53 protein-coding genes, 2 tRNA genes, 2 pseudogenes and 1 riboswitch (2 of these 58 only partly in view) are annotated in these 56,905 nt (G+C 58.1%); of the genes and pseudogenes, 18 read left to right on the forward strand and 39 right to left on the reverse strand.

Annotated elements, in window-relative coordinates; translation table 11 throughout:
* Positions 1 to 1,649, reverse strand: the 5' portion of a protein-coding gene (locus U8U01_RS08710; protein WP_322173405.1) for an ATP-dependent helicase. 721 nt of this gene lie to the left of the window's left edge; 1,649 of the gene's 2,370 nt are visible here — the first part of the coding sequence; the start codon lies at positions 1,647 to 1,649; the stop codon falls past the left edge of the window.
* 134 nt (positions 1,650 to 1,783) lie between these two features.
* On the opposite strand from U8U01_RS08710, the gene U8U01_RS08715 reads away from it, so the two are divergent.
* The 3 genes from U8U01_RS08715 (at position 1,784) to asnB (ending at position 5,101) form a co-directional block, all read left to right on the forward strand.
* Entirely contained in the window at positions 1,784 to 2,575 is a 792-nt protein-coding gene (locus U8U01_RS08715; protein ID WP_322173407.1) for an HAD family hydrolase, read from the forward strand.
* Positions 2,575 to 3,093 carry a DUF1836 domain-containing protein gene (locus U8U01_RS08720; protein WP_322173409.1) on the forward strand — a complete coding sequence of 173 codons (519 nt, stop codon included), beginning with the start codon at positions 2,575 to 2,577 and terminating at the stop codon, positions 3,091 to 3,093. Before U8U01_RS08715 ends, U8U01_RS08720 begins: the two co-directional genes overlap by 1 nt.
* Positions 3,094 to 3,247: 154 nt before the next feature.
* Positions 3,248 to 5,101 (forward strand): asparagine synthase (glutamine-hydrolyzing), encoded by a 1,854-nt coding sequence (gene asnB / locus U8U01_RS08725; RefSeq protein WP_322173411.1) that lies wholly within the window; start codon positions 3,248 to 3,250, stop codon positions 5,099 to 5,101.
* Positions 5,102 to 5,992: 891 nt separating this feature from the next.
* Here asnB and U8U01_RS08730 read toward each other — a convergent pair.
* The 3 genes from U8U01_RS08730 to U8U01_RS08740 are packed head-to-tail and all read right to left on the reverse strand — an operon-like array spanning position 5,993 to position 9,658.
* Entirely contained in the window at positions 5,993 to 7,093 is a 1,101-nt protein-coding gene (locus U8U01_RS08730) for a Ger(x)C family spore germination protein (RefSeq protein WP_322173413.1), read from the reverse strand.
* Positions 7,090 to 8,172, reverse strand: a complete 1,083-nt coding sequence (locus U8U01_RS08735; protein ID WP_322173415.1) for a GerAB/ArcD/ProY family transporter — start codon at positions 8,170 to 8,172, stop codon at positions 7,090 to 7,092. The genes U8U01_RS08730 and U8U01_RS08735 overlap by 4 nt, the downstream gene beginning before the upstream one ends.
* A gap of 31 nt (positions 8,173 to 8,203) precedes the next feature.
* Positions 8,204 to 9,658 (reverse strand): spore germination protein, encoded by a 1,455-nt coding sequence (locus U8U01_RS08740; protein WP_322173417.1) that lies wholly within the window; start codon positions 9,656 to 9,658, stop codon positions 8,204 to 8,206.
* Positions 9,659 to 9,777: 119 nt separating this feature from the next.
* Here U8U01_RS08740 and U8U01_RS08745 point away from each other — a divergent pair, with 119 nt between their 5' ends.
* The 3 genes from U8U01_RS08745 (at position 9,778) to U8U01_RS08755 (ending at position 11,495) form a co-directional block, all read left to right on the forward strand.
* Complete coding sequence (locus U8U01_RS08745; protein ID WP_322173419.1) at positions 9,778 to 10,476, forward strand: DUF421 domain-containing protein; 699 nt, start codon at positions 9,778 to 9,780, stop codon at positions 10,474 to 10,476.
* Positions 10,477 to 10,559: 83 nt separating this feature from the next.
* A complete protein-coding gene (locus U8U01_RS08750) occupies positions 10,560 to 11,048 on the forward strand; it encodes a SprT-like domain-containing protein (RefSeq protein WP_322173421.1) in 489 nt (162 codons plus the stop codon).
* A gap of 54 nt (positions 11,049 to 11,102) precedes the next feature.
* The gene (locus U8U01_RS08755; protein WP_322173423.1) at positions 11,103 to 11,495 is read left to right on the forward strand and encodes a hypothetical protein; all 393 of its coding nucleotides are present in this window, start codon (positions 11,103 to 11,105) and stop codon (positions 11,493 to 11,495) included.
* 189 nt (positions 11,496 to 11,684) lie between these two features.
* Here the strand turns inward: U8U01_RS08755 and rpsR are convergent, their stop codons facing one another.
* The 4 genes from rpsR to U8U01_RS08775 form a co-directional block, all read right to left on the reverse strand.
* On the reverse strand, positions 11,685 to 11,933 hold the full coding sequence (rpsR, locus tag U8U01_RS08760; protein WP_160641416.1) for a 30S ribosomal protein S18: 249 nt from the start codon (positions 11,931 to 11,933) through the stop codon (positions 11,685 to 11,687).
* 52 nt (positions 11,934 to 11,985) lie between these two features.
* Positions 11,986 to 12,537: a single-stranded DNA-binding protein gene (locus U8U01_RS08765; protein WP_322173425.1), complete on the reverse strand. Its 552-nt coding sequence runs from the start codon at positions 12,535 to 12,537 to the stop codon at positions 11,986 to 11,988.
* 76 nt (positions 12,538 to 12,613) lie between these two features.
* Positions 12,614 to 13,021, reverse strand: coding sequence for a 30S ribosomal protein S6 (gene rpsF / locus U8U01_RS08770; RefSeq protein WP_322173427.1), 408 nt, complete (start codon positions 13,019 to 13,021; stop codon positions 12,614 to 12,616).
* A gap of 291 nt (positions 13,022 to 13,312) precedes the next feature.
* Complete coding sequence (locus tag U8U01_RS08775; protein ID WP_322173429.1) at positions 13,313 to 14,617, reverse strand: aspartate aminotransferase type Ic; 1,305 nt, start codon at positions 14,615 to 14,617, stop codon at positions 13,313 to 13,315.
* Positions 14,618 to 15,003: 386 nt separating this feature from the next.
* Here U8U01_RS08775 and U8U01_RS08780 point away from each other — a divergent pair, with 386 nt between their 5' ends.
* Positions 15,004 to 16,422 carry an amidophosphoribosyltransferase gene (locus tag U8U01_RS08780; protein WP_322173431.1) on the forward strand — a complete coding sequence of 473 codons (1,419 nt, stop codon included), beginning with the start codon at positions 15,004 to 15,006 and terminating at the stop codon, positions 16,420 to 16,422.
* Positions 16,423 to 16,494: 72 nt separating this feature from the next.
* On the opposite strand, the gene asnS is transcribed toward U8U01_RS08780, so the two are convergent.
* The 4 genes from asnS to U8U01_RS08800 all read right to left on the reverse strand — a co-directional run bounded on the left by asnS (position 16,495) and on the right by U8U01_RS08800 (position 19,014).
* Positions 16,495 to 17,886: an asparagine--tRNA ligase gene (gene asnS, locus U8U01_RS08785; protein WP_322173433.1), complete on the reverse strand. Its 1,392-nt coding sequence runs from the start codon at positions 17,884 to 17,886 to the stop codon at positions 16,495 to 16,497.
* Between the two features lie 33 nt (positions 17,887 to 17,919).
* Entirely contained in the window at positions 17,920 to 18,390 is a 471-nt protein-coding gene (locus tag U8U01_RS08790; protein WP_322173435.1) for an 8-oxo-dGTP diphosphatase, read from the reverse strand.
* Between the two features lie 15 nt (positions 18,391 to 18,405).
* The gene (locus U8U01_RS08795) at positions 18,406 to 18,867 is read right to left on the reverse strand and encodes an 8-oxo-dGTP diphosphatase (protein ID WP_322173437.1); all 462 of its coding nucleotides are present in this window, start codon (positions 18,865 to 18,867) and stop codon (positions 18,406 to 18,408) included.
* Positions 18,868 to 18,927: 60 nt separating this feature from the next.
* A tRNA-Ser gene (locus U8U01_RS08800) sits at positions 18,928 to 19,014 on the reverse strand.
* 174 nt (positions 19,015 to 19,188) lie between these two features.
* Between U8U01_RS08800 and U8U01_RS08805 the strand changes: the two genes are divergently transcribed.
* The 8 genes from U8U01_RS08805 to U8U01_RS08840 all read left to right on the forward strand — a co-directional run bounded on the left by U8U01_RS08805 (position 19,189) and on the right by U8U01_RS08840 (position 27,776).
* Positions 19,189 to 20,739 (forward strand): Ppx/GppA phosphatase family protein, encoded by a 1,551-nt coding sequence (locus tag U8U01_RS08805; protein ID WP_322173439.1) that lies wholly within the window; start codon positions 19,189 to 19,191, stop codon positions 20,737 to 20,739.
* Between the two features lie 10 nt (positions 20,740 to 20,749).
* Positions 20,750 to 22,870 (forward strand): RNA degradosome polyphosphate kinase, encoded by a 2,121-nt coding sequence (locus U8U01_RS08810; protein WP_322173441.1) that lies wholly within the window; start codon positions 20,750 to 20,752, stop codon positions 22,868 to 22,870.
* Positions 22,871 to 22,897: 27 nt separating this feature from the next.
* Entirely contained in the window at positions 22,898 to 23,449 is a 552-nt protein-coding gene (locus U8U01_RS08815; protein WP_322173443.1) for a DEAD/DEAH box helicase family protein, read from the forward strand.
* A gap of 49 nt (positions 23,450 to 23,498) precedes the next feature.
* Positions 23,499 to 24,575, forward strand: coding sequence for a 6-phosphofructokinase (locus U8U01_RS08820; protein ID WP_322173445.1), 1,077 nt, complete (start codon positions 23,499 to 23,501; stop codon positions 24,573 to 24,575).
* 33 nt (positions 24,576 to 24,608) lie between these two features.
* Positions 24,609 to 25,088: a hypothetical protein gene (locus U8U01_RS08825; RefSeq protein ID WP_322173447.1), complete on the forward strand. Its 480-nt coding sequence runs from the start codon at positions 24,609 to 24,611 to the stop codon at positions 25,086 to 25,088.
* A 54-nt stretch (positions 25,089 to 25,142) separates the two neighbouring features.
* Positions 25,143 to 26,018 carry a sugar phosphate isomerase/epimerase family protein gene (locus U8U01_RS08830; RefSeq protein WP_322173449.1) on the forward strand — a complete coding sequence of 292 codons (876 nt, stop codon included), beginning with the start codon at positions 25,143 to 25,145 and terminating at the stop codon, positions 26,016 to 26,018.
* A gap of 139 nt (positions 26,019 to 26,157) precedes the next feature.
* Positions 26,158 to 27,165: a Gfo/Idh/MocA family protein gene (locus U8U01_RS08835; RefSeq protein WP_322173451.1), complete on the forward strand. Its 1,008-nt coding sequence runs from the start codon at positions 26,158 to 26,160 to the stop codon at positions 27,163 to 27,165.
* Positions 27,162 to 27,776: a hypothetical protein gene (locus U8U01_RS08840; protein ID WP_322173452.1), complete on the forward strand. Its 615-nt coding sequence runs from the start codon at positions 27,162 to 27,164 to the stop codon at positions 27,774 to 27,776. Before U8U01_RS08835 ends, U8U01_RS08840 begins: the two co-directional genes overlap by 4 nt.
* 38 nt (positions 27,777 to 27,814) lie before the next feature.
* Here U8U01_RS08840 and metK read toward each other — a convergent pair whose 3' ends face one another.
* The 3 genes from metK to U8U01_RS08855 all read right to left on the reverse strand — a co-directional run bounded on the left by metK (position 27,815) and on the right by U8U01_RS08855 (position 31,619).
* Positions 27,815 to 28,996: a methionine adenosyltransferase gene (metK, locus tag U8U01_RS08845; RefSeq protein ID WP_322173453.1), complete on the reverse strand. Its 1,182-nt coding sequence runs from the start codon at positions 28,994 to 28,996 to the stop codon at positions 27,815 to 27,817.
* A gap of 85 nt (positions 28,997 to 29,081) precedes the next feature.
* Positions 29,082 to 29,212: riboswitch (SAM riboswitch) on the reverse strand.
* Positions 29,213 to 29,355: 143 nt separating this feature from the next.
* Entirely contained in the window at positions 29,356 to 30,693 is a 1,338-nt protein-coding gene (locus U8U01_RS08850; protein WP_322173455.1) for a replication-associated recombination protein A, read from the reverse strand.
* Positions 30,690 to 31,619, reverse strand: coding sequence for a helix-turn-helix transcriptional regulator (locus tag U8U01_RS08855; protein ID WP_322173456.1), 930 nt, complete (start codon positions 31,617 to 31,619; stop codon positions 30,690 to 30,692). Before U8U01_RS08855 ends, U8U01_RS08850 begins: the two co-directional genes overlap by 4 nt.
* A gap of 142 nt (positions 31,620 to 31,761) precedes the next feature.
* Here U8U01_RS08855 and U8U01_RS08860 point away from each other — a divergent pair, with 142 nt between their 5' ends.
* Complete coding sequence (locus U8U01_RS08860; RefSeq protein WP_322173458.1) at positions 31,762 to 32,646, forward strand: Fic family protein; 885 nt, start codon at positions 31,762 to 31,764, stop codon at positions 32,644 to 32,646.
* Here U8U01_RS08860 and U8U01_RS08865 read toward each other — a convergent pair.
* From U8U01_RS08865 to galE, 16 genes and pseudogenes are all read right to left on the reverse strand, one after another.
* On the reverse strand, positions 32,627 to 33,049 hold the full coding sequence (locus tag U8U01_RS08865) for a DUF1284 domain-containing protein (protein WP_322173460.1): 423 nt from the start codon (positions 33,047 to 33,049) through the stop codon (positions 32,627 to 32,629). The two genes, U8U01_RS08860 and U8U01_RS08865, sit on opposite strands and share 20 nt — an antisense overlap.
* A complete protein-coding gene (locus tag U8U01_RS08870; RefSeq protein WP_322173462.1) occupies positions 33,046 to 33,600 on the reverse strand; it encodes a biotin transporter BioY in 555 nt (184 codons plus the stop codon). The genes U8U01_RS08865 and U8U01_RS08870 overlap by 4 nt, the downstream gene beginning before the upstream one ends.
* Before the next feature lie 13 nt (positions 33,601 to 33,613).
* Complete coding sequence (locus U8U01_RS08875; RefSeq protein ID WP_322173464.1) at positions 33,614 to 34,612, reverse strand: biotin--[acetyl-CoA-carboxylase] ligase; 999 nt, start codon at positions 34,610 to 34,612, stop codon at positions 33,614 to 33,616.
* Between the two features lie 173 nt (positions 34,613 to 34,785).
* Entirely contained in the window at positions 34,786 to 34,986 is a 201-nt protein-coding gene (locus U8U01_RS08880) for a FeoB-associated Cys-rich membrane protein (protein WP_322173466.1), read from the reverse strand.
* A gap of 13 nt (positions 34,987 to 34,999) precedes the next feature.
* Positions 35,000 to 37,414 (reverse strand): ferrous iron transport protein B, encoded by a 2,415-nt coding sequence (gene feoB, locus U8U01_RS08885; protein ID WP_322173467.1) that lies wholly within the window; start codon positions 37,412 to 37,414, stop codon positions 35,000 to 35,002.
* A gap of 57 nt (positions 37,415 to 37,471) precedes the next feature.
* Positions 37,472 to 37,693, reverse strand: coding sequence for a FeoA family protein (locus U8U01_RS08890; RefSeq protein ID WP_322173468.1), 222 nt, complete (start codon positions 37,691 to 37,693; stop codon positions 37,472 to 37,474).
* A gap of 15 nt (positions 37,694 to 37,708) precedes the next feature.
* Positions 37,709 to 37,861: pseudogene (locus U8U01_RS08895) on the reverse strand (FeoA family protein); the annotation flags it as partial.
* A 68-nt stretch (positions 37,862 to 37,929) separates the two neighbouring features.
* A pseudogene (locus U8U01_RS08900) lies at positions 37,930 to 38,082 on the reverse strand (FeoA family protein); the annotation flags it as partial.
* Positions 38,083 to 38,150: 68 nt separating this feature from the next.
* Positions 38,151 to 38,363 carry a FeoA family protein gene (locus U8U01_RS08905; protein WP_322173470.1) on the reverse strand — a complete coding sequence of 71 codons (213 nt, stop codon included), beginning with the start codon at positions 38,361 to 38,363 and terminating at the stop codon, positions 38,151 to 38,153.
* 234 nt (positions 38,364 to 38,597) lie between these two features.
* Positions 38,598 to 39,497 (reverse strand): ferredoxin-like domain-containing protein, encoded by a 900-nt coding sequence (locus U8U01_RS08910; RefSeq protein ID WP_322173472.1) that lies wholly within the window; start codon positions 39,495 to 39,497, stop codon positions 38,598 to 38,600.
* 83 nt (positions 39,498 to 39,580) lie between these two features.
* Positions 39,581 to 40,183 carry a DUF3267 domain-containing protein gene (locus tag U8U01_RS08915; RefSeq protein WP_322173474.1) on the reverse strand — a complete coding sequence of 201 codons (603 nt, stop codon included), beginning with the start codon at positions 40,181 to 40,183 and terminating at the stop codon, positions 39,581 to 39,583.
* Between the two features lie 3 nt (positions 40,184 to 40,186).
* A complete protein-coding gene (locus U8U01_RS08920; protein WP_322173476.1) occupies positions 40,187 to 41,422 on the reverse strand; it encodes a galactokinase in 1,236 nt (411 codons plus the stop codon).
* Positions 41,423 to 41,462: 40 nt separating this feature from the next.
* Positions 41,463 to 43,502, reverse strand: a complete 2,040-nt coding sequence (gene ligA / locus U8U01_RS08925) for an NAD-dependent DNA ligase LigA (protein WP_322173478.1) — start codon at positions 43,500 to 43,502, stop codon at positions 41,463 to 41,465.
* Between the two features lie 297 nt (positions 43,503 to 43,799).
* Positions 43,800 to 44,453 (reverse strand): sporulation protein YunB, encoded by a 654-nt coding sequence (locus U8U01_RS08930; RefSeq protein ID WP_322173480.1) that lies wholly within the window; start codon positions 44,451 to 44,453, stop codon positions 43,800 to 43,802.
* Positions 44,454 to 44,552: 99 nt separating this feature from the next.
* Positions 44,553 to 45,128 carry a Maf family protein gene (locus U8U01_RS08935; protein WP_322173482.1) on the reverse strand — a complete coding sequence of 192 codons (576 nt, stop codon included), beginning with the start codon at positions 45,126 to 45,128 and terminating at the stop codon, positions 44,553 to 44,555.
* Positions 45,112 to 46,134, reverse strand: a complete 1,023-nt coding sequence (galE, locus tag U8U01_RS08940) for a UDP-glucose 4-epimerase GalE (RefSeq protein WP_322173484.1) — start codon at positions 46,132 to 46,134, stop codon at positions 45,112 to 45,114. Before galE ends, U8U01_RS08935 begins: the two co-directional genes overlap by 17 nt.
* A gap of 241 nt (positions 46,135 to 46,375) precedes the next feature.
* Between galE and U8U01_RS08945 the strand changes: the two genes are divergently transcribed.
* The gene (locus U8U01_RS08945; RefSeq protein ID WP_322173486.1) at positions 46,376 to 46,756 is read left to right on the forward strand and encodes a putative ABC transporter permease; all 381 of its coding nucleotides are present in this window, start codon (positions 46,376 to 46,378) and stop codon (positions 46,754 to 46,756) included.
* Between the two features lie 56 nt (positions 46,757 to 46,812).
* Here the strand turns inward: U8U01_RS08945 and pfkA are convergent, their stop codons facing one another.
* From pfkA to hprK, 7 genes are all read right to left on the reverse strand, one after another.
* Positions 46,813 to 47,781 (reverse strand): 6-phosphofructokinase, encoded by a 969-nt coding sequence (gene pfkA / locus U8U01_RS08950; RefSeq protein ID WP_322173488.1) that lies wholly within the window; start codon positions 47,779 to 47,781, stop codon positions 46,813 to 46,815.
* Positions 47,782 to 47,921: 140 nt separating this feature from the next.
* Positions 47,922 to 51,425 (reverse strand): DNA polymerase III subunit alpha, encoded by a 3,504-nt coding sequence (locus U8U01_RS08955; protein WP_322173490.1) that lies wholly within the window; start codon positions 51,423 to 51,425, stop codon positions 47,922 to 47,924.
* Positions 51,426 to 51,468: 43 nt separating this feature from the next.
* Complete coding sequence (whiA, locus tag U8U01_RS08960; protein ID WP_322173492.1) at positions 51,469 to 52,404, reverse strand: DNA-binding protein WhiA; 936 nt, start codon at positions 52,402 to 52,404, stop codon at positions 51,469 to 51,471.
* Between the two features lie 57 nt (positions 52,405 to 52,461).
* The gene (locus U8U01_RS08965; RefSeq protein WP_322173494.1) at positions 52,462 to 53,058 is read right to left on the reverse strand and encodes a P-loop nucleotide/nucleoside kinase family protein; all 597 of its coding nucleotides are present in this window, start codon (positions 53,056 to 53,058) and stop codon (positions 52,462 to 52,464) included.
* A gap of 12 nt (positions 53,059 to 53,070) precedes the next feature.
* Complete coding sequence (rapZ, locus tag U8U01_RS08970) at positions 53,071 to 53,931, reverse strand: RNase adapter RapZ (protein WP_322173495.1); 861 nt, start codon at positions 53,929 to 53,931, stop codon at positions 53,071 to 53,073.
* A 21-nt stretch (positions 53,932 to 53,952) separates the two neighbouring features.
* Positions 53,953 to 54,876 (reverse strand): UDP-N-acetylmuramate dehydrogenase, encoded by a 924-nt coding sequence (gene murB, locus U8U01_RS08975; RefSeq protein ID WP_322173497.1) that lies wholly within the window; start codon positions 54,874 to 54,876, stop codon positions 53,953 to 53,955.
* A 93-nt stretch (positions 54,877 to 54,969) separates the two neighbouring features.
* Positions 54,970 to 55,935, reverse strand: a complete 966-nt coding sequence (gene hprK / locus U8U01_RS08980) for an HPr(Ser) kinase/phosphatase (protein ID WP_322173498.1) — start codon at positions 55,933 to 55,935, stop codon at positions 54,970 to 54,972.
* Between the two features lie 316 nt (positions 55,936 to 56,251).
* Here hprK and U8U01_RS08985 point away from each other — a divergent pair.
* Positions 56,252 to 56,328 (forward strand) — tRNA-Met (locus U8U01_RS08985).
* Between the two features lie 107 nt (positions 56,329 to 56,435).
* On the opposite strand, the gene U8U01_RS08990 is transcribed toward U8U01_RS08985, so the two are convergent.
* Positions 56,436 to 56,905 carry the final stretch of a tyrosine-type recombinase/integrase gene (locus U8U01_RS08990; RefSeq protein WP_322173499.1) on the reverse strand. The gene runs 679 nt beyond the window's last position, so the window shows 470 of its 1,149 coding nt (coding positions 680-1,149); its start codon lies beyond the right edge, outside the window; its stop codon occupies positions 56,436 to 56,438.

The raw sequence follows: 56,905 nt of genomic DNA on the forward strand, positions 1-56,905 counted from the left end.
TTAAGAAAGTTAACATAGCGGGTCTGTTCCAGCAGTTCGGCATACAGTTCGCTGGGGGCCATCCCCGCCTCGTTTTTATCTATCAGCCCCTGCATCATCTTGACAAAGGGCAGCAGTTTCCCAGCGGCCCTGGATATAGCCGGGAAATCCTCCGGGTGGCTGATGACCTGGAACATGGTTTCCCCCACCTGCTGGCCAATCATGGCGGCAGTATCGGCGGTTTTCTCGCCGATACTGCGCTTTGGTGTGTTGATGATACGCCGCAGCCGTATCTCGTCACCGGGGTTGTTGATCACACTGAGATAGGCAATCATGTCCCGTACCTCTTTGCGGTCAAAGAACCGGTGCCCGCCAATAATACGATGCGGAACCCCTGACCTGGCAAACATCCTCTCGAAGGTAAGGGACTGGGAGTTCATACGGTAGAGCACCGCGTAGTCCGAGAACTTACGCCCCTTTGCCACGCCGTCCAAAATCACCCGCGACACCCGCTCCGCTTCATCCTGCTCGTTCTCGGCCGTATGCAGGTGGATCTTATCCCCCGCGCCGGCAGAAGTCCACAGGGTCTTTCCCTTGCGCTCCAGATTGTGGGCAATCACGGCATTGGCCGCATCCAGGATGTTCTGGGTAGAGCGGTAGTTCTGCTCCAAACGGACTACCACCGCCCCGGTAAAATCCTGCTCAAAGTTCATAATGTTCTCAATGGTGGCACCCCGGAACTTGTAGATACTCTGGTCATCGTCGCCCACCACGCACAGGTTGTTGGATTTCTCCGCCAATAAACGCACAAATTCGTACTGGGCGTGGTTGGTGTCCTGGTACTCGTCCACCATAATGTACCGGAACCGGTCTTGATAATATTCCAACACATCCGGGCACTGTTTGAACAGGCGCACGGTGTTTACCAGCAGGTCGTCAAAATCCATAGCATCCGCGTCGGTCAGGCGCCGCTGATAGGCCCGGTAGGCCCGTGCCACTGCCTTTAGCCGGAAGTCCGCCCCGACTTGGGCCTCATACTCTTCCGGGCCGACCAGGCTATCCTTTGCCCTGGCGATCTCCCCCAAAATGGACTTGTGGGACAGTGTCTTTTCGTTGATCTCCAGATCCCGCATCACTTCCTTCATCAGGCGGCGGCTGTCATCCGTATCGTAGATGGTAAAGTGGCTGCTGAACCCCAGCCGCTCCCCATGCCGGCGCAGCATCCGGGCGCAACTGGAGTGAAAGGTTGCGGCCCAAATCTCCTGCCCATCCTCCCCCAGCATAGCGCAAAGCCGGTCTTTTAATTCCCCCGCAGCCTTGTTGGTAAAGGTAATAGCCATGATCTTCCAGGGCAAGCAGGCCGATACAGAGAGCCGCGCTTGGGTAAGCGCGTCCAGTTCTCCGCCCTGCAGATAGTTTTCGCAGTTTGCCGCGTCCTCATCCGTAAACGCCGGCTGCACAAAAGTACTGTGGTATGCTTTGCCATACCGTACCAGGTTGGCAATGCGGTTCACCAGCACGGTAGTCTTACCGCTGCCCGCCCCTGCCAAAATCAGCAGCGGGCCTTCTGTGTGGAATACAGCCTGCTGCTGGCGGTCGTTCATACGGGAGAACTCTTTTTCCAGTACCTGGCGGCGCAGGGTAATCGTCTGGGAATTATCTATACTCATTCTCAGTTTCCTTTCAATCGGGTTATGCTCCCATTTTACCATAAGCCGGAAAGAAAGGCAACGGGCAGCCAAAAAATTTGACAAATCTGCCCATATGGTTTACAATACCAGTAAAAAGCAAAGGAGAAAGCCCGATGGAAACATTAAAGAATATCAGAGGCATTTTTCTGGACTTAGGCGGCACCCTGCTGTACCCACCCTCCGGAAGTTTTAGCTTTTCGGATTTTGCCAAGCCATATTTCCCTGGGGATAAGCTCCGGGCCCTGCCCCCCGAACAGGTACGCGCCGCTGGGAACCGGGCCCGGCAGGCTTTGGAGAACCAGGCGCTGGTGCTTACCATGGAGGAAGAGTACGGCATTTTTCTACGGTACTACACGATGCTTTCCCAAGCGCTTTCCCTGGATTTGAGTGACGATGTGCTGCGGGCCATAACCGACGATAAAGTGTATAATAAAGTAGACAATATGCGCCTGTTTGACGACACCATGGAAACCTTACAAGCCCTTTCCGGCAAGTATAAGCTGGGCATTATCTCCGACACCTGGCCTTCCATTATGCCCGAATTGGAGTATTTGGGCATCCTCCCCTATTTCCACTGCGCGACGTTCAGCTACCAACTGGGGACACTGAAACCGGACCCCAAAATGTACCAGGATGCGCTGGCAAAAATGGGCCTTCCCCCAGAACAGACCCTCTTTGTGGATGACAACCTGAAAAACTTGGAAGGCGCGGCCGCGCTGGGTATTGTACCGGTACAAATTTGCGCGGGAGAATGGTCCCCCAGCCTGGACAAGGTCTTTGGCATTGACCGGCTCCAGGCAACCGGCCAGCCGGAGCCGGAACCTGCCCCACTGTCCATTGGGGCCATACGTAAAATCAGCCGGATTTCCCAGTTGCTCAATATTTTGGAAGAGGAGAAACCTTGATGGATACCGTAGAAAAAATTCTGGCATGGGCCAAGGAGGGTGCGGAACTTATTCCCCCGGACTGGAAACAACTGCCTGCTATCCCCCTTTATATCGACCAGGTGCTGCTCTACCTCAGCGACAGCCTGCGGTTTTTCCAGCGGGACGAGGATGCGGCCTTGCTGACCAGTTCCATGATCAACAATTACGTAAAAAACGGCGTGCTGCCCCACCCGGAGAAAAAGAAGTATACCCAGCAGCATCTGGCTGCGCTGATTGCCATCTGTATGCTCAAACAGGTGCTGGCTTTGCCAGATATTGCCACGCTGCTGCACAATGGCGCGGTGGATCCCGCCCTATACGAAACCTTCCGTAATGCCCACACGGGCGCCCTACGGCAGACCTGCCGCGAACTGGAAGAAAACTGCCAATCCGGGGAATCCCTGCGCCACCAGGCCCTGCGACTGGCCGCTGAGGCCAATGCCAAGCGTGCCGCGGCCGAGCGCATCCTCTGTGCACTGGCTGCCGAGGAAACGTAAGCCGGAAAGCCAGCTTGTACCCAACGCCGGCATCACGCCCTCAGCCCGTCTTACGGCAAGACGGGCTGATTTATCGCCTTTTTAAGGGCACTTTCGCAACCTTTTCCCCTCCCCCGCATACAATGGTTTATCTCCTTAGGAAAGGGTTGGTTTTATGTGCGGTTTTGCGGGTTTCAGCGACTATAACGATAACCTGCTGGATGAAAAATACCTATGGATGGCTTTGGCCCGGCGGATGGCCCGGCGGCTCTCCCACCGGGGGCCGGATGACCAGGGAGCACACGTGTCGTCCCACTGCGCCCTGTCCCATATGCGCCTGGCTGTTATCGACCCACAGAACGGCCGGCAGCCCATGACCGTCCGCCGGGATGGCAGGGAATGTACCATCGCCTATAACGGCGAGTTGTATAATGCCCCGGAGTTGCGGGCTGATCTGGAAAGCCGCGGCTATGAATTTTTAACTGATTGTGACACGGAAGTGGTGCTAAACGCCTACCTCTGTTACGGGGAAAACTGCCCTGAAAAGCTAAACGGTATCTTTGCCTTTGCGGTGGATGACGGTATAAACGGGCGCACTTTCCTGTGCCGGGACAGGTTTGGGGTAAAACCCCTGTTTTACGCATTTTTGAATGACCGGTTGGCCTTCAGTTCTGAGATTAAGGGGCTGTTTGAATTTCCCGGCATAAACCCGGTGCTAGGACGGGAAGGCCTTTGCGAGATATTTGGCCTGGGGCCTGCCCGCACACCGGGCCATGGGGTCTTTGAAGGGATCCATGAACTGCTGCCAGGGCACTGGGCAGCCTATGACCGGGAAGGCTGGCGGGAGCACCGTTACTTCGACCTGACCGCCTTACCGCATACCCAGACCTATCAGGAAACAGTACGTACAGTATCTGACCTTTTGATAGACACTGTACAACGGCAGATGATTGCTGACGTGCCATTGTGTACATTTCTCTCCGGTGGGCTGGACTCCAGCGTGGTAACGGCCATTGCCGCGCAAATGTTGGGCGCGCGCGGCCAGCGGCTGGCTACCTACTCCTTTGAGTTTGAGGGCAACGAGGAGTTCTTTACCCCCTCCTCTTTCCAGCCTGACCGGGACCAGGCCTGGGCCGAAAAGGTCAGCGCGACTTTAGGCACAGAACATACCACCCTGCTATGCAACAATGACCAACTGGCAGACTCCCTGTTTGAGGGCGTTATAGCCAAAGATTTGCCGGGAATGGCTGATATTGATGGTTCTTTATTACATTTTTGCCGGTTGGTCAAGGAGAAACACGTGGTTGCTCTTTGTGGCGAGTGTGCGGATGAGATCTTTGGGGGGTACCCCTGGTTCCACCGGCGGGAGATGTTTGACGGTACCCACTTCCCCTGGAGCAACAACCTGGGAACCCGGCAATCTCTGCTGAAACCTGCGTTGGCACAGGCGCTGGATATGGAAAGTTATGTAAACAACAGATTGCAGGAAACCCTGGACTCTGTGCCGGTTTTAGCCAAAGAAACCCCGGAACAGCGGCGAATGCGGCAAATCAGCTACTTAAACATTAAATGGTTTATGTCAACCTTATTGGACCGAAAGGACCGGTGCAGCATGGCCAGCGGCCTGGAGGTTCGGGTGCCTTATTGCGACCACCGCATTGCCCAATATGTGTTTAATGTCCCCTGGGAATTTAAATGCCCGGACGGGGAGCCAAAAGGGCTGTTGCGGGACGCTGCCAGGGGGCTTCTGCCGGAGGAGATTTTGCGGCGCAAGAAAAGCCCCTACCCCAAGACCCATAACCCCGGTTATGAGAAGATCTTGCGGCAGAGGCTGGCCTATATTTTGCGGGACAGGTTGCAGCCCATACACAAGATATTGTCCCCGCAGGCGGCAAAGGCTTTGCTGGACGAGAGTTTTGACTACGGGAAACCCTGGTTTGGGCAACTGATGGCCGGGCCGCAAATGCTGGCTTATCTGATACAAATTAACTATTGGATGCTGCATTATGACATTTATTTGGATATTTAGGGCCGGATGTTGGGCTGTTCTTTAAGGGATAGCCGGCCGGTTAGGCATAACTATTGGCCATATTTCTGGGTGGTTAGTTAAGGCTAAATTTGAGCTTTTTTGTCGAAAACGGTTGGTGGATCCACAAAAACTTGATTATGGTAAACTGAACCGTGCATGGGATGAACCTGCGCCTGGGGATGGGTGTTGCTTGCCTATCTCTGGGCGCTGGTTTTATTGGGGGCGGCTGTGGTTGGGGCTGGTGGGTATTGGGTTTGAGGTAACACGGAAGTGGGTGTGGGCGCCTGGGCTGGAGGTGGAAGATGGTGGCCCATTGCGGGGCGCGGGGGTTTGGGTTAGGTGGCGGCTCGGTATGGGCCTGGTGCGTTCTTTTGGTTGATGGCGGGGAGGATTAGGGTGGCATGGGGGCGGGTGTGTGGGCGCCTGGGCTGGAGGTGGAAGATGGTGGCCCATTGCGGGGCGCGGGAGTTTGGGTTAGGTGGCGGCTCGGTATGGGCCTGGTGCGTTCTTTTGGTTGGTGGCGGGGAGGATTAGGGTGGTATGGGGGCGGGTGTGTGGGCGCCTGGGCTGGAGGTGGAAGATGGTGGCCTATTACGGGGCGCGGGGTTTGGGTTAGGTGGCGGCTCGGTATGGGCCTGGTGCGTTCTTTTGGTTGGTGGCGGGGAGGATTAGGGTGGCATGGGGGCGGGTGTGTGGGCGCCTGGGCTGGAGGTGGAAGATGGTGGCCTATTACGGGGCGCGGGGTTTGGGTTAGGTGGCGGCTCGATATGGCTTGGTGCGTTCTTTTGGTTGGTGGCGGGGAGGGTTAGGGTGGCATGGGGGCGGGTGTGCGGGTGGCATGGGCTGGGGTGGAGGTTGCCCATTGCGGGGCGCGGGGGTTGGGGTGCGCGGTCAGGGGGACAGGAGGCCGTTTAGGTTTTCCTGCTCCAGGTGGCGGACTTTTACGGTGTACTGGACGGTGTACTGGGCCTGGCCCATCAGTTCCGGCCACTGGGCGCTGTGCTGGCGCCAGTACACCGGCCAGCGGCGGTACAGCAGGCTGCCAAAGCCGAAGATATCGCAGCCGTCTGCCAGGGTCTGTTGGAGGGTGGCGCGCAGCTCCTCTTCCAGGCGGGCGGCGGCGGCCTGCTCCAGGGCCGGGTAGAAGGCCCCGTCTGCCGGCGGGGTACCGTCAACGGCGCTTACGTCCGCACCTACCGTGACCCGCAGGGTAAAGGCGGGCACCTGGCCGAACACGGTTTCCACCGAACTTTTGGCGCCCCGGAGGCTCAGGGTGACGGGGCCCGCGCCCGGCACATCCACCGCCAATTCCCCCCGCTCCAGCCGGTCCATGACCGCCAGATAGCTCCGGGTCTGCTCCAGGGTGAGCAGGCCGGCGGGCCTGCTTTGGGCAAAGTAGGCGGACCCGGTGGCCTCTACGCCCCCCTCAACAGCCCGCAGCACCGGCAGCACCGGGGAGCCGCTCTCCCCTTTCAGGGCGTTTACAAAGTCCAGGATGTCCACATCCACCACCTGGCCGTTATAGCTGCCCCCGGCACCCAGGGCCTGAAGCTCGGACATACGCATGAGTTTGCCGTCCTTTTCGGTGGAAAGCACCTCTTCCGCCGTGCCCAGCGCCATGAACAGGGACACTGTGGGCCGGGTGTTGTAGTAGCGCACGAAAAAGTCCAGGCAATCTTCCAGGCCCCGGTTGGCACAGGCCTGGCCGAACACCACCAGATAGTTGTGGGCATAGAAGGGCTCGCGCCCGGTGGACAGGGACAGGCCGGAGAGGGCCTCCAGCACGGTGGCTCCCTCACAGGTAAAGAGTTCTTCCCCTTCGTCCTCCGCCGAGGCAGAGGAGCGCACGGTCACTTTGTAGTTCTCCCCGGTCCAGTCTACGCCAATGCCGTGGATGAGCACCCGCTCGTACAGCTCCGGGTAGCCGCAGCCGGTAAGCCCCAGCGCCAGCAGCAGGGCCAGCAGGCAGGGCAGGATCCTGCGCAGTTTCATCTGGTTTTTCCCCCTTTCCTCCCTTTGCCAGCCACCCAGACCAGCAGGGGCAGGGCGGCGCCGGTAATCACCGTGCACCAGAACAGGAAACCGGTGTTGAGCAGGAATCCCTGCATCCCCGAACTGCCGGCGGTGAGCAGCGCCACCCCCAGCACCAGCAGGGCCGTAGCACAGACCGTCCACCCCGGCACCCTGCCCCCACGGGGGCGTAGGGCGGAAAAGCAGACCCGGCAGGCGTACAGGTCACAGGCCAGCTTGATGATCAGGCCCATCATCCACACCCCGGTGAATACGGCGTCCAGCCGTTGCAGGGAGCGGACCTCGGTGAGGGAGGCCAGGACGTAGACCGGAAAGTTTTGGGTGTAGGCGTAGCGGCCCAGGCAGCCGACGATCATCAGGATGGTGACGGACACAAAGGCCGCCGTGCCCGCCGCCCAGCTTAGGAAACCCAGCTTTTTGCGGCCCCGGACCTGGGGCAGCAGCACGGCCATATCGGCAAAAATGGAGGTACGGGCAATGAAGAGCATGACCCCCTGGCCGGTTTGGGCAAAACCGTCGTAGAAAAGGGGCTCTAAGTTTTCCCAGCGGAAACGGGCGGAGGCCATAAAGAATACCAGCCCACAGCCTGCCAACAGCACGATGAACACGCAGACCGCACAGCGGGCGACGGTTTCCAGGCCGTGCAGGGCCCCGTACAGGGCGACGGCCAGCAGGGCCACCACCACCAGCCCGGCGGAGAAACCGGGGTTTACGGTGTCCATTAAGAAGATTTGGAACAGGGCCAGGGAGGTGCCCCCTACCAGCACAAAGTACAGCCCGTAGCACAGGGGCACCAGCCCCCCCAGCCAGCCCAGGCGCGCCATAGCCAGGCCCGGCACGCCCTGGACCTGGCCCCGGGTGGCCAGCCAGATGGGCAGGGCAATGGCCGCCCCCAGCAGCATGGCCAGCAGGTAGGAGAAGATGTTATCCAGCATATGCTGGCCGCCGGTGTATTGGGCGTTTAGGGCGATGGTGACCACCACCCGTGAAACAAACATGGCGGTGAAGAACTGGGCCGCGCTGATTTTGGTACACTGCATCCCTTCCACTCCTTTCTCGATTGGGCGCCGCTTATTGGCCGATCTCCCGGCTGCCGGGCATATCCTGCACAGAGGCGCTGCCCCGGGCCAGCCGCCGCCAGTTGGCCCGCAGGAATACGTCCCGGAAAGCAAGGCGGCCGTTATAGGGCGCCACCGGGGACAGCAGGGGCACCCCGAAGCTGTCGGTACCGCAGAGGTCCATGGCCAGCAGCACCAGGCCGATCATCACCCCCCACACACCCAGGAAGTTGCCTGCCAGCAAAAAGGCCAGGCGTAAGAGGGCCAGGGGCTCGTACAGCCGGGGCACCGCATAGCCCGCTATGGCGGTAAGGGCCACCACCATCAGCGAAGGGGCGCTGACCAGCCCCGCGGACACGGCTGTATCCCCGATAACCAGGCCGCCCACAATGCTTACGGTGGCGGACAGGGACCGGGGGGCCCGCAGGCCCGCCTCCCGCAGTACCTCGTAGAGGAAGTAGAGGATGAGGGTTTCTGCCATGACGGGAAAGGGGGTTTGGGCTTCGGACTCGGAGATCTTCAGCAGCAGGGCTTCGGGGAGCATCTCCGGGTGGTGGGTGGCAATGGCCACGTAGAGCCCCGGCAGGAAGGCGCTGAGGAAAAAGGCGATATACTTGAGCCACCGGATAAAGGTGCCGTAAAAGGGGCGGGTCAGGTAGTCGTCCAGGGTCTGGAAGTTCTCTACAAACAGGAAGGGCACCAGAATGGCGGTGGGCGTGCCCTCTACCAGAATGGCAATACGGCCCTCTTCGATTTTGCCGCAGACCACGTCCGGTCGCTCGGTGACGCCCACGCCGCTGAACATACCGCCCCGCTCTAAAAAGCTGATCAGGTAGCCTGCCCCCAGGGTGGTATCCAGGTCATAGGTTTGCAGCTTTTGGCGCAACTGGGCCAGGATGGAGGGGCTGGCCACCCCTTCCAGATAGCACAGGGCCAGCGGGGTGTGGCTGCGGCTGCCCGCCTCGGCCTTTTCAAACTTCAGGGCTGTAGTCTTCATCCGGCGGCGGATCATGGAAATATTGTTCTGGTAGCTTTCGGTAAAGCCGTCCTTCGCGCCCCGCTGCATCACCTCGTTTTGGGGCTCTTCGGGGCCGCGGCTCTCGAAACCCTGGACCCCGAACACCAAAGCTTCCCGGCAGCCGTCGATACACAGCACGGCGAAACCGCTCATCAGCAGCACCAGCAGCTGGGGCATTTGGGTTTCCCGCTTTTGCTCTACCGCCCCCAGCACGGTGGTTTCGATCTGCTCCAGCAGGGCCGGGCCCTCCCCGGCCAGCTTGCCCGTTTCCATCAGCGGGTTTAAAATGCTGAGGGTAATGGTCTGCTTGCTGACCAGCCCATCCAGCCCAAAAAGGGCCGCTTTTGTGCCGGCAAGGGTCAACTCGCGCATCATAAAATCCATCGCATTGGTAAACTGCCCCTGTAGGTACTGCTGGTTTTCTTGCAGGCTGGCGGATACCTTTTCCATGATCCCATCTCCTTTCGGCGGGCAGGACGCCCGGTTTCGCGGATAAGGGATAGTGTAGACAGGCAGCGGCAGATTATGCGGATAAAGCGGCGGGAAATGTGGGAGAATAAGGGCATATCATGCGCGAAAAGAGGGATTGGATGCTCATTTCTCTGGTACGGACTTTGGTGATGTACGGGGCTATCCTGGTCAGCGTGCGGCTGATGGGCAAACGGCAGATCAGCCAGTTGCAGACCTCGGAACTGGTGGTGACGCTTTTGATCTCGGAACTGGCGGTGATGCCCATCCAGCAGCACGACGACCCGCTGTGGAACGGGCTGGTGCCCATGCTGGTGCTGGTGGCCTGCGAGATTGTGGTGTCGTTTTTAATGCTGAAAAGCGGGAAATTCCGGCAGGCTGTGGTGGGGAACCCCATTGTGGTGATTGCCAACGGCAGGGTATTGCAGCACCAGATGCGCCGCCTGCGGCTGAGCACGGAGGACCTGTTTGAGGAACTGCGCCGGGCCGGGGCCTTTGCCCTGGAAGATGTAGCCTATGCCATTGTGGAAACCAACGGCACCATGAGCGTGCTAAAGCGGTCGGCGGCCGATTGCCTGACCCCCAAACAGGCCGGGGTGAAAGCGGCGGCCGAGGCGCTGGAGGTGGTGGTGGTCAGCGACGGGCAGATCTCCCAGCACTCGTTGCAACTGTGCGGGAAAGACCCGGCCTGGCTGCGGGAACAGCTCCGCTGCCAGGGGACCGCACTGGAGGAGGTGTTCATTATGACAGCCCGGACGGACGGCAAGCAGATGATCATCAAGAAACAGCCAGAGAAGTAGCCCCCAGGCTGTTTGCCCCCCTGCCCTATTGCCAAGGGGCGGTTTTCATAGTATAATATCCCCACCGGCAGGAGGGATACGCAATGGGACAGCAGGAACTGGACGCTTTGATGGCACAGCTTTTTGGGGCGCTGCGGGAGGTGGGCATCCCCCTCTCCCCCCATATCAGCCCGAAGGTGAAGGTAAACAACCGGGCCAAGCGGCGGCTGGGCTGCTGTTTCTTTCGGGAGGGCGGCATGGAGATTGAGGTATCGGCCTTTATTTTGCAGGACAGGGAACTTTTGCGGCTGACGCTGGCCCATGAACTGCTGCACACCTGCCCAGGCTGCCGCAACCATGGCCCCCGCTGGAAAGCCTACGCCCAGACGGCCAGCCAGGCGCTGGGGATGGACATACAGCGCACGGTACCCTGCCAGGGCCCGGCCGGGCCCCTGCGGCATGAGGAAGTGAAGTATGTGTTGCAGTGCCAGGACTGCGGGGCGGTTATAGAGCGGATGCGGCTTTCGAAAGCGGTAAAGTGCCCCTGGCGTTACCGCTGCCGGTGCGGGGGCAGGCTGAAACGTATCCATTGACATTTTGGGGGGAATCAGGTAGAATAGAGGAAACAGGATGAGAGGGAATGTGCCATGAAACGTGTTTTTTCGGCTGTTTGTGCGGTGCTGCTGGGTTTGCTGCTGGCCGGCTGCTCGGTGCCGGACGCTTTGCAGTTGGACCTTTACCAGGGATGCGGCAACAGGCTTAAGCTTTTGCACCTGAATGCCAGCACCCAGGAACGGCGCCAGCGCATTGAGGCCTTTGAGCGGCTGTGGCAGGACGCCCAGCCCTTAGAGAAGGATATTGCCCTGTTTGCCTATTACCCGGACTATGAACTGACCGTTACCCGCAAGGGGCAGGCGGTGACCGTGATGGTGGACATCAACGGCGAATTTGTGGACTTTTACTATCCGGGGGACACAGTGGTGTACCGCTCTGCCTTGGGCGTAAACGACCTGAAAAAGTTGGTGCACCAGTATTCCTGACGGCGGATGGGGCAAACGGGAAACTGGCTTTGGCCTATAGGGGCGGTTTTGGGGGCTGGTTTCTTCTGGTGAAAGGGTTGCTCCCCCATTGGCAGGCAAGCCCCGGCGGCCTATAGACAGGCAGGAAAAAGCCCCCCGCTGACAGCGGAGGGCTTTTTGATACTTATATGGAGCCTGTACCGGCGAAAATCAGTCGCTGGTATAGGGCAGCAGCGCCAGATGCCTGGCACGCTTGATGGCAACGGTCAGCGCGCGCTGGTGGCGGGCGCAGGTGCCTGTTACCCGGCGGGGAAGGATCTTCCCCCTCTCAGAAATAAAACGGCGCAGCTTGGCTACGTCTTTATAATCGATGAACTCCGCGCGGTCAACACAAAAGCTGCAAACCTTTTTGCGGCCCTTGCGGCCCCGGCGGACTTCCCTCTCAGGTCTGTCTGCCATCGCAAAAAACCTCCCTTTCTCTTAAATGGTAGCCTTTTAGGCTGTGGGACTACTAAAACGGGATGTCACCGTCAGGCAGCAACTCCGGGTCGCTCTCCACAAAATCGCCATTGGAAAAGGCCGGGGCGGATTCATGGAAGGTGGGGGCCCCGTCGAAACGATCCTCCTGGCCGAAACCCTGCTCCTGCCGCCTGTTGTAGGAAGGCGCGTTACCGTAGGCATTGCCCCCGCCATAGGAGGCACCGCCCCCCTCGTAGGCGCCGGCATTGCCACCGCCGCTCTCCCGCTTGGAGCCGCAGAAACTCACATTTTCCGCAACCACCTCGACCGCCGTGCGCTTGTTCCCCTGTTTGTCCTCCCAGGGGCGGGTCTGGATGCTGCCGTTTACGGCGATCATCTGGCCCTTGGTAAAGTACTTGCACACAAACTCAGCGGTCTGCCGCCAGGCGACCACATCGATAAAATCCGTCTGCCTCTCCCCCGACCTGGTGGAGAAATTGCGGTCTACCGCTACCCGGAAGGAACATACGGCAATATCACTTTGGGTATGCCGCAGTTCCGGGTCGGCGACCAGCCTGCCCATAAGGACGGCTACATTCAGCATAATAGGCGACCTCCCTTTCTTTCCGGCAGCGGGCGGGGCCCTTTGCCGGGGCTAAATCTCTGTAACGGGCAACCGGTTATTCGGCCGCCCCTGTGGCGGTTTCCACAGCCTCAACGGCAATGGCTTCCACGTCGATGTCACCCTCCTCAGTTTTCTGAGGTTTCTGGGGTTTCCGCTCCACGATATGCCGGGGGTCGCGCTTAATGATCAGCGTACGGACGATGCCGTCGGTGATCTTGTAGCGGCGGTCCAACTCAGCGGTAAATTCCGGGCCGCTCTCAAAATTGATGAGCGTGTAGTAGCCCTCGGTCTGCTTGTTGATGGGGTAGGCAAAACGCCGTTTGCCCCAGTCGTCAACACTCTGGACAGTGCCGTGCTCTGCAATGAGCCCCTTGAATCGTTCTACCAACGCCGCGCTGCCCTCTTCCCCCAGTTTCGCGGAAGTGACGATGACGGTTTCGTAGAGGTTTTTTCCTTCTGCCATTTGTATTGCACCTCCTTTTGGCCTTATGGCCCCGGGCTGCTTTGGATTCCCCGGAGCAAGGAAGTTTGAAAACCTGTTTCAAACAACTTAGTTATTATACCACAATTTCCCGGAATGTCAAGGGATTTGGCGGTTTTTTGTTGGGGTGGCGGGGAAAAAGGCCGGGGCTGTAGCCCGGCCTTTTGCTTTTGGTGTGGCGAAAAGCTGCGGCCCGCACAGCACGCGGCCCTTGGCCATAGCCCGCAGCCCCGTTATCCCGGTTTCCATGCTGTCCACGGTAAGCGCGGGCGCTCAGGCCCGCTCGGACAGGAGTTTTTCGGTGGCGGCCAGGCGCACGGCGATGCAGAGCAGCTCCATAGCCTGGGCCAGTTCCTCCTCCGGCGGGAAGGAGGGGGCGATGCGGATGTTGCTGTCGTTGGGGTCGGCCCCATAGGGGAAGGTGGCGCCGGCATCGGTAAGCACCACGCCGGCCTCTTTGCAAAGTTCCACCACCCGCCGGGCGCAGCCGCTCATCACGTCCAGGTTGACAAAATAGCCCCCCCGTGGATGGCTCCACCGGGCAATGTCCAGGCCGGCCAGGTTTTGTTGCAGGGCGTCCAGCACAATGCGGAACTTGGGCACCAGTATTTGGCGGTGGCCCTTCATCAGGCTGCGGACGCCGTCGGCGTCGTGGAGGAACAGTACGTGGCGCAACTGGTTCAGCTTATCGGAACCGATGGTCTGGACGGTGGTACGGGATTTCAGGCTGGCGATGTTCCGGGTGCTGGAGGCCAGCGCCGCCACCCCCGCGCCGGGGAAGGAGATTTTGGAGGTGGAGGCGAACTGGATCACCTGGTCCTCGGTGCCTTCTTTTAGGCATTCCTCGTAGATGTTCAGCAGTTCATCGGGCTCGTCGGCCAGGTCGTGGACGCAGTAGGCGTTATCCCACATAATGCGGAAGTCTTTGGCGGCGGGCCGCAGCCGGGCGAAACGGCGCACGGTTTCGTCGGAATAGGTGACGCCGGTGGGGTTGGAGTACTTGGGCACGCACCAGCAGCCTTTGACGCTTTCATCCTGCACCAGGCGCTCGATCAGGTCCATGTTCGGGCCGGTTTTCAGCATGGGTACGGGGATCATCTTGATGCCGAAATACTCTGTTACGGCAAAGTGGCGGTCATAGCCGGGCACGGGGCAGAGGAATTTTACCTCGCCCTGCCTGCACCAGGGCTCGTAGCCGCCGCAGCCGTGGGTATAGCCCTGGGAGATGGTGTCAAACATCATTTGCAGGCTGGAATTGTTGCCCAGGATAATATTATCGGCCGGCACGCCCAGCAGCTCGCCGAAGATGGCCCGCATTTCCGGCAAGCCGTTCCATACGCCGTAGTTCCGGCAGTCGTCGCCGTTGGAATTGGCGAACTCGCTGCGGGCATGGAGGGCCTCCAGCACCCCCAGCGCCAGGTCCAACTGCTTGACGCAGGGGATGCCCCGTGCCATATTCAGTTGCAGGCCCCGGCTTTTGATCTCCCGGTAAGCCTGGGCGGTTTCCCGGTTAAGGGCCTTGATCCCGGCAACGGACATGGACGTCAGTTTCCTCTCACTAACAGCAGTGTCTTTCATCCCAATACATCTCCTAACCATTATTCTTGAATGAACCCCTTGGGTGAGTTTTCATTTTTGTTTCATAAACCTTATATATTTTAATATACCCCAGCCAAAAATGCAAGTTTATTTTACCCATCCTGCAAATTTTATGTTTTGTACCATTCAAGCTACCCCCCTCCCCCCTTTTCTGTACAAACTTCTCAAGCAAGATCGGCCCGCGGGCGGCCCAGCGGGGAAGCCCTTCCAATAACCGGCAGGGGGTTTTGCCGGGGATTTGTCCTGTCTATATATTTTGCATTTGGGGCTGGCATATCCGGCGGTTCCATGGTATAATAAAAGGGCCGTTGGGGCGCTTTTTGCCGGCGGCACACTCTTCGTATAGGGAAGGCAGGCTAAACATTATGGGCGGTTTTTTTGGGGTAGCGGCAAAGGAGGACTGTGTTTTTGACCTGTTTTTTGGCACAGACTATCACTCTCACCTGGGCACCCGCCGGGCGGGCATGGCTGTGTATGACCAGAAACGGGGCTTTGACCGGGCCATCCACAACATTGAGAACTCCCCTTTCCGGACCAAATTTGACAAGGACTTTTCCCAGATGCAGGGGCGGCTGGGCATTGGGTGCATCTCGGACTACGAGCCCCAGCCGCTGATTGTGCGCTCTCACCACGGGGCCTACGCCATTGTGACGGTGGGAAAGATCAACAACACCGAGGCGCTGATGAAAAGCCTGTTCTCCTCCGGGCTCTCCCATTTTATGGAGATGAGCGGCGGGGATATCAACGCTACAGAACTGGTGGCCGCGCTGATTAACCAGCGGCCCAACCTGATTGAGGGCATACGCTATGCCCAGGAGGCCATTGACGGCTCTATGACCATGCTGCTGCTGACCCCCCGCGGCCTGATTGCCGCCAGGGACAGGCTGGGGCGCACGCCGGTGTCCATTGGCCAGAAAGAGGGGGCCTACTGCTGCTCGTTTGAAAGCTTTGCATACCTGAACCTGGGCTACAGCACCCTGCGGGAACTGGGCCCCGGAGAGGTGGCCGCCATTACCCCTGAGGGCGTGCAGACCCTGGCGGATCCGGGCTCGGACATGAAAATATGCACCTTTTTGTGGGTGTATTACGGCTACCCCACCTCCTCTTACGAGGGGGTGAACGTGGAAGAGATGCGCTACCGCTGCGGGGCGATTCTGGCCCGGCGGGACAGCTTTGCCGGGGAGGGCGCCCCGGATAACGTGGCGGGCGTGCCGGACTCCGGCACAGCCCACGCGGTGGGGTATGCCAATGCTTCGGGCATCCCCTTCTCCCGGCCCTTTATCAAGTATACGCCTACCTGGCCCCGCTCTTTTATGCCCACCATGCAGAGCCAGCGGAACCTGATTGCCCACATGAAACTGATCCCTGTCCACGGGCTTATTGAAGGGCGCAGCCTGCTGCTGATCGACGACTCCATTGTGCGGGGCACCCAACTGCGGGAAACCACGGATTTCCTGTACCGCAGCGGGGCTAAGGAAGTGCACGTGCGGCCCGCCTGCCCGCCCCCCCTGTTTGGGTGCAAATACCTGAATTTCTCCCGGTCGGTTTCTTTGGACGACCTGATCTCCCGGCGGGTGATCCAGGAGCTGGAGGGTACCAATCAGCCGGACAACCTGGAGAAGTACGCCGACCCGGAAACAGAGGAGTACCAGACCATGGTGGATATCATCGGCAAAAAGCTGAACTTTACCTCCCTGCGCTACCACCGGCTGGACGACATGGTGGATTCGGTGGGCATTGACCGGTGCAAGCTGTGCACCTACTGCTGGAACGGCAAAGAGTAACCCTGGACCAAAATCAAAAGCCCCCGGTACAAGCCGGGGGCTTTCTTTATACTTATGCCAATGGCGCTGCGGTTAGAACTCCGCCGAGCCGGTGGTGCGGGGGAAGGGCAGCACGTCCCGGATGTTCTGGATGCCGGTCAGGTACATGACCAGCCGGTCGAGCCCAATGCCAAAGCCGGAATGCACGGTGGTGCCGAAACGGCGCAGATCCAGGTACCAGTAAAGGTCCTCCTCCCCCATGCCCAACTCCAGCATACGGTCCCGCAGCACCTCAAAGCGCTCTTCCCGCTGGCTGGCGCCTACCAGCTCGCCAATGCCGGGGACCAGCAGGTCGGTGGCGGCTACGGTTTTGCCGTCATCGTTTTGGCGCATATAGAAGGACTTGATGTCCTTGGGGTAGTCGGTAACAAAGACCGGGCGGCCAAAGTGCTTTTCTGCCAAGAAACGCTCGTGCTCGGTCTGGATATCCTCGCCCCAGGCAGCCTTGTACTCAAATTCGCCGTTGTGGGCCTCCAAAATCTTCACGGCGTCGGTGTACGTCACCCGTGCAAAGTCCGCGCCGGCCACATGGCGCAAGCGTTCCAGGAGCCCTTTATCCACAAACTGGTTGCAGAACTCCATATCCTGGGGGCAGGTTTCCAGCACATAGTTGATGACATACTTCACCGCGGCCTCGATCAGGTCCATATCATCGTTTAGGTCGGCAAAGGCGATCTCCGGCTCGATATGCCAGAACTCGGAGGCGTGGCGGGGGGTGTTGGAGCGCTCTGCCCGGAAGGTGGGGCCAAAGGTGTAGACCTTGGAGAAGGCCTGGGCCATGCACTCTACCTGTAGCTGGCCGGAGCCGGAGAGGTAGACCTTCTTCTGGAAGAAGTCCTGGCGGTAATCTACCGCGCCCGCTTCGGTTTTGGGAAGGGCTTCCTGGTCCAGGGTCGTGACCTGGAACATCTCTGCGCCCTCGCAGTCTGTGGTGGTGATAACGGGGGTGTGGATGTAGACAAAGCCGTTCTCCTGGAAGAACTTGTGGATGCCGTGGGCCGCTACCGAGCGGATGCGGAACGCGGCGCTAAACAGGTTGGTGCGGGCCCGCAGGTGGGGGATGGTGCGCAGGAACTCCACACCATGGCGTTTCTTTTGCAGGGGGTATTCGGGGGCGGAGGCGCCCTCCACCCGGATTTCACTGGCGTGGATCTCGAAGGGCTGCTTGGCCCCTGGGGTGGCCACCAGCCGACCGGTGACAACCAGGGCGGCGCCTACATTCTGGGCGGCGATCTCCTTAAAGTTGCCGATCTTGCCATCCTCAAAGACCACCTGCACCCCTTTAAAGCTGGTGCCGTCGTTCAGATCGATAAAGCCCAGGGTTTTGGAATCCCGGATAGAACGGGCCCAGCCGCAGACTGTGACGGTCTGGCCGGCATAGGCGTCTAAATCTTTATAAAATGATGCTACTTCATCGTGTTTCATAGTGATTCTCCTTGTTGAATTGTCATAACCCTTTTAACTAAGCTGAAAGGCCCAGCCTGTATCCTGCCACTCTGTACACAAATCCTCTTTATTTTTGCGGAAGTACGCCAACTCGTTCAAGCCGGGCTCCAGAAATAACCGCAGGGTTTCCGCCATACCACTTGCCAGTTCCATAGCAAGCAGTTGGCTTTTTTCCACCCAGAACACATCCCCTTCTTCCGAAGAATGAATTTCCCCGAAAAAAAGATCCGCCCTATAAAGGAAAGAAATAGAACGGGAGCCCTCATTGTATATCCATTGCTTGACCCCACACAATTTGGGGCTGGCTATGGTCAACCCGGTTTCCTCGTACACCTCGCGGATGACCGCCTGCGTAAAAGACTCCCCCGGTTCCACATGGCCGCCCGGAAGTGTAATGCCCGGCCAAACCGGATCCAGGCGGTTCTGAACCAGGATTTTGCTGCCGGCGCACACCATGCACATATTCGTTAATTCTGTTGTCATATGTTTTCACACTTTCTATTCCAGCACGATCTGCCAGTCATGGCTGGGATCTCCCCGGTAATAGCTTAGTTCGCTGATATCCTCCTCCAAAAAGGCGCGGAAGGTTTCTTCCATGCCGCTGGAGAGGTTCATACCGGGCAAACCCGCGCGGTTTGCCCAAAAGACCTCCCCTTCCTCCGAGGCGCGCAGCACCCCGGAAAATGTATCGCATTTATATAGAAAGACGATGTAGCGGGACCCGTCGTCCTCTATCCAGTTTTTTACGCCGCACAGCCGGGGATGGGACAGGGTAAGGCCCGTTTCCTCGTAGACCTCCCGGATGACGGACTGGGTGATGGTTTCCCCCGGCTCTACATGGCCGCCGGGGAAGGTGACGCCCGGCCAGCCGTGCTCCGGCCTGCGGCGCTGTACCAGCACCTCGTCGCCCCGGTATACCATGCACATATTGGTCAACTCGGCCTGTATTTTTCTGGACACCCTATCTCCCCCATTCATGAAAAGAACAAGAGCGCCGGAAAAGCTCCGACGCCCTTTTCTTGGCGGAGAGGATGCGACTCGAACGCACAATGCCTTGCGGCACACCACATTTCCAATGTGGCTCCTTACCAATTAGAATACCTCTCCGTATCCCGGCTCGATTATTATAGCGGATTGCGGCGGAAAAATCAAGTAGTTTTTCAAAAAAATTTTTAAGCTGTAAAAATTTTGGAAATTTCGGGATAAATCGCGGAAATAGGTTTGAATATTCCGTTCAGATTTGGTATAATTAGGAAAGAGATTTGCCTGGGAGGGATATTCTTGAACAAAAAAAGCGCTGTCAATTCTGCGGCGGTCATAGAGATAGGTACAAAAAACGTGAAGATGCGGGTATCCCAGTTGGTAAAGGGGAAAATACGCCCCCTGGACTACCTGGAGTACCCGGTAAGCCTGGACCATGATGTATTTGAAGCCGGGGCCGTGCGCTTTGACAGCCTGCGGGAACTCTCCGCGGCGCTGACCAAGTTCTCTGCCGCGCTGCGGGCTTATAACATCGAGCGGCCCATGGTCATTTCTACCACGGCCCTGCGGGAGGCCAGCAACCGGGCGCTGGTCATAGACCAACTGCGGGTGCGCAACGGGGTGGACATCACCGTGCTGGACGGCAGCCAGGAGAAAGCCTATATCTTCTCTGAACTGGAACAGCTTTTGTCCCAGGAAAGCGCGGTGAAAAACGGCAACACCCTCATGGCCTACATCGGCTCCGGCAGCATTGGGCTGATGGTGCATGACGGGGAAAAAGCCGTGTATTTCCAGAATATCCCCATAGGGGCGCTGAAACTGCATGACGTGCTGGGGGAACTGCGCCGCAAGGCCGAAGGTTTCCACTGCATACTGGAAGAATATATGGACACGGTGCTGAACCGGATGCACATCTCCGGCTACCCCATACAAAACCTGGTGCTTACGGGCTCGAAGATCGAGCTGATTGCCCGGCTGTGCGGAGCAAAGAAGGTGGGGCCGGTGTACCACATTGAAACGGAAAAGCTACAGGCCCTGTACGACGCGGTGCGCGCCCAGACCGCGGAGAGCATTGCCCTGCGCTACGGCATTACCGAGAACCAGGCCGCACTATTGTACACGGCTTTGTTCATCTACCGGGGCATGATGCGCTTTTGCCCTGGGGCCGCCGAGGTGCTCTCCCCGCCCACGGACATTTCCCAGGGGGTGACCCGGTACCTGCTGGCCCCCAAGGCCGGGGCCGGGTGGCCGGCCTACCTGCGGGGAAACTCCCTTTCCTGCGCCTGGGCCATGGCCCGCGCTTTCCACTGCGACGAAAAGCACAGCCGGCTGGTGGGCGATTACGCCGTTAAGCTGTTTGACCGGCTGAAAAAGGTGCATGGGCTGGATCCCTCCAAGCGGCTGATTCTGGAACTGGCCGCCGCTTTGCACAGTTGCGGCAGCTATGTAAGTGTGCGGCAGCACAACCACTGTACCTTCGATATTATCCGGGGGATGGATATTTTTGGGCTTTCCTCCGGGGAGGTGCTGGAGGTGGCCATGGTGGCGGGCAGCATTACCGGCGGGCTGTTGCAGGAGGAGGCCCCGGAGATGGCCCTCCTCCCCCAGCAGGAGCAGATCGTGGTGTCCAAGCTGTCGGCCGTTTTCCGACTGGCAAACGCCATGGACAAATCCCACCTGGAAAAACTGAAAAACATCAAGATGACTTTGGAGGAGGACCGGGTGCTCATCCGGGCGGAGGCGTCTACCAATACTTTGCTGGAGCGCTGGGCCTTTGAGGAGTCTGCCGGGTTCTTCCAGAAGGTATTCGGGCTTTCGCCGGAGTTGTCTATAAAATTTGATATGATGTGAGGTGTGCGCTGTGGCTGAGAAAAAAGTACCCTATTATAACCGGGAACTGAGCTGGATGGACTTTAACACCCGGGTGCTGGAGGAGGCGACCAAAAAGGAGAACCCCCTCATGGAGCGCCTGCGCTTTCTGGCCATTACAGGCTCGAATTTGGACGAGTTCTTTATGGTGCGGGTGGCCGGTGTAAAGGCCCAGGTCAACTCCGGCTATAAGCCTAAGGACAAGCTGGACCTGGCCCCCCAGGATCTTTTGAAGGAACTGGAGGAGAAGGCCCACCGCTTTATGGAGAAACAGTATTCCTGCCTGCACCGGTCCATCCTGCCTGCGCTGGAGCGCACCGGCATCCGGTTTTTGGGGTTGCAGGACATGGATGGCGAGCAAAAGGGGTTTGTAAGCCGGTACTTTAAGCAGGTGCTGTTCCCGGTGCTGACCCCCCTGGCCGTGGACGGCAGCCGGCCCTTCCCCCTGCTGGCCAACAAAACCTTGAACATCGCCGTACGGCTGGAGGCCAAGGAAGGCGAGGGCAAGGACAAGGAGATGAACTTTGCCATTGTGCAGGTGCCCTCCATTATGCCCCGGTTTTTAGAACTGCCCTGCCAGGAGGGCCGGGCCTTCACCCTGCTGGAAGAGATCATTATGGCCAACTTGGAGGAACTGTTTGAGTTACACACCATCGAGGCCGCCTGCCCCTTCCGGGTGACCAGGGACTCGGACCTGGAGATAGACGAAGAGGCCGAGGACTTTATGAACGAGGTGAAAAAGTCCATCAAGCGCCGCAAGCGGGGCCGGCCTGTGCGGCTGGAACTACTGCAAAAGTGCGACAAGGATCTGCGAGGGTTCCTCATCGGCCAGTTGAAGATCAAGAAAAACGAGATCTACCAACTGCATGGCCCCCTAGACCTGACCTTTTTCTCCAAGTTTGCCGGGATAAAGGGTTGCGAGGAGCTGTGCTTTAAACCCATTGTGCCGGTGGCCCCGGCCGACTTTTGGGGCTATGACGACATCTTTGCCGCCATACGGGACAAAGACCGGATGGTGCACCACCCCTACGAAAGCTTTGACTGCGTGGTGAAGTTCATTGAGCAGGCCGCCGAGGACGGGGACGTGCTGGCCATCAAGCAGACCCTGTACCGGGTGAGCGGCAACTCCCCCATCATCGCTGCGCTGATACGGGCCGCGGAGAACGGCAAGCAGGTAACGGTGCTGGTGGAGTTGAAAGCCCGCTTTGACGAGGAGAACAACATCAACTGGGCCCAAAAGCTGGAAAAGGCCGGCTGCCATGTGATCTACGGCCTGCACGGGCTCAAGACCCACTGCAAGATCGCCCTGGTGGTGCGCCGGGAGGAGGACGGCATCCGCCGGTATTTGCACCTGGGCACCGGCAACTATAATGATTCTACCGCCAAAATTTACACCGACGTAGGCCTGTTCACCTGCAACAGCCAGTACGGGGCCGACGCCTCTTCCCTGTTTAATGTGATCACCGGGTATTCCCGGCCCCCGGAGTACCGGCACTTTGCCGTGGCCCCCCACGGGCTGCGCACCTTCTTCTGCCGGCGCATCCGCCAGGAAACGGAAAACGCCCGCCAGGGCCTGCCCAGCGGCATCACCGCCAAGGTAAACTCCCTGGTGGACCCGGAGATCATCTCCCTTTTGTATGTGGCCAGCCAGGCCGGGGTGCCTGTGCGGTTGATCGTCCGGGGCATCTGCTGCCTGATCCCCGGCGTGGAAGGGGTCAGCGACAACATCCAGGTCATCAGCATTGTCGGCCAGCTTTTGGAGCACAGCCGGGTGTTCCGGTTTGAGAACGCCGGCGACCCCAAGGTGTATATGGGCTCTGCCGACTGGATGCCCCGAAACCTGGACCGGCGCATTGAACTGGTGTTCCCCATTGAGGACGGGGAACTAAAACAGCGGGCCTTTGGCATTTTAGACACCCTACTGGCAGACAACACCAATGCCCGTATCATGCAGCCGGACACCGGTTATATCCATGTAAGCCGCCGGGGCAAGGCGGCCTTCAGCAGCCAACAGGCCTTTTATAAGCAGGCCCAGGAGCGGCTGAAAGCGCTACAGCACGTGGAGAGCGACAGCCCGCTGATCCCCATCCACTCGGCGGAGGAGGACGCGTAGGGCACATTCGCAAAGAGGAGGTTTACGATGAAGCTGGTTATGCTGTTTGGGAACGCCGCTGTGGGGAAAATGACCGTGGGCCAAGAACTGATGAAACGCACGGGCCTGCGGCTTTTCCACAACCACATGACGATTGAGCCCATTTTAGAGGTATTTGGGGACTTTAACAGTGCCGCCATCCAGCGCTGCCGGGAGGTGATCTTCGAAGAGCTCGCCAAGTCGGACCGCTATGGCATGATCTTCACCTATATGTGGGCCTTTGACCAGCAGTCGGACTGGGACTATGTGGAGCACATCAAAAGAATTTTCGCGCCTTATGGTACAGAGTTCTATTATGTGGAGCTGGTAGCCTCCCAGGCAGTGCGCCTCCAGCGGAACGTCAGCGAAAACCGGCTGCAAAACAAGGGCTCGAAACGGGATATAGAGCGCTCGAACCAGCGGCTGGTGGAGGACGACGCCCAGTTCCGGCTGGAAAGCCGGCCGGGCGAGATCCCCTTCCCCAACTATATGCGCATTGACAATACCGAACTGCCCCCGGAAACCGTGGCGGCCATGATCCAGGAGCGCTTTGCCCTTTAGCCAGGTTTACCGGCGGCGTGTAAAACCAATTTATCAGGAGGAATGCAGTATGAAACGAGTAGGTATCCTCACCAGCGGCGGCGACTGCCAGGGGCTGAACCCTGCCATTCGGGGCGTGGCCAAGGGGCTGTACGAGGAATTTGGCAAAAATGTGGAGATCTATGGCATTAAAGACGGCTACAAGGGGCTGATCTTCGGGGAGTACCGGCTCATGCAGCCCTCGGATTTCTCCGGCATCCTCACCGAGGGGGGCACCATTTTGGGCACCTCCCGGCAACCCTTTAAGACCATCCGGGTCATTGACGAGAACAGCGTGGACAAGGTGGCCGCCATGAAGGACCACTATAAGAAGATGAAACTGGATTGCCTGGTGATCCTGGGCGGCAACGGCACCCAGAAAACCGCCAACCTGCTGCGGGAGGAGGGGCTGAACGTCATCCACCTGCCCAAGACCATTGACAACGATGTGTGGGGCACGGACGTAACTTTCGGCTACCACAGCGCGGTGGAGGTGGCCACCAACGTGATCGACTGCCTGCACACCACCGCCACCTCCCATGGGCGCATCTTTATTGTGGAGGTCATGGGCCACAAGGTGGGCTGGCTGACCCTTTCGGCGGGTATTGCCGGCGGCGCGGACGTGATTTTGCTGCCGGAGATCCCCTACGACATCAACAAAGTGGCCAAAACCCTGAACAACCGGATCGACAGCGGCAAAAAGTTCTCCATTCTGGCTGTGGCCGAGGGGGCCCTCTCCAAAGAGGAGGCCAAACTCTCCAAAAAGGAGTTCAAAAAGGCGCGGGCTGCCGCGAATTACCCCTCCATTGTGTACCGCATTGCCGAGGAGCTGAAGGATAAGATCGACAACGAAATACGGGTGTGCGTACCCGGGCACTTCCAGCGGGGCGGCAGCCCCTGTGCCTACGACCGGGTCCTGTGCACCCGGCTGGGCGCCACCGCCGCACGGTTTATCAAAGAGAAAACCTTCGGCGTGATGGTGGGCATGGTCAACGGCGCCTGCGTCCCCGTGCCCCTGGCAGATGTGGCCGGCAAGCTAAAGGCCGTGCCGGTAGACTGCGGGGAGGTCCAGGCCGCCAGGCAGATCGGCATCAGTTTCGGAGATTGAGCAGATAAAATCAACAACTGAGGAGTGTTTTTCATGGACTTTCGCATCATATCCCTGCCCCCCTTTACCGCGGTAACATCTGCCCCGGACCCGGCTTTCGATTTTTCCCCCCAAGGGGAGTTGGGTAAATTCAACGACTACTTCAGCGGCATAAAGCCCTCCCCACGGGACAGCTTTATGCCCAGGGACTTCCTCTTTTTTGACAAAGAGGCCGGCGGCCTGGTGTGGTGGTACGCCTGGGAGGAGGGTATGCCCGACGGTGGCTACCAAAAGGTAGCCTTTGACGGCGGCATCTACCTGACATACTTCTACTGGGACCACGACGAGGAGGAAAACGGCAGGCTTTATCAGGCGGCGCTTGACTACATCCGGCAAAGCGATGTGTTTGAACTGGACGAACGGCCGGGGCATTACGCCATGGGCCACATCATCACCCCGCCAGAGGCCATCCCGGCCCTTGGCAATGGCATGATGGAGTGTTTCGTGCCGGTCAAACTGAAAGCTGCCACCTGACCGAATTGGTTGCCCCACCCATTAAAATATATATTTACAGAAAGGGTCATTCTTATGAAATTTTCAGTTAGCCTCTACAGCTTTTTCAGCGCCATCCGCAACGGGGAGCTGACCCCCCTGGCGTGCATCGCCAAGGCCAAGGAAATGGGCTTTGACGCCATTGAGGCTGTGGATTTTGTCATGGGCGCTTCTTCCCCGGAGGAGATGCCGGAGCAGGCCAAAAAGATCAAAGAAGAGGCCGACAAGCAGGGCCTGGCCATCTCCTCCTTTGCCGTGGGGGCCGACCTGCTGAACGGCATGGACGGCAGCGGCGACACAGCCAAAGAGATCGCCCGGGTCAAGTCGATGGTAGACATTGCCGCCATCCTGGGCGCCCCCCGTATGCGCCATGACATCACCATGGGCCAGAAGGGCTCCCCCCGCAGCTACGCCGCTTTGGTGCCCCAACTGGCCGAGTCCGTGCGGGAGATCACCGAGTATGCCGCCGGTAAGGGCATTGTCACCATGACCGAGAACCACGGTTTCTTCTCCCAGGACTCGGAGCGGGTGGAACTGCTGTACAACACCGTCAACCACCCCAACTTTGGCCTGCTGTGCGACATCGGCAACTTCACCTGCGCCGACGAAAACCCCGCCACTGCCGTAGCCAGGGTAGCCCCCTACACCCGCTACGTCCATGCCAAAGACTTTATCATCAAGAACTACTACGATAATGACCCCGGCGAGGGCGCCTTCCAGACACGGGCGGGCAACTACCTGCGGGGCACCGTCATCGGCCACGGCAATGTGCCGGTAAAGCAGTGCCTGCATATCCTGAAAGCTGTCGGCTACGATGACACCATTGCCATTGAGTTCGAGGGCATGGAGCCCGCGTTGACCGCCATCCGCGTTGGCCTTGCCAACCTGAAGCGCTATTGGGAAGAGGCATAAGCCCCTAGCAGGGCTCTCCCCCATCGCGTGAACGCAACACAGGGAAACCGTTAAACTGCTGAACAGGAAGGGAGGACCCGGCCATTGTACCTGGGAACTCCCTTTCCCTTCTATTCTTGCACAGGAAAGGAACGGCGTTATGCTACGATTTGGAACCATTGGCTCCGGCTGGATTACGGAGGAGTATATCCGCGGGGCAAAAGACAGCGGGCTTTGGGAACTGGCCGCCGTGTACTCCCGGAACGCCCAGCGGGGCCAGGCCTTTGCCGAAAAGCACGGGGCCAAGCAGGTGTTTACGGACATAGAGGCATTTGCCGCCTGCCAGGAGCTGGACGCGGTCTATGTGGCCAGCCCCAACTATGCCCACTACAGCCATTGCAAGGCCCTGCTATCCCATGGCAAGCACGTCATCTGCGAAAAGCCCCTTTGCGCCCAGGCCGGTAAGGTGCGGGACCTGGTGGCTTTGGCAGAGGAAAAAGGGCTGGTCTTTTTGGAGGCCATCATGTTTATGCACCAGCCCCAGCGGCAGGTGCTGGAGGAGGCTTTGGCCCAGTTGGGCCCCATCTCCATGGCCCGGTTGGATTTCTGCCAGCGCTCCTCCAAGCTGGACCGCTACCTGGAAGGGGAACTGCCCAACATCTTCAACCCCCAAATGGAAACCGGCGCGCTGATGGACCTGGGGGTCTATTGCGTGTACCCGGCGCTGCACCTGTTCGGGCGGCCGGCGCGTTTCCAAATCAGCAGCCATATGCTGGACACCGGCGCGGACGGCAGCGGCATACTCACCCTGCAATACCCCGATAAGCTGGTGACGCTGGTCTACTCCAAGCTGGGCCAGGCCGGGGCCAACAGCGATTTCCAGGGCCCGGAAGGCACCGTGGCGGTAGAGTCCATCTCCCGGCTGGGGGGCATCAGCCTCTGGCGCAAGGACGGCACCACCCGGCAACTGCACGGGCAGGACGAGAAATATAAGCTGATGGGCTGGGAGGCCAAAGACTTTTACCGCTACATCACCCAACCGGAGGAGAGCCGGGAGGAATACGCCCGCTGCACCCGGCTGAGCCTGGAGGTGGCCGTGTTTATGGAAGAGGTACGCCACGCGGCGGGCATCCTCTTCCCCAGCGACAAAAGAGGTGAGGGCCAATGAAAAGGCGCCGCAAAATCATCCTGGCGGCGCTGGCCGTGCTGCTGGGGGTAGGCGTCCTTTTGCGGGCCACCAGCAGCCCGCTGGCCATGCTGCTGGGCGGTTACCGCCACGCTGTCACCATTGAGGAAGGGTTTGAATATACCGGCGGTACAACCGCCCGCTGGCGGGTGATCCTGGCAGAAAAAGACGGCGTGAACCGGCTGGCGCTGATGGAGCAGGGCTTTTTGGGCTTTTGGGGGCTGCCCACCGCCGCCAATCAGCTTAGCGGGGAGTACCAGGCCCTGGAGCACATCAGCTTGGTGACCGCGCCGGCCAGTTCAGCCTATTATGGGTATGACTATACCACTGTTGCCGACAATGACCGCCCGGAGAGCCACAAAAAAGTCCAGCAACATATCATGCGGTCAGACTGGTTCTATCACGGCGCCAACGCGGTGATGACCCTTGCGGTGCCGGAGGACGCGCTACCCAAAGACGCGGCGCTGCAAATCTATCAGGCCGGCCCCGAATACGTGCTGCACCTGGTGATGTACACCAAGGGTAGCGGCTCCTTTGACGGCGGTTTCCCGGCACTCTACCAGTCCCTGTTGGACAACGGCTGTATTGAATAAGAAAGAAGTCCCCGGTTTCTGCCGGGGACTTCTTTTGGTTACGCGTTCTCTACTGCCTCACGGAGGGCCTCGGTGCGGTTGGTCTTTTCCCAGGCCACGTCCAAATCCTCCCGGCCCATATGGCCGTAGGCCGCCAACTGGCGGTAGATGGGTCGGCGCAGGTCCAGTTCCTTGATAATGGCGGTGGGCCGCAGGTCAAAGACCTTTTTCACCGCCTCGGCCAGGCACTCATCGCTGACCGTGCCCGTGCCAAAGGTGTCTACCATTACCGAAACAGGCCGGGCCACGCCAATGGCATAGGCCAGCTCCACTTCAGCACGGCGGGCCAGGCCCGCGGCTACTATGTTTTTGGCCACCCAGCGGGCCGCATAGGCCGCAGAACGGTCTACCTTGGTGGGGTCCTTGCCGGAGAAAGCCCCGCCGCCATGCCGGCCGTAGCCGCCGTATGTATCCACAATGATCTTCCGGCCGGTCAGCCCGCTGTCGCCTACCGGGCCGCCGATCACAAAGCGCCCGGTGGGGTTGATGTAAATACGGGTCCGGCTGTCCACCAGCTCAGAGGGGATCACCGGCTTAATCACATACTTCACCATATCCTTCTTCAGCTTATCCAGCCGCACATTTTCGTCGTGCTGGGTGGAGATCACAATCGCGTCAATGCGCTTGACCTGGTCGCCGTCATACTCCACCGTCACCTGGGTCTTGCCGTCCGGCCGCAGGTATTTCAAGGTGCCATCCTTGCGCACCTGTGCCAGTTTCTTGGCCAGCTTATGGGAGAAGGAAATGGCCATGGGCATATATTCCGGGGTTTCGTCACAGGCAAAGCCGAACATCATGCCCTGGTCGCCCGCGCCTACCAAGCTGTTCTCGTCGGTTTCCCCGTTCTTTGCCTCCTGCGATTCATTCACGCCCATGGCAATGTCCGGCGACTGGGCGTCAATAGAGGTCAGCACCCCGCAGGTATTGCCGTCAAAACCGCAGGCAGGGTTGTCATAGCCAATCTCCTTGACCACCTCGCGGGCCACATTGGCAATGTCCACATAGCAAGTGGTGGAGATCTCCCCCATCACATGGATCACGCCCGTGGTGGCGGTGGTTTCGCAGGCCACGTGCGCAAGGGGGTCCTGGCTGATAATGGCGTCCAGCACCGCGTCGGAAATCTGGTCGCACACTTTGTCGGGATGGCCTTCTGTAACAGACTCAGATGTAAACAATTTCATAGTAAAACTTGCCCCTTTCACGATATTTGGCAGGATAAATCCTAACAAAAAGAAGGGCCGCTCGAAAAACGAGGGCCCCTATTACGCCTCATCTTTCGGGTGCTGGAAACCGGCCTGGCCGGTTCTCATCCGCAGGAATTAGCACCTTGCAACAGTCACACCGTTACAGGTTGCCGGGCATCACAGGGCCTGTCCCTCCGCCGCTCTTGATAAGGATTTATTCTGTTTTCTTTATTTTAGCATCAGAAAAGCCGTTTGTCAATAGGCTTGGCCACAAAAGGCGATGGCCGCCGTACAGGCCCCCACCACCCGGCCACTTTACCCCAAACAGAAACTGCATATAAACAATGGTTATCTGCCTATCCCTTCTGCTCTTCCTCCCGATGCCGGCGTTTCCACTCCTCTATTTGCCGCAGCCGTTCCCCATGGCGGGCCTCGCTCCCCTGGTTGGTGGGCACATAGTACCGCTTGTCCTTCAGTGCATCCGGCAGGCACTGCATGGTGGTCAGCTTGTCCTCGTAGTCATGGGCATAGCGGTAGCCCTTGCCGTAGTCCAGTTCCTTCATCAGCCGCGTGGGGGCGTTGCGGATGACCAGCGGCACCGGCTCGGCCAGCATTTTCTGCGCATCAGCGGCAGCAGCCATATAGGCGGCCTCCAACGAATTGGACTTAGGCGCCAGGGACATATACACAACCGCATGGGCCAGGTTGACGCTGCACTCCGGCATCCCGATAAAATGGCTGGCCTGGTAGGCCGCCACCGCCACCTCCAGCGCCCGGCTGTCCGCCAAGCCCACATCCTCACTGGCAAAGCGGATGACCCGCCGGGCCACATACAAGGGATCCTCCCCGGCCTCCAGCATACGCGCCAGCCAGTAGACCGCCGCGCTGGGGTCGCTGTTCCGCATGGATTTGTGCAGGGCAGAGATCAGGTTGTAGTGCTCTTCCCCATTCTTATCATACAAAAGTGACTTCTTGTTCACACATTGTTCGATAACCTCCATCGTCACCTGCACCTGATCCGCCTGGCGGGGGGCGTTCAGCACGATCATCTCCAGGGTACCCAAAGCGGTGCGGGCGTCACCGTTGGCAAAATTGGCCACCATAGCCAGCATATCATCGGTTATCTGCACATTCTGCCCGCCAAAACCCCTGGGGTCGTCTATGGCCCGGCGCAGCAGGCGGACCAGATCCTCCGTAGCCAGCGCTTGTAGCACAAAGACCTTGCACCGCGACAGCAACGCCGAGTTGACCTCAAAGGAGGGGTTCTCGGTGGTGGCGCCAATCAGCACAATGCTGCCCCGCTCCACAAAGGGCAAAAAAGCGTCCTGCTGCGCCTTGTTAAAGCGGTGGATCTCATCCACAAAAAGGATGGTGCGCTCGCCCAACAGCCGGGTCTGCTCCGCCTGGCCCATCACCTCTTTAATCTCCTTGATACCGCTGGTAACGGCGCTGAAATTGATGAAATTCGAGCGCGTCCGGCCGGCAATGATCCGGGCCAGGGTGGTTTTCCCCACCCCTGGCGGGCCCCAGAAGATCATAGAAGGCACTCGGTCCTGGTCGATCAGTTGCCGCAGCACCTTCCCCTCGCCCAGCAGATGGGCCTGGCCGGCAAACTCCTCCAGGTTCCGGGGGCGCATCCGCGTAGCCAGTGGGGTGTCTGCGGGGCTGGCCTCAAACAAAGTCTGCTGTCTCATCCCGTTCCTTCCTTCCTGTATGCAGATTTATATGCAGTTTTCCCCCCGTTGTTTTCCTTGCGGTAGCCGCTGGGCGAGCGCCCTGTGCGCAGCCGGAACACCTTTGCAAAGTAAGAGGGATCCGAAAACCCGGTTTTTGCCGCTGTGTCCGCCACCGACCACCCTGCCTGCAAATAGGAAAGGCTCCGGCCGATCCGATAATCCAGCAGGTAATCAAACAGCGACGCATCCATCTCGCGCTTAAAAAACCGGCAGCATTCGCTTTTGCACAAACCCACCTGCCGGGCAATTTCCTCCAGCGAAAGCTTTTCTGCATAATGTTCATGCAAAAAGGCCAAAATCGTCCGCAGCCGCCGCACTTTCTCCGAGTCCTCCGCCGGGCCGCTCTGCACCTGTTCCGCACAATTCTCATACAGCAGGCGCCAGGTTTCCGTCAGGTTTTTCTGCACATAAAGTTCATACAGGGGCTGTTTCTCCCTGCAAAGCCGGTATACCTCGTGCAGCAGCCCCAATACGTCCGCCTGCCAGGCAATGGACGGCAGCAGCAGTTTCGAGGCCACCGCGCGGCTTTCCACCAGCGGAAAGACATATTTGGCCCCCACCGTGCTGCCCTCAAACCCGGCCAGCAGCCGCGGGTGGAAGGTCAGCGATATGTAGTCGCAGTCACGGTCCGCCATACTGCCTGCGTGCAGGGCCCCGGCGTTACAAAAAAGCCCCTGCCCCTCCTCCAGCAGGTAATGGCGGTCATTGATCCGGTATTCCATACGCCCGGTAACTGCCAACGTAAATTCCACCTCGTCATGCCAATGCCAGGGGAAAAAGCCCGTGGGATAGGAGGAAATAGGCTTTTTATCCACATATACCGGAAATCCAAAGGTACCATGGGGTTTCAGTTCCCGATTTTTATCGTCCGTAAACAGTTCCATACGCATCCCTCTTTGCCCTATTATAATGGAAAGCGCCGGGAAAAGCAAGCCCGCAAATCATCTGCACATACTATCTTTTTTAGAACCGTTGCATTTGCCGACCATATCTGTTATAATAATATGCAGAAAAGGGGGCCCCATTATGAAAACCTATGACTACGCCTTTCTCAATATGATGCCGCTGCCCCAGGGCTTTGCTAGCCTTTTGCCGGCCCTCCGCCGGCTGGATTCCCTCTGCGCCCAACAACTGGCCCTCTCCCCCCAGCAGCGGGAAGGCGTCATACAAAAAGGTTGGGAGGCCGCCACCACAGGCGCTGCCTCCCTGGAAGATGTGCCCCCCGCTGCTTATGGACAAGCCCTGCAAGCCGTTAGCCAGCAGTTTGACGACATAGAGGCTACCAGGGAAGGCTTTTTGCAGCTAAACCGCCTCCTGCTGCCCAAGGGGGCCGCCGGGGCCTATGGCAGCACAGAAAAAAGCCAGGCCGCCGACCTGGCTTTTTCCGCTTATGTTTCCGCCGCAGAAGAGGCGGATGCTTTCCTGCTCATCCCCTGTATTACGTTGGATCTGCTCTGTACCGCGCCTTTCCCAAACGCGCCCGCCGGCACCGTGTTTTTGCTCGCCCGCCTGCTTTTATGCAAAGCGGGGTATACCATGTGCAGTTTCCTGCCTCTGGAGGCCATGATCCACCGCTACTTCTCCTTCTACCACCGGGCTTTTCAGGAATCCGCCCTATATTGGGCCGAGGGCCATAATGACTATCTGCCTTATATGCAGATCTTCCTCTCCCTGCTCTACCTGTCGTACCGGCAATGCCTCTCGTGGATACCCGCCCGGAAACGCACCAAGCGCGCCAGCATAGAGGAACTGGTCCTGAACCGGCAGGAGCCCATCTCCAAGTCAGACATCTGTGCCGCCCTGCCCATGATCAGCCCCACCACCGTAGAGGCGGTCTTGGGGTCGATGGTAAAAGCCGGCGCTATCCGGCGCATAGGCGGCGGGCGCGGGACTAAGTATCTTCCGGCTTAACCTGCCCCTTTCCGGCCCGTTTGCACAGTAGTTCAAAACTGCACAATCCTTCGGCCGCCCAACGGCAACCCCCACATACCGCCTGGAACTGGGGCCCTGTCAGGGTGCGCAGTTTTTCCATGGCGTCATCCCAGCTTAAAACCTGCCCCGGCCCTACCCCCAACACCTTTTGGGCCACTGTGTCCCTGCGCTGCACATCCTCCGTACCCAACGCGCAGCCACCGTCCGTTTCCCGGTTGGGGCAAGCCCCGCAAATGGCGTCCTGCCCCCCGCACAGTTGTAACTCTTCGCCGGCCTGGAATCCTTCAATCAAGCGCCCCATATTCTCGGCAAACCGGCCGTCATAGCCATGCCCGGAAAACAGCGTCATACAGAAGAGATGGTGCCCCCGCACCTGTTTCATGCCAGGCCCCCTATCCCGGCCCGTTTCAGGCTGGCCCCAATGCCAACCGCCGCAAAATATGCCAGCACCACAGAGATCACATCCTTGACCAGATACGGGGCCGAGGCGATGAAAAACGCCTGGGTAAAGGGCGTGTCCATGACCGCCGCAAACTGCACAACGCCGCAGATATGGCAGACGGCAAGGCCCGCCATGCCCAACAGGGCAGCCATCACCTTGTTTTTAGCCTGCGCCCCCAGCCCACACAGCAGGGCCATGAGCAAAAACCCCCACAAAAAGCCGCCCGTCACGCCTACAAACGAGCCAAACCCGCCGCTGAACCCTGCCAGCACCGGTACGCCCACCGCCCCAAGGGCCAGGTAGACCGCCACCGCAGCCGTCCCCATGGCAGGGCCCAGCACACAGCCGCACAGGGCCACGGCAAAGGTCTGCAACGTTACCGGCACGCCGCTGGGCAAGGGGATGCTGATCTGGGACAGCACCGCCAGTACCGCCGCTAAAACCCCCGTGCACACCATTTTCTGCATATTGTTTTTCCATTCCAGTTTCATAGGTTTCCCCTTTCTATTTGTGCAGATTTTTTTGCAAGCTCTCCTTTACCACAGACACTTCCCCGGCCCCAAACACCTTGGTGCTGCCGTCCGGCAGTTTTACCAGCAGATGGGCCTGGTCGTCAATACCTGTCACGGTGCCCTCCCAGGTGCAGTCCCCTTGCTGGAAACAGATCTCCATCCCCGTAAGCAATGAGCGCTCCCGGTATTCCCGCATATAGGCCTGCCGCGGCATCGCCCGGTAATAGGCAAAAAAGCGGTTAAGTATTGCCCCTGCCAGGCGGGCCCTGGCCCCTGCTGGGGGCGGCTCGGCAAAAATAGCCCCTGCCACCCCCTGCAACTCGGCCGGAAACCCGCCCGGCGGCTCCTGCAAGTTCACCCCCATGCCCAATACGGCGTAGTTAAGGCTGCCGTTTTCAAAATCAATGGCGGCCTCGGTCAAAATGCCGCAGACCTTTTTGCCATGCAGGTAGACGTCGTTCACCCACTTGATCTGGCTCCGCTCGCCGGTAACCCGGTCAATGGCCCCGGCCACAGCCACAGCCGCCGCTGTGGTAATGGCCAATGCCTGCTCCGCCGGGAACTTTGGCCGCAGCAGCACGCTCATATAAAGGCCCGTGCCTTTGGGCGAATGGAAACTGCGTCCCAGCCGGCCCTTGCCCTTTTCCTGCCGTTCCGCAATGATCACCATCCCTTCCCGGCCACCCCGCTCGGCCAGGGTTTTCAGCACCGTGTTGGTAGAGCTCACCGACTCCCGCACCTCAATGGCCACATCCGCCACCCCGCTGTCCAAGTGGCGGCGGACATTCTCCGGGCTAAGCACATTGCTCTCTGACACCAGCCGGTAGCCCTTGTTGGTGGTGGCATCGATCTCATACCCTGCCTGCCGCAGCTTTTGTACCGCTTTCCAAACAGAATTCCGGCTGATCTGCAACCGTTCCGCCATTTCTTCGCCGGAAACCGCGTTGGGGTTATCCTGCAACAGTTGTAAAACCTGCTCGGCAACTTGCATAGGGCGCCTCCTTCCTGGTTGATTTCCCTTTCAGCCCCTATACTACCATAGGCTTTTGGCATTGTCAACTTCCTTTTGCCTATTCAGGTGACAATCTCCCGCCCCACCACGCCGCCTGCCGCTACATAAACGCCCCCACAACAAAAAGCCGCCCCCACCGGGACGGCTTTCTGCTATTTGTTCCCCTTCTCCCCTTTGTTGGGCTCTCCCCCATGGCACAGGGCGCTGTGGGGGCATTGGCCGCAGCCACAGCTACAGCCCCCCTCCCCTCTCCTGCGCCTGCGGATGCCCCGCACCACAATGGCGGCAACCACCGCCCCAATCCCCACCGCAATCACAATCGTCGGCAGGTTGATCACAGTCGCCAACAACACAGGCTATCCCTCCTTATTTTTCCGCCGCGGCAACCGCGCGCACAGCCAGGTGATCTTCATACTTGTTCCGGCGGGCCATCAGGTAGGCCACCGCCCCCAGCGCCAGCAGCGCGGCCCCAGTCCCCAGGCCAAACCCTGCCGTAAAGGCCGTGCCTATTTGGTACGCCACAAACGCCGCCACATAGGCAAATCCGCACATATAGCCAATGGCCCCCAGGGTCCATTTCCAACTGTTCATCTCCCGTTTAATCGCGCCCATGGCCGCAAAGCAGGGGGCGCACAGCAGGTTAAAGATCATAAAGCTGTAAGCCGCCACAGGGGTGTATGCCAAGGCAATCTCCTCGCTGAGGTTTCCGGCGTGCAGCACGCCCAGGGTAGACACAACCTCTTCCTTGGCGATCAACCCCGTCAGGGTAGCCACCGCAGCCTGCCAGGTACCAAACCCCAGCGGGGCAAAAACCACCGCCACGGCCGAGCCCACCATTGCCAGCAAAGAGGCTTCGTTGTCCTCCACCATCCCAAAGGCGCCGTCCGTAAAGCCAAAGCCTTGCAAAAACCACAGGGCCACGCTGGAGGCCAAAATCACCGTACCCGCCCGCTTGATAAACGACCAGCCCCGCTCCCAGGTAGCCCGCAGCACATTACCTGCCGTGGGCACATGGTAGGCGGGCAGCTCCATCACAAAGGGGGCCGGGTCCCCGGCAAACCATCGGGTCTTTTTCAGTATAACCCCGGAGATCACAATGGCCGCCACACCCATAAAATATGCGGAAACCGCCACCCATGTGCTGCCCCCGAACAGCGCCCCCGCAAACAGGGCGATAATGGGCATTTTCGCGCCGCAGGGCACAAAGCAGGTGGTCATAATGGTCATCCGGCGGTCCCGCTCACTCTCAATGGTGCGGGAGGCCAAAATGCCCGGCACACCGCAGCCGGTGCCCACCAGCATGGGGATAAAACTCTTGCCGGAAAGCCCGAACTTGCGGAACACCCGGTCCATAATAAAGGCGATCCGGGCCATATAGCCCACGTCCTCCAACACAGACAGCAGCAGGAACAGCACCAGCATTTGGGGCACAAAGCCCAGCACAGACCCCACGCCCCCTATTATACCATCCAAAATCAGCCCGCACAACCAATCCGCGCAACCAATTTCCTCCAGCCAAGCCCCCACCAGGGTAGGAATGCCCTCCACCCACAGGCCATAGGCATGGGGGTCAGGCTCCTCCACAGCCAAAGCGGCGGTATACGCAGCCGGGCCGGCGGTTTCGGTCAGGGTTTCCCCGGTTTCCTCCTGATAGAAATATACCGGGGTTTCCAGCCCGGCCGATACCGCCTCTTGGGGCGTCATCCCCGCCTCGGCCGCGGCGCTCTCAAAGCCCTCTATCACCGTTGCCGCATCCGCAAAAGCCCCTGCTGCCTCCTCCCAGGCTTCACCGCCGCCCCAAAGGAACCAGCCCTCCCCAAACAGGCCGTCATTGGCCCAATCCGTGGCCATGGTCCCCACCGAGATCCCCCAGCCCCCCATCGCAATGGCATAGGTCAGGAACATCACCGCCACAAAAATCGGCAGCGCCAGCACACGGTTGGTAACGACCCGGTCGATTTTATCCGAAACCGACAGGCTGTGACGGGCCGCCTTTTTCTTCACCGACCGGCCCACTACGCCGCTGATATAGCTGTAACGCTGGTTGGTGATGATGCTTTCCGCATCATCCTCCCACTCCTGCTCGCACCCGGCAATATACCCTTCCAGTTGCTCCCACAGCCGGTTGTCCAACGCCAATTCTTCCAGCACTTTTTCGTCCCGCTCAAACACCTTAATGGCATACCAGCGCAGGTAGTTCTGGCTAACTTTCTGGGAGATAGACGCCTCAATTTGGGCAATGGCCTGCTCCACGCTGCCGGTAAACACAGTGGGCGGCCCACCCGCCGGGTTTTCCCTGGCCAGCCCGGCCGCCTTTCGGGCTGCCTCCAGGCCCCCCTCCCCTTTCAGGGCGCTCATTTCCACCACTTGGCACCCCAGGGCCTCCCCCAGCTTTTTCACGTCGATGCTGTCCCCGTTCCGGCGCACCAGATCCATCATGTTCACCGCCACCACCACCGGCAGGCCCAGTTCAATCAACTGGGTTGTCAGGTACAGGTTCCGTTCTATGTTGGTCCCGTCCACAATATTCAGTATAGCGTCCGGCCGCTCGTTGACCAGGTAGCTGCGGGCCACCACTTCCTCCAGCGTATAGGGCGAAAGGGAGTAGATGCCCGGCAGGTCCTGTATCACCACCGCCCGGTCCCCCTTCAGCCGGCCTTCTTTCTTCTCTACCGTCACCCCTGGCCAGTTGCCCACATACTGGCTGGCCCCTGTCAGCGCGTTAAACAGCGTTGTCTTGCCACAGTTCGGGTTCCCAGCCAGCGCAATCTTGATGTCCATGTACCATTGCCTCCTGTTAATTAGTTTTAGCTAACTTTTTTGTAGGACGATAGCCGCCTACGCAATTTCAATCATCTCTGCATCCACCTTACGCACCGAAAGCGCATACCCGCGCACACACAGCTCCATAGGGTCCCCCAGCGGGGCCACTTTGCGCACCAGAATCTCCACCCCTCTGGTGATCCCCATGTCCATAATCCGGCGTTTCACCGCCCCCTCCCCGTGTAGTTTGACCACCTGCACGGTATCGCCTACGTTTGCCTCTTTCAGGGTTTTCATACCCATCATCCTTTCTTAAATCAAAATACGGTTCGCCATGGTGCTGTCCAACGCCACCCGGCTGTCCTTTACCTGTAAGATCAAGTTGCCCGCCAACCGGCTGACCACCGTTACGGCGCCGCCCACCACAAACCCCCGTTCAGCCAAGTGCCGGCGCACCTCTTCTTTCGCCGGTTACGCACCCGCACCCCATCGCCCGCCTTTGCGCCCGACGGGGTTTCACGCCGCCTCCTCTCCTAAATCAAAATACGGTTCGCCATCGTGCTATCCAACGCCACCCGGCTGTCCTTTACCTGTAAGATCAAGTTGCCCGCCAACCGGCTGACCACCGTTACGGCACCGTCCACCACAAATCCCCGTTCAGCCAAATGCCGGCGCACCTCTTCTTTCGCCGGTTACGCACCCGCACCCCATCGCCTGCCTTTGCGCCCGATGGGGTTTCACGCCGCCTCCTCTCCTAAATCAAAATACGGTTCGCCATGGTGCTGTCCAACGCCACCCGGCTGTCCTTTACCTGTAAGATCAAGTTGCCCGCCAACCGGCTGACCACCGTTACGGCACCGTCCACCACAAACCCCCGTTCAGCCAAATGCCGGCGCACCTCATCCTTACCGGTTATCTTGCGGATAGCCACCGTTTCACCGGGTGCAGCCATGGTTAAAGGTATCATAGGTATTTTCCTCCTTTTTCGTCTGTTTTTACCCGTATACTATCCCTGTATGACCTTGGGAATTAGCCTAAACTAATCCACGATTAGTTATCTCTAACCCCCTATATAGTTTATCCTAACTGGCCGCATTTGTCAAGCAAAATGCATATTTTCTTCCCAATTTTTTCAAAAAGCAAAGCCACAACCCAAGGGGGTCCCCCCTCTGGTTGCGGCTCATGCCCGGCACATCTACACTTAACTTAGCAGTTGTTTCTGCACTTTCTCAAACCCAATACGCCCAATCGTATCGGCAAACCGCTCGCCCTGCTGGCCCTGGTCGCGGAAGAGGGCAATGGCCCGCTCAATCACGGTCATAACCTCCTCTTCGCTGGTAAGCAGCTTGTCCAAAAACCTTCCCTGGGCCACTTTTTTGCCCCAGCGCCCGCCAATATAGACCTTATAGCCCGGCACATAGTCCTCAAATGCCTTAAAGGGGCATCTATTCAGGCAGCGGCCACAGTGGTTGCACTGGGCATCGTCAATAAGGACCTTGCCGTTCTCTACCTTCGGCACATGGATCGGGCAGTTTTTCTCGATCTGGCAGACCTTGCACCCCCGGCACTTTTCCAAATCCACCACAGGTACCCGCTGCCCCACAATGCCCAAGTCGTTCAAGTCGGGTTTCACGCAGTTGTTCGGGCAGCCACCCACGGCAATTTTAAACTTATGGGGCAGTTTCACATCATGCCAGCCCTCATAAAACCGCTGGTGTATCTTCTCCGACAGGTCAAAGGTATCAATCAGGCCATACTGGCAAGTGGTGCCCTTGCAGGAAACCACTGGGCGCACCTTGGCCCCTGTACCGCCGGTTTCCAACCCGTGCTCCTTTAAAAACGCCCGCAGGGGCTCAATATTCTCAAAGGGTACCCGCTGGATTTCCGCCGTTAAACGCACAGTCAGGGTCACTTCCCCACTGCCAAACCGTTCGGCAGCCTCGGCCACAACGGCCAATTCCTTACCGGTTATTTTGCCGTTATGGGTAATAACCCTGCCGTTAAAGCAGTCCGGGGTATTCTTGTCCCACAAAAAGCCCAGGGCCTTTACCCTGGCAATTTCTTCGGCAGAAATAGCCGGTTTCTTTGTTTCATGCAGCATAGTTTCAACTCCCCTAGATTGTGTAGATGTCTACCTATTGATTATACCCCTTGAAAACGGGAAAGTCAACAGAACCTGCCTGATCAGTCAAAAGCGTACAGGCTGTCCCCCACAAACTGTAGTTGGCAGCCCCGGCGGGTCTGCCGCAGCACCTGGAACACATGGTAAAAGTCCGGGTAAGGGCTAACCAGTCCCATCACCCCAAAACCGAACAGGAACCCGTTCAGCCCCAGCCAGCCGGGGGGCGTCACCAGGAACAGCAGCAGTGGAACCACCCCCAGTACCGCCGGCAGCAGGGCCATAAGGATAAACCTGCCCCGGCTGAGGGGATAGGAAACCAGCGCCACTGCCGCCAGGGCCTTGGGGTAAATGCCGATACCCACCACCGCCTCTCCGGGGTAAGGCAGGGCATGGAGCAACTCGTGGAGTAAAAGGCCCGGAAGGCCTACGCACGTCCCCACCGCCACCCACACCGGGCTAACAGGTAAACGCCCCCCAAAAAAGGTTTTGCAGAACATGGCCATAAAAATCAGCCCAAAAGGCAGCGGCAGAAAGGCCGCCGCTTTCCCCATCAGCCCAGCGGTAGAGCGGGGCATCTCCAGCCTGGCCGCATGGGTAGGCAAGGTGCCTTGCAGGTATATGCCCGGATCATCCCGGATAATCCCTAACCATTTGATCTGTGGCACAGCTTATGCCTCTACTTTTACGCCGCCACAGCCACGAACCGACAGCACATAGCAGCTACCCTTGCCAAAGACTTTCTCCATGCCTTCCCGGTAACTTTCCAGCAGGTCAAAGGGCACATACGCCTGGATGGTGCCTGCAAAGCCGCCGCCATGTACCCGGCAGGCGCCCCGACCCTGTAGATAAAAGGCAGAAACCGTCAGCGCCAGGGTGATACCCTGCTCTTCCGGGTGCGCCGAGGAGAATACGTTCTGCAACCGCTCCTGAGAGGAACGCCCGGAGGCCTGTACCATCCCCAGGAACCTGTCGAACGCCCCTGCCTTCAGGGCCTCTGCCTCCTCATGGGCCAAACGGTCGTCGTCAAAAAAGTGCATAGCCCGCAGCACAGCCCGGTCATTGACCGCCTTGCGCAATTCCACCAGGCTACCGTAGAAGTCCCGCTCATCCACCTCCCGCAGGAACTCCTTGCCAAAGTACTTGGCAACCGCTTTCATCTCCTGCGGGATAGCAGCGTAATCCGGGGTCAGGTCGGCATGGTTGCCGCCGGTATCCACCACACACAGGGCGTGGCCGTAGGCGTTCAGGTCAAAGTCCACTTTTTCGATCACAGGCTTAGCGGGATCCGCAAAATCCATCGCCGTTACGCTCCCCACCGAGGCCGCCATTTGATCCAGCAGGCCGGAGGGCTTGCCAAAGTAGACATTCTCCGCATATTGGGCAATTTTGGCTGCCTCTACCGGATCGATCTTGCCGTCATTATAGAGATGGCTGATGACCGTGACCACCAGTATCTCAAAAGCCGCTGAACTGGAAAGCCCCGAACCCTTGAGCACCCGGGTTTGGGTAAAGCACTCAAACCCGCCTATCTGGTAGCCCAACTCTTTGCAGCGGGACAGGATGCCCCGTATAATGGCCTGGGAACCGCTGGATTCCTTGCGGGGGGCCAGTTCCGCAAGATTGACCGTATCCATACGGGGGTATTCCACCGAACGCAGCCTGGCGGTGTTGTCCTCCGTCTTCCGGGCCATACCCACAATATCTAGGTCAATGGCTGCGGCCAAGACCCGCCCATGGTTATGGTCCGTATGGTTGCCGCCGATCTCCGTACGTCCCGGCGCGCTGAAAAAAGCGCTGTCCCGGTCATCCCCGAAAGTTTCTATAAACCCCTTGCGTATCTCCTCGTACCGGGCAGCTTGTTCTTGCCAGCGGTCGCCGTATAATTCCTTTATATTGATCGTCATGTTTCTTCCTCCATTCGGTTATGCGGGGTGGTTTGATTGCCTATTCTGTTTCTGCCAGCATAGCCAGCAGTTCTTCCTCGCTCAGCACCTGCACACCCAGTGCCTGGGCCTTCTCCCATTTACTACCAGGATCCGTGCCGGCCAGCAGGTAAGCCGTTTTCTTTGACACCGACCCGGTCACTTTGCCTCCGTGTTTCTGTATCAATTCTGTGGCCTCCTTACGGCTGAGGCTGGGCAGCGTGCCGGTAAGCACAAAGGCTTTCCCTGCCAGTGCCGTCCCTTTCTGCTCTGGTTCGCGTGCCTGCATATTGACCCCCAGCGCTGCCAGCCGGGACACCAACTCTCTCGCCGGTTCCTGATGGAAAAAGTCCCGCAAGGACATGGCCATATCTACACCAATGCCGTCAACCTGGGCAATGCGGCACTGGGCTGCCTGTTTTTCTTCATCCTCCGCGCCAGGGGGAGGCACTTCCCCGGCAGCCTCCATCAGCGCCGCCATACTGGTGAAATGCCCGCAAAGCTGCTGGGCCGCTTTTGCCCCGATATGGGGGATGCCCAAGGCAAATACCAGCCGGTACAGGTCATTCCCCTTTGAGCGCTCTACCGCTGCCAACAGGTTTGCCGCCGATTTCTTCCCCATGCGCTCCAGCCCGGCCAACTGCTCTTCGTCCATGCTGTACAGGTCGGCAGGGGACTGTACGATCTTCTCCCTGGTAAGCTGCTCTAACAATGCCGGGCCCAACCCGTCGATATCCATAGCGTCCCGGCTGGCAAAATGGATCAAATGGCGCAACAACTGGGCCGGGCACTGGGGGTTGGTGCAGCGAACCGCCGCCTCCCCCTCTGCCCTGGAAACCCGTTCCCCGCAGGAGGGACAGGTTTCCGGCAGCAAAAAGGGGTGGGAACCCTCCGGGTTTTCCACAACTGCCACCACTTCGGGGATAATTTCCCCCGCCTTGCGCAGGATAACCCGCGAACCGACCCGCACATCCTTCTCGGTGATAAAGTCCTGGTTGTGCAGCGTGGCCCGGCTGACGGTGGTACCGGCCAGCGTTACCGGGTCAAACACCCCTGTGGGGGTCAGCACCCCGGTGCGGCCCACGTTGACTTCGACCCCCAGCAAGGTGGTTTCTTTCTCTTCCGGCGGGTATTTGAAGGCCTCCGCCCAGCGGGGGAATTTGGCTGTGCTGCCCAATTCCTCCCTTTGGGCGAAATTGTCCACCTTTACCACAGCGCCGTCAATGGGGAAGTCAAAATCCCCCCGTTTGTCGCCGATCTCCCGGATAAAGCGGATGATCTCCCCCATATCCCCCGACCGGAAGTACATAGGCGGCACCGTAAACCCCAATGCCCGCATCCGCTCCAGGGATTGCGCGTGCCCGGTAAATGCCTCGCCCTGGGCCTGCAACACATTGAACACAAAAATGTCCAGCTCCCTGCCGGCGGTGATCTTCGGGTCCTTCTGCCGCAGCGAGCCGGCCGCAGCGTTGCGGGGATTTTTAAACGGCTTTTCCTCCAGCAGTTCCTGGCGTTCGCACAGCCGTTGGAAACCGGAATCAGACAAATACACCTCGCCCCGCACCTCCAAAAAGGGGACCGGCTCTGTCAGCCGCTTAGGGACCGTGCGGATTGTGCGGATGTTCTCCGTAACATCCTCGCCGGTAACGCCGTCACCCCTGGTAGAGCCCCGGGTGAATACCCCGTCAACATACTCCAGGGCCACGGAAAGGCCATCGAACTTGGGCTCTACCACATACGCCGGCCCACTGACCGCCTCACGGACACGGCGGTCAAAATCCCACAATTCCTCCTCCGAGAAGGAATCATGCAGGCTTTCCAGCGGCACCTGATGAACCACCGGGGCAAAGGTATTATAGACAGGCCCCCCCACCTTTTGGGTCGGGGAATCCTCCGTTATCAACTCTGGGAAAAGCCCCTCCAGTTCTTCCAGGCGCCGATAAAGCCGGTCATATTCAAAATCGCTGATTTCCGGGTCGTCTTCGGTATAGTATTTCCGGCTGTGGTAGCTGATCTGCTCCCGCAGCGTCCGCAGTTCCTGTTCCGCAGCTTTTTTTTCCATAATGTCCTCGTGCTTTCTGTTTTGGGTTGGATTGCGCCGGTTAAGGCTGCCTTTGGCGAATCAAGGGGCTTTCTGGGGCAACCTTTTGCGCTGTTTCAAGCTTTGTGGGGCCGTTTGGCCAGTACTCGCTTGGCCATGATAGTTATTGGGTTATTATTCCTTGTTTTTGGCCTTATTATTAGGTTTTCCGCCCTCACCTCTGTAAGCGCATGGTTTTACACTTTATCTGGCTGAAAGCGGCCGTTTCAGGGCGAAAATCTCAGCATCTTTGCCTTACCCAATCACTTTGGGATGAAACTACGATTGGTTCCGCACGGTGCCGCCAGTCATAAGTTTCGGCACCTCGCCTACCACCATAGTTTCCGCTAGCACTGTGGTGGTTTCAGCCTCCACGGCGGTTTCAAACCGCCTGGATTGGGAATAGGCACGGGCCCGCACCGTTAGGGTGAGCCGGTGGCAGGTCTGATTCAACCCCGCGCTGGTAAAGTCCGTGGAGAACTCCGCCACCGCCGAACCCTCCAGTTGCAGCTTGATGGGCACTGGGAATCCCCGGCCGTTCAGCAGGCCCACGCCGGTCAAGCTGCCTACAGGCACATAGGCGGTAGCCCGCCCCCGCAGCGTTTTGGAAAGCCGCTCCAGCACCCCGGCTTTTAGCCGGTTCAGCCGTTCCGGGTCCGCACTTACCAACGTAACCTGGCCGTCCTGTTGGCGTTCTACCGTGACAAAGGGGGATGGATCCGTAGCCAGTTCTGCCTCTACCGCCTTTGTCACACAGTCCAGTATGTACCCCCTGGCAGCCTCCTGGGTCAGTTCGGGGGAAATAGCTGAAAGCGCCAGCTCTGAAAAAGCCGCCGCTCCCAGCAGAACCGCCGCCAAAAGGAACAACACCCTGGGCAGTTTCCTTCTCCCCTGCCTGTACCGGCGGGGAGGTCTTCTCTTTATGTATAGCATGGCGCCACCTCCATGCTATACTACGCAAAAACGCTCCGTTGTGCGAAAAGGCGGCTCGGCCACCTACCGGTCAGGCTCTAGTTTTAGATCCCGGCGGCCTCAGGCAAGCATTGCCCGCAGCCGCCGGAGGGTTTCTGCCACCGGCAAGCCTACAATGTTCGGGTAGTCGCCGCTGATGCCCTGCACCAGCATGACCCCTACCCCTTCTATGCCATAGCCTCCTGCCCGGCCGGTGGATTCCCCCATCGCCACATACGCGGCAATCTCCTCCTCGGCCAGCGGATAAAAGGTCACATCCGTCACCTGGTGGAACACCTGGGTCTGGCCCCGCGCCACCAGGCAAACGCCGGTGTAAAGCTTATGGGTGCGCCCCGAAAGCCGCCGGAGAGTAGCCCTTGCCGCCTGGTCATCCTCTGGCTTGCCAATAATCATACCGTCGATGCTCACCACAGAATCGGCAGCGATCAGCAGGCGGTCCGGGCACAGCGGGGCTACAGCCTCGGCCTTGCGGCGTGCCAGGCACTCCACGGTTTGGACAGGCGTATACCCCTCCGGTACCTCTTCATCCACGCCGGAAACCATTACTTCTATGCTGACCCCCGCCTGTTCCAGCAGCATTTTCCGGCTGGGGGACTGGGAGGCCAGCACCACCGTTTCCTCAATCCTCAAAGCCATTGGGGTTCATCCGCTGCCAGCGGAGGGTATCGGCACACATATCGTCTACGTTCTTTTTGGCCTCCCAGCCCAGTTCCCGTTTCGCCAGGGAGCAGTCCGCATAGCAGGTGGGGATATCGCCCGGACGGCGGGGATCAATTACATAGGGGATCTCCTTGCCAGCCGCCTTGGAGAAGGCCGCGATCATCTCCAGTACCGAGCAGCCTTTACCCGTACCCAAGTTGTAGACCTTCAACCCACAGGGCTTGTCTTTAAACAGTTGCAGGGCAGCCGCGTGGCCCTCGGCCAGATCCACCACATGGATATAGTCCCGCACACCGGTGCCGTCCGGCGTGGGATAGTCATTGCCATAGATATGCACCTTCTCCAGCTTGCCCACCACGGTTTGGGCAATATAGGGCGCCAGATTGTTGGGGATGCCGTTGGGATCCTCGCCGATCAGCCCGCTTTCATGGGCGCCCACCGGGTTAAAGTACCGCAATAACACCGCGCTGAACCCCGGATGGGCATACACATAGTCTGTCAGGATGTGCTCGATCATCAGCTTGGTATTGCCATAGGGGCAAGCCGCGCTGCTAGGCAGGGTGAAGTCCTCCCGGATAGGTACCGTGGCCGGTTCCCCATAAACTGTGGCCGAAGAACTGAAAATGATGTTGTTGACATTCTGTTCCGCCATCACTTTCAGCAGCACCAAAGTGGAGTTTAAGTTGTTGTCATAATAACGCAACGGCTGGGCCACCGATTCGCCTACGGCCTTCAGCCCGGCAAAGTGGATCACTGCCTGGGGCTGCTCCTTGACAAACGCCTCCCGCAGCTTTTCCTCGTCCCGTACGTCGCACTCATAGAACGCCGGCTTTTTCCCGGCAATCTCCCCTACGCGCTCCACCGCAGCCTTTTTGCTGTTGCTCAGGTTGTCTACAATCGCCACCTCATGGCCCTGCTGCAAAAGCGTAACTACCGTATGGCTGCCAATGTACCCCGCGCCGCCAGTCACCAGAATTTTCATAAATGACCCCACCTTTCGGTTATTTTGCGGGAGTTTCCTCCCACTGCAAATATTATAGGCAATCAACGCCAAAAATTCAAGGATTTTCAAGCAATCCATCAATATAGTTCGTAAAATGCTCAAAATAGTTTGCATGGGACAGGAGATACTATTGCCTGTGGATACAAGCGCGGAAAAATGCTGTGGCAGGCTGTTCAGCACGGCCGCGCCGCGGAAAAAACACAAGGGAGTGTGGCATTTTATGAGCAAGGACGGGATGCTGTTCTTGGCCGGTAGCTGTGCCTATCCAACTCTGGAAATGGCCTGGCGGGGGCACACGCACTGTTCTATGGCGTTGGCCGGCGGGGTATGCCTGTGCCTGATAGACTGGGTGTGCTGTGGCCGGTTGGCCGGTAAAAGCCTTTTCACCCGGTGCCTGGCCGGGTCAGGGCTGATTACGGGGGTTGAACTGGCCGCAGGGCTGGTTGTCAACGGCGCCCTGGGGCTGGGGGTGTGGGACTACTCGGATATGCCGTTGAACCTGCTGGGGCAGGTCTGCCTACCCTATTCGGCCCTATGGTTTGGGCTGACCCTGCCCGCAATGGCCCTGTGCCGGCTATGCCAGCAGGCAGATCTGGTATAAAGCTTACCGAAAAAAGCGCACCCACCGTGTGGGGTGCGCTTTTTAATTGAAAACCTTTAGATAGACAGCCTGGCGGAAACCCGGTACAGGTTTTCGTCAAAAATACGGGGCATATTCAAGGCCTCCGTAATGTCGAAGTCTACCACCTGCTCGCCCTTAAGGGCAACAACACGGTTGGAGGCGCCGTTATTCAGCAACTCCACCGCGTGGAAACCCATACGGCTGGCAACCACACGATCCCGCAGGGTGGGGGAGCCGCCCCGCTGTACATGGCCCAATACCGTGGCCCGGCTCTCAATGCCGGTAGCAGCCTGGATGCGCTCGGTGAGTTCCTGGGTATGGCCTACCCCCTCGGCCACCACGATTATGTAATGGCGCTTGCCGGTCTGCTGGGCAGCTTTCATCCGGTCAACAATATCCCGCTGGAAATCATAGGGAACTTCGGGCACCAGCGTAGTCATAGCGCCTACGGCAATGCTGGTGTGCAGAGCAATGTCCCCGCAACGGCGGCCCATAACCTCTACCACACTGCAACGGTCGTGGGACTCCGTGGTATCACGGATGCGGTCGATCATCTCCATCGCGGTGTTCAGCGCCGTGTCATACCCAATGGTATAGTCGGTGCAGGCGATGTCGTTATCAATCGTACCCGGTACGCCGATGCAGGAAATGCCCGCGCCGCACAGATCCCTGGCCCCACGGAAAGAACCGTCGCCGCCAATAACGACGACCCCTTCAATGCCTTTCTCCCGGCAGAACGCCGCTGCCTTCTCCACGCCCTCGGCGGTGTTGAACTCCGGGCTACGGGCCGTGAACAGGGACGTGCCGCCATGCTGGATGATATCGGACACGCTGCGCATATTCATCTCTTTCACATCGCCGTTCAGCAGGCCGTTATAGCCGCGCATTACGCCGTATACCTTCATGCCGAAGGAAATACCGCTGCGCACCACCGCTCTGACGGCCGCGTTCATACCAGGGGCGTCGCCCCCGCTGGTCAATACTGCTATTGTTTTGGCTCCCATATTTTGCTACCTCCAACTTTATCCAGGCCCCAGGCCCAGACTGTTACAGTTTCATACCCTAATTATATCAAATATTCGGGAATTATCAAGGGGGGAAACAATATTTTACTGCTCCCATAGCATTTTCCCCTTCATTTCCCCTATGGCGTGGCCACATATTTGATGTTTTCCTGCCCCAGCAGCTTTTCCAGCGCCTCCACTAATGGACGGTTTACATCAAGGCGGTACCGGGGCGGGGCCTTTACCATCTTGCCGCTGTCTTTGAAGAGGATGTACAGGTCGCTGCGCCCTTCGCTGAATATATCGGCATACTGCATCGCCTTGCGGTACAGTGGATCCCCCTGGGACTCCACCCGCAGGTATAGCCCTGGACGGACGTTTTTGCGGGGAGCACCCTCCCCTGTTTCCCCCGGTTTGGGGGGCGTAGCGGCTTTTTCGCAGATAAGCTCAGGCGCCTTGTTCTCCTGGAAACTGAGGCGGCCCTCTATTTCCACGGCCGCGCCCTCATAAAGAAGGTTGCCATACTCCTCCAACATACTGGGGAATGCCAGCCCCGTAATAGCGCCTGTCATATCCTCCAGAGTGACAAAGGCCATTGTCGCCCCTGATTTCGTGGCCTTGCGGCGCATAGAGGTGACGATCCCCAGCACAGACAGCCTCTGCCCGTCCTGGTACCGCGCCATACCCGCCTCGCTGTTTTCCGCGCTTTGCAGGATATCGCCGGTTCTGGCATACCGCCCGGCCGCATATAGCCCGGCATAGCCGGACATGGGATGCCCGGTCAGGTACATACCGGTCACTTCCTTTTCCATCGCCAGCTTATCCATCGCGGAAAAATCTTCTGCTTTGTCCAGCACGGGCTCCCCCACCGCCGAAGTTTCTCCAGGTGTATCAAAAAAGCCCACCTGCCCTTCCAGATTCCGCCGCTTATCCTCCTCCAAAGCACCCAATATCTGCTCTACTGCCAACAGCATCTCACGGCGGTTATGCCCCAGGCCGTCCAGGGCCCCGCATTTCACCAGGCTTTCAATGGCCCGGCGGTTCATTTCCTTACCGGCCATGCGCTTGCAAAAATCATAAAAAGAGGTAAAGGGTCCGTTAAGCTGGCGTTCCTGTTCCATCCGGGCGATCACGCCCCGCCCCAGGTTTTTTACCGCGGCCAGCCCAAAACGGATGCTCTCCCCATCCGCCGTAAAACCAACACCGCTGAAGTTAATATGCGGCGGCAGTACCGCCAGCCCCAGGCGCTTGCACTCTTCGGTGTATTCGGCAACCTTAACGGTATACCCCAGCACACTGGAAAGCAGGGCGGCCATGTACTCTTGTGGGTAATGGCACTTAAGATAGGCCGTTTGATAAGCCACATAGGCATAGGCTGCCGCGTGGGATTTGTTAAAAGCATAGGACGCAAAATCCTCTATCTCTTTGAACAGCACCTCTGCCGTAGCACGGTCCACCCCACGGTTGACGCAGCCTTCCACCTCCCAGGTGCCGTCCTCCCGCTGCAAGCCATCAATAAAAAGCTGCCGTTCCCGTTCCAGCACATCGTGCTTTTTCTTGGACATAGCGCGGCGTACAATATCAGCCCGCCCCAGTGAGTAGCCTGCCAGTTCACGGAAAATCTCCATGACCTGCTCTTGGTAAATAATACAGCCAAAGGTAACGTGCAGGATCGGCCGCAACTTTTCATGCCTGTACTTAACGCCCCCAGGGTTGCGGTGGTTCTCCAGATACGTGGGGATGAACTGCATGGGCCCCGGCCGGTACAGGGAGATAATAGCCGTTAAATCCTCGATGCCCTGGGCCTGGGATTGCACCAGCAGACGGGTCATACCCGCTGATTCAAACTGGAACACCCCCACCGTATAGCCCTCTGCCAGCATGGCAAAGGTCGCGGCATCCTCATAGGAAATCGTTTCCATAGAGAAACCCGGCTCCCTGACGCGGATCAGCTTGCCGGCATTGTCGATCACCGAGAGGTTCCGCAGGCCCAAAAAGTCCATTTTCAACAGGCCCAGTTCCTCAATGGCCGTCATGGTGTACTGGGTAACCACCACATCATCGTTGCGGGCCAGGGGCACGTAGTCCAGCACTGGCCGGTCGGTAATGACCACCCCCGCTGCATGGGTGGAGGTGTGCCGGGGCATCCCCTCTACCTTAACAGCCATATCCACCAGCGTTTTCACCTGTAAATCGCTGTCGTAGCGCTCCCGGAAATCCCGAATCTGGCCCAACGCCTTTTCCAGGGTCATATCCTTTTCGTTGGGCACCAGCTTTGCCGCCTGGTCCACTTTGCCAAAGGGCAGCGCCATAGCCCGGCCCACATCCCGCAGGGCCTGCCGCGCCCCCATCGTACCAAAGGTAACAATTTGCGCCACATGGTCCGCGCCATATTTCTCTTGCACATAGTCGATAATCTCGTCCCGGCGCTCATCGCTGAAATCCACGTCAAAATCAGGCATACTGATCCGTTCCGGGTTTAGGAACCGTTCGAAAATCAGGTTGTACCGGATAGGGTCTACATTTGTGATACCCACACAGTAAGCCGCCAGGCTCCCTACACCAGAGCCCCGCCCTGGGCCCACGGGGATCTGCACGCTTTTGGCGTAGCGGATAAAATCCCATACAATCAGGTAGTAGTTTACATAACCCATGCTGGTGATCACACCCATCTCATATTCCAGCCGTTCCAGCAGTGCCTGTCCGGGGTTTGGCCCATATCGGGCCCGCAGGCCATCCCGGCAAAGCTTTTCAAAAAACTGCTGATTGGGTGTGCCGTCCGGGGTATCGAACCGGGGCAGCTTGGTTTTGCCAAATTCAAACTCCAGGTTACATTGTTGGGCGATCTTGACTGTGTTGTCGGCGGCCTCCTGTAATTCGGGGAAAAGTGCCCGCATCTCCTCCTCCGTCTTGAAATACAACTCGCCAGAGCCAAAATCCAGCCCGCCCCCCTCTTCCACGGTCTTGCCGGTCTGAATGCACATCAGCACCCGGTGCATTTCCACATCGGCGGCGGAGATGTAGTGGCAGTCATTTGTCACCACCAGAGGGATGCCTGTTTCTTTCGACAGCTTGATCAGGCTTGGGTTTACATAGTGTTCGTCATTTAAGCCGTGATCCTGTAATTCCAGATAGAAATTGCCCTCGCCAAATATCTCCTGATACCGTAAAGCCGCAGCCTTTGCACCGGCATAATCACCGCGCAGCAATGTACGGGGTATCTCGCCGGAAACACAGGCAGACAGGGCAATTAACCCCTCATGATACCGCTCCATCAGTTCAAAATCGATACGTGGACGGTTGTAAAAGCCCTCTACCCAGCCCATAGAAACCATAGCCGCCAGGTTTCGGTACCCCACCTCATTTTTGCACAGCAGTACCAAGTGCCGGTTTTCGCTATCCAGTTCGTGAACCTTGTCCAACCGGGTACGTTTGGCCACATAGACCTCACAGCCAATAATTGGCTTGATCCCACGTTTTTTTGCCGCCTTGTAAAACTCGATCGCGCCGTACATATTCCCGTGGTCGGTAATTGCCACGGCCTGATGCCCCAACTCCTTAGCCCTATCCATCAGCCGCTCTATACGGCAGGCCCCATCCAACAGGCTATATTCTGTATGCAAATGCAGATGCACAAACGCCATTATTTCGCCTCCCAGCAAGCATAATCCACCATCAGGCCATCGGTTACAGTATCCCGCCCAGGCCCTTTTCCTCCATCAGCCGTTCCCCCAGTTCCACCAGTTTTTGTAGCCGGTGGTTTACCCCGCTACGGCTGACTCCCAGCCTCTCCCCTAACTCCCGTAGGGTCAACTCCGGGTCATTCAGCCGTAAAAACGCCAACTCCTGCAAATGGTCCGGCAAGCTATTTAAACCCTGCCAGTCGCTGATGGCCGCAATGGCCGCAATTTGCCGTGCAGAAGCGGAATAGGTCTTATCCATATTCGCCGTTTCAAAATTGGTCTTACGGTTAATATTGTTGCGGGCCTCTTTGAACATCTTTACCTGCATCAACTCCATAGACGCCCCTGTGGCCCCTAAAAACGTCAGCAAGTCTTCGATCTGCCCGCTATCCTTTAGGTATACGCCGTAACCGCCCTGCCGCTGTACCACCGCCGGGTTGATGCCCAACGCCCCTACCTCGCCCAGCAACGTATAGAGATCCCCCGCCAGGTTTTTGTAGGGCGCCGCAAACTCCAGATGATAGGCTTTATTCGGGTCAGTGACACTGCCGCAGGCCAAAAAAGCCCCCCGGAGAAATGCCTCTTGGCAACAGTCATCCTCCAGCGCGCCCCGGTTGATACGCAAACTGGGTTCCCGTCCTGTGTGGCCAAATGCCGACAACAGCCGCAGCCGTTCCTGCTCCTCTGGCAGGCTAACCTTATAGGCAGGCTGTTTCCGGCGGCTTACCGCATACCGCAGTTGCGCAGAGGTTCCCGCACCCACTGCGGCCAATTCCAGCATCCGGCTGGCAACCGGGCGGCTTTCCGTCGTGAAGGAGTTTTCCTTTACGCAAAAGCATTTGGAGAACAGCCAAATCCCGTAACACTCTCCCCGCAAACAGCAAAGGCGTTTGCTTTCTATCTTACATAATTCCGCTTTGATCTGTCCGGTAAATGACATTTCCCTATCCCACATCCAGTTGTAAAGTTCTCAGCTTTCGCGCAACACGTAAGGCAGTCAGCTTGTCATAAGTGCTTTGATCTCCCCGGCCAGTTGCTGGTAGTCTATCCTGCCAACCTCCGTCACATCAACGGTTATCCTGGGGCCGCCAATATCAAAACCGGCCATACCCCGGCTGGTAAACCCCGCAACAAATTGTTCCAGGCTCATGGGTTGGTATAGGGCCTTGGCACCCTCTGGCTCAGGGTAACAGGTGTTGACTATATGCCCCCTATGCCGTTGCGGGGACTGGTCCCGGAGCAGGAACCGCTGGTAGATAATCTGGTAATCCCCTGTCAGCATGACGGTAATCGGCTGGGCCCTATGTTTTTCCAACAGCGCCCGCAGCCCTGGCACAGAGGCATTCTCAAAATTATTCTCTATAATAACGGAGCCACCCTGCCCCATTACCTGCCCTGCCGTATAGTACAGGATTTCCATCGCCCCCACACCCAACGCAACTTTCTCTGCCCGGCTGTGGAACCCCACTGTGTCATACAAGCGTTCCTTTATGTCATCTTTTGAAAACACCGGCAAGCCCAAAAGCCCGGAAAGTTTCCGGGCCATATGGCTTTTCCCTGCGGCCGGTAACCCGGCCAACAGAATCGCATACACAAAGCAAGCCCCCTAAAACCGTTGTATATCCCGATGGGTCACACTGGCTTTTATACCCTGATCCGTCAGGTAATCGCAGGTGTATTGGGCCAATGCCACCGAACGGTGGTGCCCGCCGGTACAACCCATTGCAACCACCAACTGGCTCTTACCTTCTTTGCCGTATAGGGGCAGCAGGTAGTCCAGCAACGCCGTATAGCGGGCCACAAAGCCCCTGGTTTCGTCGTTTTCCATCACATACGCCCGTACATCCGGGTCAAGGCCGGTTTTAGGGCGCAGTTCCTGGTCATAAAAGGGATTGGGCAGGCAGCGTACGTCCATCACCAGATCGGCCTCCATGGGAATGCCAAACTTAAACCCAAAGCTGATGCAGTGCACGGCCAAAGAATCGCTGGCGCTGGTTAAAAAGAGTTCCGCGATCCGCCCTTTCAATTGGGCGGGCGACAGGCTGGAGGTATCAATAACAAAGTCAGAGCCGCCGCGTACCGGGCGCAGCATTTCCCGTTCCAGCCGTACGGCCTGCTCTAACGAACCTCCCAGCCCGTCCGAGAGAGGGTGCTTGCGCCGGGTTTCCTTAAAGCGGCGGACCAGCATCCCGTCTACGGCATCTAAAAACAAAATCTTATAAGGTTTCCCCTCTGTTTTCAGGGTTTCCATCGCCCCAAAAAAGGACTTGAACAACTCGCCGCCCCTTGTATCCGTTACCACGGCAATACGTTCCATTTGGCTTTCTGACTTGACACATAGGTCATAAAAAATGGGGATCAACGCCGGTGGCAGATTATCCACACAAAAAAAGCCGATGTCCTCCATAGCGTGCATCGCCTGGGTTTTGCCTGCGCCTGAAAGCCCAGTTACCACTACAAATTCCAATTCCAGCCGCTCCTTTCCCTTTTACTGCTCCCCTGTCACCCGCACTTCCGGTTCCAACACGAAACCCGTTTCCCGCAACACAGTTTCCTGCACTACCTCCATTAAAGCCAGCACGTCCCGGCAGGTTGCCCCGCCGGTGTTTACAATAAAGCCTGTGTGCTTTTCGCTGACCTGCGCCCCGCCTACCCGGCGGCCACGCAGCCCGCACTGGTCGATAAGCGCTGCCGCATAGGCCCCCTGGGGCCGCTTAAAGGTACTGCCGGCACTGGGCATATCGTAGGGCTGTTTATCTTTGCGGCGGGCCATAAGTTCTTCCATTTTTTCGCCGATCATTTTCGGGTCGCCAGGCATCAGCCGCAATTCTGTAAAGGTTACAGCCTTGCCGGAACCGGAATACTTGCTGTGCCGGTAGGCAAATTCCAATGCCTCGCCCTGGTACGCTCCCGGCCCTTCCATCAGGTCATAATGGCTGGCCTTTACCACTACATCCTTCATTTCACCACCATAGGCGCCGGCGTTCATATATACGGCGCCACCGACTGAACCGGGTATTCCCCAGGCAAACTCCAACCCGCTAAGCCCCTGCTCCCTGGCATAGGTACAGGCTGTAGCCAACGTAGCCCCTGCGCCAGCCCGTAAGGTTATCCCATCCGCCAAAAGCTCCACGCGCTTAAAATCACCGGCCAGGCGAAGGGCTACACCGCGATAGCCGCCATCCCCCACCAAAAGGTTTGAACCTTTCCCTAACAGCAGCAGCGACAAGCTGTTATCCTTTACAGCTTGCAGTACACCTTCCAACTGACATACCGTTTCCACGGTTAATAGCCGGTCTACCGGCCCACCAATGCGAAACGTGGTGTATGGTGCAAGGGGCACACCAGTTTCGTTTTGGCAGCCAAGAACCGCTGCTACTCTATCCAGGGCAGTGTAGTCCAACTGAACCATTCCAGACCTCCTTCGAGTAAAGCATTTGCCTTTCCACTTTTCATTATTAATATCTATACGGCCCTCTATACGTAAAATATGGCCCCGGCGCAATCAAATATCCAAATCCATACGGACTTCTCGGTGATCCATATCGTCCAGGTCCATCCCCATGTTGGTAAGCAGTTCGTGGGCCGCATTGTAGCCCATCTCTTTCTGCCGGTTGTTCATAGCCGCCACCTCAATAATTACGGCTAGATTACGCCCTGGTTTTACGGGGATCGTAATGACCGGCAGGCGGATCCCTAATATTTCCGTAAATTCATTGTCAATGCCCATACGGTCATAGACCTTTGTGGCATCCCAGGTTTCCATCTTAATAGCCAACTCGATCTTCTGGCTGGGTTTAACCGCACCCGTGCCGAAAATGCGTTGGGCGTTGATGACCCCAATGCCGCGCAACTCAATAAAGTGACGGATATTGTCCGGCGCCTGCCCTACCAGGGAAATACTGGATACCCGGCGTATTTCCACCGCATCATCCGCAATCAGCCGGTGGCCACGCTTAATAAGTTCTATAGCTGCTTCCGACTTACCCACGCCGCTGTCCCCCACCAATAGGACTCCTTCGCCGTAAACTTCCATCAGCACACCGTGACGGGTAATACGGGGAGCCAGTTCCACATTCAGATAAGCCACCAGGCTGGCTAACGCGCTTGAAGTAGAATCCTGCGATAAAAGCAACGGTATCTCATACCGCTGCGCAGCCTCCAACATGGCGTCCCAGGGACGGATATTCCGGGCCAAAATAACCGCAACCGGATGCAAGGCAAAATACCGCTCAATGACTTCCGTCCGCTGTTCCGGGCCAAAACGATTCAGCAGGCCCATTTCTGCCCGGCCGATAATCGCGATACGGTTGGTGTCAAAGTATTCGTAAAAACCGTTGAGTTCCAGGCCGGGACGGATCACATCACGGGAACGTACCACAATCAGGCTAGGGTCCCGCGGTAAATGAAGGGCCTCCAGTTTTTGGTTTTCTATAATTTTTGACAACGGCAGGGTGTATTCGTCTACCATATTTTTTCCTCCTAAGGTTGAATTTGTAGGCCGCGCCCCATCTGTTGCGACATTCTGAGCAAACCCGTTTCTTACCATCAAATCGACTTAAAGCATCTGTACCATAGGGCATCGCCAGTCCGTCTAAAACCTATGGCCCTACGCAGTGTGCCTTTAATTAATAGTATACCATATCTTGGTCTTGATGGAAAGCCTCTCCTAGAAAAAACTTTGGAAACAAAAAATTTTAGAAAAATCGAAAAAACTCTTGCTTTTTTCGAAGAGATATAGTATAATAACAAAGCAGTCAAGAGTTATGGCTGTTTAAACATCATATCGCGGGGTGGAGCAGCTCGGTAGCTCGTCGGGCTCATAACCCGAAGGTCGCAGGTTCAAATCCTGCCCCCGCAACCAAATTTCTCCGGAAACTCAAGGGTTTCCGGGGATTCTCTTTTATATTTTCCTTAGTTTCCCTTGTCTGACCCATTCGCTGACCCATACGGGGAAACGACCGGGTACTTCTAAACGCTGCCGGATAGCAAACTATCCATCGTCCGGGCCGCTTCTTTCTGTGCGGCGGTGGTGACGTGGGCGTAGGTGTCCAGGGTAAACCCTGCGCTGTAGTGGCCCAGCATACCCGACACCGTCTTGATGTCTACACCGTTTTGGAGTGCCAGGGTCGAAAATGTGTGACGAAGGTCGTGAAAGCGCAATGGCGGCAATCCAGCTCTATCCAATACCCGATGCAGCATATGCAGGACGCTGTCGGGCGAAATCGGGCCGCCGTTGGGCGAGGGGAACACATAATCGCTCGATACCTTGCTCTGCTGTTCCCTGAGAATTTCTATCGCATCTGCCCCTATGGACAGCGTGCGGTAGGAATTCTTTGTTTTTAGCGGGGCCTCTACCACTTCCCCATCGATCCTGGCTACCTGCCGTTTCACATGGATAACACCTACGTCCAAATCGATGTCGTCCCACTTCAGGCCCA

This window comes from Acutalibacter caecimuris, from assembly GCF_034335085.1.
GTDB lineage: Bacteria > Bacillota > Clostridia > Oscillospirales > Acutalibacteraceae > Acutalibacter > Acutalibacter caecimuris.

Coding starts and splice junctions, on each gene's coding strand:
- U8U01_RS08815 (WP_322173443.1), top strand. CDS start 22,898: ATGAAGCTGGTTATGCTGTTTGGGAACGCCGCTGTGGGGAAAATGACC.
- U8U01_RS08860 (WP_322173458.1), top strand. CDS start 31,762: ATGAAAACCTATGACTACGCCTTTCTCAATATGATGCCGCTGCCCCAG.
- U8U01_RS08935 (WP_322173482.1), bottom strand. CDS start 45,128: ATGGCTTTGAGGATTGAGGAAACGGTGGTGCTGGCCTCCCAGTCCCCC.
- U8U01_RS08775 (WP_322173429.1), bottom strand. CDS start 14,617: ATGAAAGACACTGCTGTTAGTGAGAGGAAACTGACGTCCATGTCCGTT.
- galE (WP_322173484.1), bottom strand. CDS start 46,134: ATGAAAATTCTGGTGACTGGCGGCGCGGGGTACATTGGCAGCCATACG.
- U8U01_RS08740 (WP_322173417.1), bottom strand. CDS start 9,658: ATGGAAAAGGTATCCGCCAGCCTGCAAGAAAACCAGCAGTACCTACAG.
- U8U01_RS08820 (WP_322173445.1), top strand. CDS start 23,499: ATGAAACGAGTAGGTATCCTCACCAGCGGCGGCGACTGCCAGGGGCTG.
- asnB (WP_322173411.1), top strand. CDS start 3,248: ATGTGCGGTTTTGCGGGTTTCAGCGACTATAACGATAACCTGCTGGAT.
- U8U01_RS08850 (WP_322173455.1), bottom strand. CDS start 30,693: ATGAGACAGCAGACTTTGTTTGAGGCCAGCCCCGCAGACACCCCACTG.
- rpsR (WP_160641416.1), bottom strand. CDS start 11,933: ATGGCAGACAGACCTGAGAGGGAAGTCCGCCGGGGCCGCAAGGGCCGC.
- U8U01_RS08755 (WP_322173423.1), top strand. CDS start 11,103: ATGAAACGTGTTTTTTCGGCTGTTTGTGCGGTGCTGCTGGGTTTGCTG.
- hprK (WP_322173498.1), bottom strand. CDS start 55,935: ATGGTAGACGAATACACCCTGCCGTTGTCAAAAATTATAGAAAACCAA.
- U8U01_RS08910 (WP_322173472.1), bottom strand. CDS start 39,497: ATGCTGCATGAAACAAAGAAACCGGCTATTTCTGCCGAAGAAATTGCC.
- U8U01_RS08840 (WP_322173452.1), top strand. CDS start 27,162: ATGAAAAGGCGCCGCAAAATCATCCTGGCGGCGCTGGCCGTGCTGCTG.
- U8U01_RS08780 (WP_322173431.1), top strand. CDS start 15,004: ATGGGCGGTTTTTTTGGGGTAGCGGCAAAGGAGGACTGTGTTTTTGAC.
- U8U01_RS08855 (WP_322173456.1), bottom strand. CDS start 31,619: ATGGAACTGTTTACGGACGATAAAAATCGGGAACTGAAACCCCATGGT.
- U8U01_RS08830 (WP_322173449.1), top strand. CDS start 25,143: ATGAAATTTTCAGTTAGCCTCTACAGCTTTTTCAGCGCCATCCGCAAC.
- U8U01_RS08745 (WP_322173419.1), top strand. CDS start 9,778: ATGCGCGAAAAGAGGGATTGGATGCTCATTTCTCTGGTACGGACTTTG.
- U8U01_RS08750 (WP_322173421.1), top strand. CDS start 10,560: ATGGGACAGCAGGAACTGGACGCTTTGATGGCACAGCTTTTTGGGGCG.
- U8U01_RS08835 (WP_322173451.1), top strand. CDS start 26,158: ATGCTACGATTTGGAACCATTGGCTCCGGCTGGATTACGGAGGAGTAT.
- ligA (WP_322173478.1), bottom strand. CDS start 43,502: ATGGAAAAAAAAGCTGCGGAACAGGAACTGCGGACGCTGCGGGAGCAG.
- U8U01_RS08905 (WP_322173470.1), bottom strand. CDS start 38,363: ATGATACCTTTAACCATGGCTGCACCCGGTGAAACGGTGGCTATCCGC.
- rpsF (WP_322173427.1), bottom strand. CDS start 13,021: ATGGCAGAAGGAAAAAACCTCTACGAAACCGTCATCGTCACTTCCGCG.
- U8U01_RS08945 (WP_322173486.1), top strand. CDS start 46,376: ATGAGCAAGGACGGGATGCTGTTCTTGGCCGGTAGCTGTGCCTATCCA.
- U8U01_RS08735 (WP_322173415.1), bottom strand. CDS start 8,172: ATGCAGTGTACCAAAATCAGCGCGGCCCAGTTCTTCACCGCCATGTTT.
- U8U01_RS08870 (WP_322173462.1), bottom strand. CDS start 33,600: ATGAAACTGGAATGGAAAAACAATATGCAGAAAATGGTGTGCACGGGG.
- U8U01_RS08765 (WP_322173425.1), bottom strand. CDS start 12,537: ATGCTGAATGTAGCCGTCCTTATGGGCAGGCTGGTCGCCGACCCGGAA.
- U8U01_RS08890 (WP_322173468.1), bottom strand. CDS start 37,693: ATGAAAACCCTGAAAGAGGCAAACGTAGGCGATACCGTGCAGGTGGTC.
- U8U01_RS08825 (WP_322173447.1), top strand. CDS start 24,609: ATGGACTTTCGCATCATATCCCTGCCCCCCTTTACCGCGGTAACATCT.
- U8U01_RS08930 (WP_322173480.1), bottom strand. CDS start 44,453: ATGCTATACATAAAGAGAAGACCTCCCCGCCGGTACAGGCAGGGGAGA.
- murB (WP_322173497.1), bottom strand. CDS start 54,876: ATGGTTCAGTTGGACTACACTGCCCTGGATAGAGTAGCAGCGGTTCTT.
- whiA (WP_322173492.1), bottom strand. CDS start 52,404: ATGTCATTTACCGGACAGATCAAAGCGGAATTATGTAAGATAGAAAGC.
- U8U01_RS08865 (WP_322173460.1), bottom strand. CDS start 33,049: ATGAAACAGGTGCGGGGGCACCATCTCTTCTGTATGACGCTGTTTTCC.
- U8U01_RS08720 (WP_322173409.1), top strand. CDS start 2,575: ATGGATACCGTAGAAAAAATTCTGGCATGGGCCAAGGAGGGTGCGGAA.
- feoB (WP_322173467.1), bottom strand. CDS start 37,414: ATGGACATCAAGATTGCGCTGGCTGGGAACCCGAACTGTGGCAAGACA.
- U8U01_RS08730 (WP_322173413.1), bottom strand. CDS start 7,093: ATGAAACTGCGCAGGATCCTGCCCTGCCTGCTGGCCCTGCTGCTGGCG.
- U8U01_RS08920 (WP_322173476.1), bottom strand. CDS start 41,422: ATGACGATCAATATAAAGGAATTATACGGCGACCGCTGGCAAGAACAA.
- U8U01_RS08790 (WP_322173435.1), bottom strand. CDS start 18,390: ATGACAACAGAATTAACGAATATGTGCATGGTGTGCGCCGGCAGCAAA.
- asnS (WP_322173433.1), bottom strand. CDS start 17,886: ATGAAACACGATGAAGTAGCATCATTTTATAAAGATTTAGACGCCTAT.
- U8U01_RS08875 (WP_322173464.1), bottom strand. CDS start 34,612: ATGCAAGTTGCCGAGCAGGTTTTACAACTGTTGCAGGATAACCCCAAC.
- U8U01_RS08955 (WP_322173490.1), bottom strand. CDS start 51,425: ATGGCGTTTGTGCATCTGCATTTGCATACAGAATATAGCCTGTTGGAT.
- U8U01_RS08715 (WP_322173407.1), top strand. CDS start 1,784: ATGGAAACATTAAAGAATATCAGAGGCATTTTTCTGGACTTAGGCGGC.
- pfkA (WP_322173488.1), bottom strand. CDS start 47,781: ATGGGAGCCAAAACAATAGCAGTATTGACCAGCGGGGGCGACGCCCCT.
- metK (WP_322173453.1), bottom strand. CDS start 28,996: ATGAAATTGTTTACATCTGAGTCTGTTACAGAAGGCCATCCCGACAAA.